This is a genomic window from Lentibacillus songyuanensis, from assembly GCF_039548255.1.
Taxonomy (GTDB): domain Bacteria; phylum Bacillota; class Bacilli; order Bacillales; family Amphibacillaceae; genus Lentibacillus_C; species Lentibacillus_C songyuanensis.
In genome coordinates this window covers 173,014-230,684 of sequence record NZ_JBCLVH010000003.1, presented here as the reverse complement: position 1 = coordinate 230,684, position 57,671 = coordinate 173,014, and the positions used below count along the sequence as shown (strand labels likewise).

Here is a 57,671-nt window from a genome sequence, read left to right as displayed (position 1 = left end):
GTTGATAGAATTCATCATTCGTATCAATCGAGGCGCGGATGTATACTAAATTAAATAGTGTTGATAACTTGTCACGAAAGGCATTGATTTCCCTAATTGCCTTTGTCGCTTCCTCAACCGAAGCTGCTTCCTTAAATTCATGAAGTAATTTGGAAAATAAGGCCTTCTCTTTTTTTAAATCGGGGCGTTCATATGTATAGTTTTCAAAAGTCTGCATCGTTTACCTCCTATTTATCCTATATATTATTATTTCGACGAATAATCGGAAGAATCCTGCTCATTTCGTAAACCCTATTAGTGCGTGATAAAAAGGACCGAGAAGTTCGAGGCGGCGTAGTTTCGAGCAGCGGAATGTATGCAAATAGATACATGAGCACAAGTAAATGCTTCTTTGAATCCGCATCGCACGCCGGAAAAGTGGTTTTCTTTTCCAAGGAGCGGAGAAACAAGCCAACGAAGAAATTCGATGTGTCATTTTTACCGGACTTTTTGAACAGCCTCTATTAGGCACAAAAGATGAGGATTGCTATAATAGGCTAAGAAGTATTAAATGAAAAAGGAGACACCGCAAATGAATGCGAAATTTGACTTGACGAAGCAACAAAAAGAGGAAATGACCGGCTTGATCAAAGACTATTTTATTAAGGAACGCGATGAAGAAATTGGTGATTTAGCGGCTATGTTATTACTGGAGTTTTTTACAGAGAAATTAGCGCCGCACTTCTATAATATTGCGGTAGAAGACTGTCATACCTATATGGCAGAAAAATTAGATGATTTGTTTGAAATACAAAAGTAGGAAGGAGACTAGCTATGTCAATTGATGGAAGATACCGGAAAAATATTCACTCGGGATCAGTGGTTGCCATTGTTTTAAAACAAGACCAGCGTACCGGTAAGACGACGAATGGTGTGGTAAAAAGTATACTAACTAATTCCGAGTATCATCCACACGGGATTAAAGTTCGGTTGGAGGATGGACAGGTTGGACGTGTGGCATTGATTGATTCATAATTAAAGGTTTTTCAACGGACAGATGGATATAATGGTTTAAAGTGATGCAACCTAACTTTATAAGTATATGTAAAGGTAGGTTATTAGGATGAATGTAGCCAACATCATGACAATTATTGGATTTGTAGCGGTTGTGCTCGTTCTATTAGTGTTGATCGTTATTGGTTGTTACTTGTTTTTCGTTGATCGGACACAAAAGCAGCACCCGGTGTTGCGAAATTATCCTGTCATTGGACGGGTACGATACTTTTTTGAAAAAATTGGCCCGGAATTGCGTCAGTATTTTTTTAATAATGATAATGAAGGCAAACCTTTTTCACGGCGAGACTATCAACATATCGTCAAGACGGCAAAGTATAAGCGAGATGTGATTGGATTTGGTTCTCAGCGCGATTTTGATGCAGCAGGTTTTTTTATGCGAAATTCACTGTTCCCAAAACTCACAGAAGAAGTGAATATGGATCGGGAAACAAAGGTGACAACCCAGCGCTATTTATTGGTGAAGGATCCGCTGTTTACAGAAAGAAAAGAAAAACTGGAGGAGAATGAGTCCCTAGCATACCTGCTTCCTAAAAAAGATGCCATCGTGATTGGCGAAAATTTACGTCATCCTTTTGTGGTCAGGGGGCAAATTGGCATGTCAGCAATGAGCTATGGTGCACTCGGCCATAAGGCAATTACCGCGTTGTCGGAAGGATTGGGAATCGCCAAAGGAACGTGGATGAATACAGGGGAAGGTGGCTTATCGGATTACCACTTAAAGGGTGGTGTTGATATTATTATGCAAATCGGGCCCGGTTTATTTGGTGTAAGGGAAGCGGATGGTAGCTTTGATTGGGATGAATTGCTAGAAAAGAGCAAAATTCCACAGATTAAAGCGTTTGAATTGAAGCTAGCCCAGGGCGCCAAAACTCGCGGTGGTCATATTGATGGGGAGAAGGTAACTGAAGAGATTGCCCGGATCCGCCGAGTAGAGCCGTTTAAATCCGTTGATAGTCCGAACCGTTTTACCGAATACAGTGATATTCCTTCGTTGTTTCACTTTATTGAGCGAATCCGGGAACATACGGGGAAACCGGTTGGCATGAAGATCGTCATTGGGAGCCCAGATGAAGCGGATGAATTAGCTAAACAAATCAAAGAATTAGGGAAAAGCCCCGATTTTATTACGATTGATGGCGGGGAAGGCGGGACAGGGGCATCATATCAAGAATTAACGGATAGTGTAGGTCTGCCAATTAAAGCCGCACTTCCACTTGTACAGGCAGCATTAGAGAAACATGAGGTTCGCGATCGGGTGAAACTCATCGCCTCAGGTAAATTATTTTCTCCCGATCGAGTAGCGATTGCATTGGCGATGGGCGCGGATTTAGTTAATGTGGCGCGTGGGTTTATGATAACAGTCGGCTGTATTCAAACATTAAAATGTCAATCCAATGTTTGTCCGGTTGGGGTAGCTACCACCGACCCTGAATTGCAAAAGGCATTGGTCATCGATGAAAAGAAATGGCGCACCGCAAATTACGTGATTACCTTAAGAAAAGGGCTATTTCGAATTGCCGCTGCGGCTGGACTTGATTCCCCTTTGAAATTTTCCAAGGAACATGTTGTGTATAAAGATGAGCAAGGGAAAATTCAGCCATGGTGAACTTATAAGAAAAAATCGAGTGTGTTTACGGAAAACGCACTCAATTTTTTTGCTATTAATAGCATTTGTCTGCAATGAGATCACCATTCAATATCTTTAAAATTATCAAAATTAATGTTAGGGTTAGCGTAAGTTATGTTCGAAATGAAATTTTAGAAAGGATGGGGATGGTATGCTTCATCAGTACAAAAAATATAAATTTTGGTTGTATTGGACGCCATTATTGTTTTATCGTTAATCTTATCCTTTGTCTTTTATTTGGACAAAAGTAACAGTGAACCCCTTACATTGCTTTGCTTTGGCATCATTACCGTAGCAACGTTATTTTATGTTATTTTTTCCTTGGTGAAAGATAATAAAAGTTCATTCATCATGTATTAAGCATTGTGTTGTACAGCATTGCTTGTTCTTGTCCTATTTTAAAAAGGTATTCCCATCCCGTTGTTCAACTTTTCCTTCTTTCATCAGCCTGCCCAGTGCGCGTTTGAATGCAGCCTTACTGATCTGGAAGGTACCCCTGATATCCTCCGGATCACTTTTATCACTAAATGGAATGAAACCGCCATTTTCCTGTAAATGCGTTAGAATTTGTACAGCATCTTCACTCATGCTGTCCCGTTTAAGTGGTCGTAGGGAAACATTTAGGGTGCCATCAGCTTTTACTTCGATCACCCGTCCGGTGACCCATTCACCAAGACGTGGCTCTTGTTTCCGCTCGGTATGATGGATGAACCCACGATAATCATCGTCAGTGATGATCACCGTTCCTTCTTTGCTTGTTAGGTATACGCGGCCGCTAATTGGCTTATTAAGCAACTCTTCGGGTGCCCATCCCCAAATTTTTGCAAACACGCCCTCTGTTGCTGGTATTGCCAGCAACCGGCCTTTTCGATCTTTTCCCAACGTGACATACAACTTGTCACCTGGTACAGGCCACACATCTTCCATTAATGGCAGATCATCCATGGAAACGAGGATTTCTTTCGCAATGCCGATATTGACAAAGGCCCCTAAACGGGGGATGACTTCAACAACCTCAGCCCAATCATAGGCATCCATTTGAACAGTAGGTAACTGGGTGGTCGCAACGATTTGTCCTTTTTTATCCTGATATAAAAAGACGTCAATTGTCTGATCCGCTTCCAGTTCCTGCTCTGTTTCGTTATGATGCAGGAGTGCCTCGTTTGCATCCTTGGTTAACACATATCCGGTATCAATTTTGCGCAGGACAGTCATTGTCTGAATCGTGCCAATTGGTAACATGTTCATAAGTAAAACCTACTTTCAATTAAATATGTATTGGAAAAGGGGTACCCTCATATTAAGGTACCCCTTTGATTACTAAAGTAACACATAAGATTTACATTTTTTATTTTGCCCGAATCTGTTAACTATTCGGGTGGGAATTCTTGTAGTCGGAGATATTCAATATTTTCGTTTGAACACCTTTATTCATTTATACTTTGTTTACGTCGTGAGAAATCTTCGTTTAGACCAAGAATTCACTCTATACCGCGGTCTTTGTTCCACTGGGTGTTTTCTAACTTAAGCAATGTCAGCCCTACCTGCTCTGACATCCTTGCGACCCCTTAGTCGCGCCAGTGAGAATAAGCATTTTCAAAAACATTACGTAGAATGCCAGAATTACTTATTGTTACTTCATAGATAAATAATAATCTCATGTTTTTAATTTAATGTCAAGGTTTTTTCATGAATTTCTTTTTGTTATTACCCAATCGGTGACTTTTATCGAGATATAATAAAGCGTGCAGGAGCTTATGATTAAAACGAAATAGGGTGATCGAGGTATATATTTTTCTGCTAACAAAACAAACCCTTGATCCAATTCATTGAAATAAATCGTATCTGTCATCCCTAACACCGTAGTAAGTGGTGTTAGAATGAGAATGGTGCCGATTACAAATAGTAGTACATTGATGCCAGCACCCAACAAAAAAGAAGGGATCATATAAAAAATTGGCAAACAAATGGCTATCATCAGTAGTCCAATACATAAGATGACAGTGAAATCGCGCCAATCGTATATATAATACGGATCAGCAATCGATGCTATGGGCTTTGAAACCAGCATGAATACCCATTGGAATGACAGGAGCACGATTGCCAAACAAGCTAAAAACATATACCGGCTTTGTGCTATTTGTGTTTTTGCTACTGGCAAGCTGATCAAAAATCGATTGACCTTGTTTTTATCATCCTCATAAAATAGGGTGATCAGCAATGTCATAAAAATGATAGCAAACATGAAGATAGGTGGTATCAAAATGAGATAGGAAATGATAAGTATTAGAGCAATCCCGCCATAGGAAAGCCAGCTGTTTATAAAAAAATCCCGTTTTACTAAAGTAAGCATGGATATACGTCCTTTCATTTAAATCTGATCGCTTCGTCTGAAGATCCAAAGTGATAGTTGGAATGACAAAACCGTGCAAACCAAGGTTATTAGTATAGAGATAAGCATCCAGGGGTAGCTAACCATATTGTTGAGAGCTGAAAAAAAGGTTGCCACATCATTAACGGCTGCCGAAAGCATTCCCAAACTAAAGGCCACGATCAGTAATACGCTAAATATGATTACTGTTGCCATCATAAAGGAGCGGCACATGTAATAAATGGGTAGGGCAATGGCAGTCGCAATACTAATAATGATAAATATCCATCCAATAGACATGATGGTTAATGGCTTCATCTGTAAAGAGGGAAGCCACTCATGGATGAGGATGTCGATCAAGCCTTGGTAGATAACACAACCGGCGATTACGCTCAAGAAAAATATATATCTGCTTGACACGATGACGAATTTACTAATGGGAAGACTGACGATAAATCGATTGGCCTTATCTTTGGCATTACTGTAAAATGTGTTGAAGCAAATTCCCATCATAAGTCCGCTGTACATATATATAGGTTCCAAATTCAGTAGATAAATAATCGGGATAAAAAAGATTACAAATTCAATAAAACCGCGATTCAACGCTAGATCACACTTCAGCATGTGTACCATGTTCGCGCTCCTTTCGCGTCATATAGTACATGATGTCTTCCAATGTTGCCTGTTCCATCATGATATCTTGTTCAAACGGGTCAAAAATGGACGGATCGCCCTGAAACAATGCTTGAAAGCCTGTCGTTGTCTCTTCAAGGCCGACGAAGATATTGCGAATATCATCATCAAGCAGGCTCGTTTTCCCTTTGAGAATGTAATAGTTTTCACGCACTTCCTCCATTGATGTCTGCAAACGAATTTTTCCTTCGTTGATAAATATAATATGGTCAGCAATCCGGTCCAAATCATTGGTGATATGGGTTGATAAAAGTATTGTCTGTTTTTCCTGGATCATTATTTCTTGAAGCAGATGCAACAGTTCGCGGCGAAAAATCGGATCCAGCCCCGCTGTAGGTTCATCCATCACGATAAACTCCGGTTCATGTGCAAGGGCAAATAACAGGGAGCACTTCATCTTCATTCCTTTTGAGAAATGCTTCAACTTTTTTTGAAAAGGTAAGGCGAATTTAGCTATGTATGTTTGAAATAACGTCTCGTTCCAGCCTTTATATAAAGGTGCGATAATGGATTTCATCTTTTTGATGGTAAATTCCTCATACATGTACAGTTCATCATAAACAAAACCGATTTTTTGTTTGACATGGTGATCATGATGGGATGTGCCAAATAGTTGAATGGAGCCCTCATCGATTTGTAAAATGTCCATCATCATTTGGATGGTTGTTGTTTTTCCGCTGCCATTTGGGCCGATAAATCCGGTTATATACCCCTGTGGTATGGTAAGATTCATATTTTCAATGGTAAAATCTTTACGTTTTTTGGTAACTCCTTTCATTTCAACGATATTCATGTTTACACATCCTCTTCGTAATAAATTTCGAGTAATTCAATTACATCGGCCTTTGAAAGACCTAACCGTTTTGCCTCTCGAACAACCTTTTCCAGTTCGTTTTCCAACTCACGAACCTGCCATTCTTTTAAAACATGAGGCTGCTGACCGGCAACAAATGTCCCTTTCCCTACCGCTGAGATTAGATAACCTTCTTGTTCCAGGTCCTCATATGCCCGTTTTGTTGTGATGACACTAACCTTGAGATCTTTGGCTAGCACACGCATGGAAGGGAGGGCGTCACCTTCTGCTAATTGTCCGGAGAAAATTTCCTGCTTAATTTGTTCTTTGATCTGTTGAAACAAAGGTTCTTTGCTTGTCGTAGAAATAAGAATGTTCATTAGCATCCCTCAATATTATATATAATGTATATATACATTATATATAATATACTCATTAACATAGTGATTGTCAAGGAGTTATAAAAAAGGATGCCAAACTGAATGCAGATATTCGCAGGTAAGAACTATGCACGGTCAACACGTCAAATGATAAAAGAGAAACTACTATACCCATCTAAACAAGCATGAAAAATCCGGCACGGGAAATTCCCACACCGGATTTCATTAAAATGTTCTTTCTTCAGCTACTTCATGATTTTTGTCCAGGATAATTACTTTACTAGGTTTATTTTCCTTGGCCATTTGTTCTGCTTTTTCAATCGCATCATCTTTAGCAACATATTCATTCGTTGGTGCTACATCTTCTAACTTAACATACCAAGCGGTAACGTCCTTATTTGGTGCGACACTATATTTATTCATTTGCAACACTCCTTGTTTTCGTCGTTAGTATTCTGTTCCCTGGGACTGGTATAATAAAACTATGAAGATAGGGGGGGGTATAATGCGTCACGTATATGGAGCAATTGACGCAGAAACACGATGTTGTCATTACCATGGGGAAAATGATCGGATTGCGATAAAATTTTACTGCTGTGGCGAATACTTTTCCTGCTATAGATGTCACGAGAAAAATGGCTGCGGTCATACGAACGTGTGGCCTGGTTCGGACTTTGATCAACCAGCTGTACTTTGCGGGGCTTGTGGCACAGAACTTTCCATTCAAACCTATAAAACTTGCGGTGCGAAATGCCCTGAATGTGGAGCTAATTTCAATCCAGGCTGTTCACTCCATCAACATCTATACTTTGAAATTTAATCGAGAAGTGGCAGGAACCTTCACTAAACCAAGCGAAACACTTGAAAAGACCACACGAAATAGTATTAAATGAAACATGAATCGTAATTTCAAACGGGGAGGGATAAAGCAAGTGGCATTTGTAATATTAGAACCATGTGGCAGCGAAAAAGCAGCAGAATGTGTTAGCGTTTGCCCTGTTGATTGTATAGAGGAAGGCCCAGATCAGTTTTACATTGATCCGGATGTTTGTATTGATTGTGCGGCATGTAAGGCAGTTTGCCCGGTTAGTGCAATTGAGGAAGAATATGATCTGACAGCAGAACAGGAAGTTTATTTGGAGAAGGCGGAGAATTTTTTCCACGACCGTTAAATGTCATCAAGTACATATGATGGCTACCATTAAAAACGCCTTTAAGAGATGTAATTCTTAAAGGTGTTTTTTTAGAGTTCCTGCTCTCATGAAAAATGACTGAAGCAATAGGAAGGTAAAAGCAAGAAAGAATAAAAAATGCCAAAGATAACGCATAATTACGCCTGTCTCACCAATATACATGAGTGGTGGTGCGCATCCATGGTTTGTTTTTTCCAAAGGGCGGGTATTAACACGTATACACCGAAGGAAGGGTGGAAGCATGTTACGAACCATTTTAATGATTATTGGTGCGATTGTGGTGATCGGCTGGATTATCTCGATATTATAAAGCCTGGGTTGCCGGACGGGAGGAATTTTATCCCTGTCCGGCATTTTAAAGTTCATAACATATTGTAAATACCTAGTGAAATCAGCAAAAAAGGCGGGACTAGTGTTAACTTTTTTACCCATCGATTATTGGACAGAAATATACCGACATTTGTTCCACAATATACTAGTAATCCACTCATGAAGGCAATTAGCCCTGCCGTTAAAAATGGAGAATAGCCAACCATTGCAGCGCTTAAACCTGCGCCAAATGCATCAAGGGCAAGGGCGAATCCAAGTAAAAAAGCCTCTTTATTGGAAATCATTCCCGATTGATCCAGATCCGCTTGCTGTGGTTCTTTTAGTACGGATCTAAATTGGGATAACTGTGATTCCTTGTCTTCTATTTGATCATTTGTTTCTTCCGGTTTTGATCTTGTGACATTCCATAAACAAAATAAGCCGATCACAACCAATATCATACCTCCGATGATTTTAGCTGCTTTTGCTGAGATAAAAGCGGTTAGTACGCTGCCGATGGTCATCGATATTAGTACAATTATCCCGGAACAAAGCATGATAATGAGTAAAGCAGGAAGTGGTATCCGTATTCGGCGCATGCCATATGCAATGCCAACGCCAAAACCATCCAGACTAACGGCGATAACCAAGAAGAATAACCCTGTATAGAAGAGCATAGTTTTATCAAATCCTTTATTTCGTTCTAAAATATTGTATGGAAAACCGCTGTAGTTGTGATGCTTGAGGGGTGTTCATTTTCAACTGTTGATTTTATTTTCAATCCATGTATTAAGCCAGGATAAAGCCTATGATGAATATACGAATATTCATAAGGCGAGAGTTTTCAGCGTGTTTGTTACCTTGTCACAAGGAAACAATGACATTAATTAAACAGAAGGAATGAAAGGAACGAGCAATCGGATGGTCAGTTATGGATGGCAGGATGAAGAAATTTGAGTGTTTGTAACATTTGTTGTTTGTATAAAACTAATTGATGTATAATATGTATATAGACTTCATTTCCTAATAAGTCGGAGGTAATTGGATGAATTGGCTGTATATCCTTTTTGTCATATTTTTAGCAATAGGAGTATTATTGTTTTTATATGGGTTTAAGAAAAAATCTGTTATGGCGATGTTTTTGGGTGGAATCGTTTTTATAACACCACTATTCTACCTTATAAACTGGAACGTTGTTGTCCCTTTCGTACCTCCAGTTTCAATGGCGATTGCTTATTTTACAAAGAAAAAATTAGATACGATATAACGGAAGACTCTTTTAAAGGGTCTTTTTCTGTGCTACTTAACATCCAAAAATGTCCAAAGCACACTTTTAAGTAATCCTACCCGACTTTCACTCCAATTCATGCTAAAATAGCCATAGAGATTTTCATAGAGAGGATTTTTCATATGAGTAAAACGGTTGTATTAGCGGAGAAACCGTCTGTCGGCAGAGATATTGCCCGCGTACTGAAGTGTACAAAAAAAGGTAATGGCTTTCTGGAAGGCGCAAATTATATTGTGACCTGGGCCCTTGGCCATTTGGTTACCTTGGCCGATCCAGAAGTTTATGATGATAAATATAAAACGTGGAAGCTTGATGATTTACCAATGCTTCCAAACCATTTAAAGCTGGTCGTCATGAAAAAAACTGGCAAACAATTTAGTACGGTGAAAACACAGCTAAATCGAAATGACGTCAAAGAAGTGGTCATCGCAACTGATGCGGGTCGGGAAGGGGAACTTGTCGCCCGCTGGATTATTGAAAAAGCGCGCGTGAAAAAGCCGGTTAAGCGTTTATGGATTTCTTCAGTTACCGACAAAGCGATCCGCGACGGGTTTAAAAACTTAAAACCTGGCAGTAAATTTGAGAACTTGTATGCATCGGCAGTTGCCCGGTCAGAGGCAGATTGGTATGTAGGACTGAATGCCACGCGTGCACTAACTACCAAATTTAACGCCCAATTATCAAGCGGTCGCGTTCAGACACCGACACTTGCGATGATTGATGCTAGAGAAAAAGAGATTAAGGCGTTTAAACCGGAGACGTTTTATGGAATAGAGGCAAAAACACAAAAAGGTTTTAAGCTAGTCTGGCGGGATGCCAAAAACAATAGCCGAACCTTTTCCAAAGAAAAAGCAGATCGGTTGTTGGAAGCAGTCAAAAATAAACCCGCAACTGTTGTTGATGTGGATAAATCATTTAAAAAGAAGCACGCCCCGCAGTTATACGATCTAACAGAACTGCAGCGCGATGCCAACCGTATCTTTAATTTTTCTGGAAAACAAACACTGTCGCTAATGCAAAAATTGTATGAACAACATAAAGTGTTAACCTACCCTAGGACTGATTCCCGGGTCATTACCACAGATATTGTGCCAACATTAAAGGACCGGGTGAAGGCATGTGGTGTTGACCAGTACGCGCGTTTTGCAAGTAAGGTATTAAAACATGACTTAAAATTACCGAAATCAGTAGTGGACAATAGCAAGGTTTCCGACCATCATGCGATTATTCCAACGGAGCAGCCAGTTATGCTGGCGGAACTTGGTGATCAGGAGCGGAAAATTTATGATTTAGTCGTCAAGCGTTTCTTGGCAGTGTTATCTGATGCCTACGAATATGAACAAACGACGATCATCGCAGAAATTAGCAAAGAACAATTCATCGCTAAGGGAAAAATCGTCAAGAAGCAGGGATGGAAGGAAATTTACAATCGGAATAATGCTGTTGATCAAGGCGACGATGCGGATGATCAACGGTTACCTGCAGTTGAAAAAGGTGATACATTTTCCAATTTGCGTGTAACCATGACGAGCGGGGAAACAAAACCGCCAGAACGGTTTACGGAAGGCGGGTTACTGCAGGCCATGGAAAATCCGGTGCGTTACATGGCACAGGATGAACGGCATTTGGCAGGTACTATCAATAAAACGGGCGGCCTTGGAACCGTGGCAACCCGTGCTGATATTATTGAAAAGTTATTTAACGGTCAATACATGGAAATGAAAGGCAAGCATATTTTTATCACTTCCAAAGGCCGGCAGCTGCTTGACCTGGTACCGGAAAAATTACGCTCACCAGCTTTAACTGCAGAATGGGAGCAAAAACTTGGTGCGATTGCGGATGGCAAGCTAAAAAAAGATCGTTTTATTACGGAAATGAAAGATTATGCAAAAGAGGTTGTCCACGAGATAAAAGCAAGTGATGCCACATTCAAGCATGATAATATGACTGGAACCAAATGCCCGAAATGCGGCAAGCTAATGATGGAGATTAAAAACAAACATGGCCGTATGCTTGTTTGTCAGGATCGGTCCTGTGGTGGTAAAAAGAATATCGCCAAATTTACCAATGCACGCTGTCCGAATTGCCACAAACGGCTGGAGTTACGTGGTGAAGGGGAAGGGCAGATGTTCATTTGTAAATGTGGGCATCGTGAAAAACTGTCAACCTTTAACGAACGCAAGCAGCGTGAGAAAAAGAATCAAGTATCCAAAAAAGATGTCAATAAGTATTTGAAAAAACAAGATGACGGATTTAAAAATAATGCACTTGCCGAACAGCTGGCAAAGCTGAAAAAGTAAAACGGATGTTTCATTGCGTAAAAAGTGGAGAAAGAATGATATACAAATTCTTTCTCCACTTTTTTCTAATGCTTATTTAGTAGTTGTCCCCGTTTTTTGCAACGTTTCCTGCAAAAAATCAATCACCTCTTTAAAAGCATCAGCAACGACCGGTTTTTGCATTTCTCGATCAAATTGATGCTCGCCACCCGGAATAGTGATCAATTGCTGTTTTATCCCTGCATTTGCTAAAGCATCACTCATCTTTAGGGATTCCTCATAAGGAACATCCTTGTCCGTATCACCATGTAAAAGCATTGTTGCCGGATAGTTGGCAGTGATATTCTCGATTGGACAATAGTCGCGTAATTTGTCAGCCGCAAGTATTGGATTTAATCCGGATACATAATCATTCCATTTCCCTTGTTGCCGGCAATATAAATAAATGGCGTAACGTCGTTCAATTGGTGCCTCAGAAATGGCCTTTTTTTGGATTAATTGGCGTGCTAGCATTTCCGGAACTTTGGTCATCTTGGTAAAATGTGCAGATGGTCTCGTATACCAACTTGCCAAAATATTCCCATACCCATAGAAAGAAACAATCGCTTTGGGCTTTACATCAAACGTGCCGGACAATAAGGCGAGATAACCGCCAGCAGAAGTCCCGACTACGGCGATCCGCTCCGAATCAAAGTCGTATTCTTCATTCCCTTTGTCCTTTAACCAAACAAGTGCGTCCTGAATATCCTCGGCAATTTGCGGTAATTTTGTCTCTGGTGCCAATCGGTAATCAATCGAGCAAACGTTAAATCCAGCATCGTGATAAAGCCGGACCTGTTCATCAAGGATTTCACTTCTATCTCCCCAAATTAGCCCGCCGCCATGAATATAAACAACCAAAGGCTTCTTCTTCCCTTCAACTGGGTAAAAATCACCTTTGATCGAACAATTGCCCATGTTCTTATATATAAACGTAGATTTCAATTTATTCACTCCTGTTTTTAGGATAAAAGGTCAAATCCTATTTGTTCATCTGTGTATTATATTACGATTTTAAGAAATTATAAAGGGTAAACCATTATTGGAGGGGCTGGTTAAAGCTTACTAAAATTCTGCAAAGGATTAATGATGTGTTTTTGTTCAACATACTCAAAAGATAATAATAAATTTGTTTAAAACAACCAATTACTTTCACCCCATAATTAGCTATAATGATGGGTGGAAATAGACTAGCGTCAATAGCTAAATATATGTTTATACACGATCGTGGTTAATAAAACATCGTATAGTCATCTAAGGCTATATGACTTGTCTCATGCGCTTTAATTAAAGTGAAAAGAAAGGAAGTATACCATGGATGCTAAATACATTTCAGGAGAAGCCATTCAGGAGAAACTCAAATGGTTAGGCGGGTTTGGCAAGGACCCTGATGGAGGGGTTTCAAGATTCCTATACAGCAAGGAATGGATTGAAGCTCAACAGGCGTTGGAACAGATTTTCAATGATGAAGGACTGACTGTCCAATTTGATGATGTGGGTAATTTGTTTGGCAGACTGGAAGGAACAACGAATAAAGATGAAACCATTTTAACCGGTTCCCATGTTGATACAGTGAAAAATGGTGGTCTTTATGATGGCCAATACGGTATTATCGCTGGATTTCTTGCCATCAAATACTTAAAGGAAACATACGGTGCGCCGCTTCGCAATATTGAAGTTGTAGCTATGGCTGAGGAAGAAGGCAGTCGCTTCCCATATTCTTTCTGGGGTTCTAAAAATATTGTTGGCGAGGCAAAGCCAGAAGATGTAAAAGATATAAAAGATTTTGATGGTGTTTCATTTGAAGACGCGATGCACCAAGCTGGGTTTGACTACAAGAAAGACGCCAAGGTGCGCGATGATCTAACATCCTTTGTGGAAATTCATGTCGAGCAAGGAAATGTTTTAGAAAAAGAGGAAAAAGCGGTAGGAGTTGTGCAGCATATCGTTGGCCAGCGACGCTATACAATTACAGTCAATGGTGAAGCCAATCATGCCGGAACAACACCGATGGGCTATCGAAAAGATGCCATGAATGCTGCTTCTCGCATGATTGCTCAAATCAATGATATGGCTGTTGCAGAAGGGGATCCGCTGGTGGCTACTGTCGGAAAAATGATCCTTGAACCAAATACAGTTAATGTCGTACCGGGCAAGGCTACATTTACCATGGATATCCGTCATACTCAAAAAGATGCCCTTGTTCATTTTACGAATAAAGTCGAGGAGAAATTGCGTGAGATTGCAGAGCGTGTTGGTGTTGAACTTGACATTGATATGTGGATGGATGCTGATCCTGTCCCAATGGATCCAAAAATCGTCAAGGTTATCCAGGAACAATGTGATCAAAACAACCTTGACTATAAAATGATGCATAGTGGTGCAGGCCATGATTCACAAGTAATTGCTCCAGTTATTCCAACAGCAATGATCTTTGTACCAAGCCGCAATGGAATCAGTCACTCACCAAATGAGTATACGAGTCCTGAACATTTGGCGGAAGGGGTACGTGCTCTTATTGGTGCATTATATGAATTAGGTTATCAAGCGTAAGTAACAACCCAAATAATTAATAAGCTTGGAGTGAAAAACGTGCTATATACTGTGATTAAAAAGAACTTATATCAGGACTCAGTTAGCCTGATGTTATTGACAAATCACTTATCCGCAATCGATGGTGTCAACCAGATTCAAGTGATGATGGGGACGCCAGCCAACAAAGATATTTTCAAAGGTTCTGGTCTTTATACGGATGAGTTGGAGGCAGCTAACCCGAGTGATCTTTGTATTGTCGTAAATTCAGATGATGAAGGCATTGTTGATAAGGTGGTTGAAGAAACAGAAACGTATCTGTCAAACCAATCTGCTGAATCGCAACAAAGCTCTATTCCAGTCGTTCGGACATGGGAAATGGCTGAAAATAAACTGCCAACTGCAGATGTTGCCTTGATTTCGATTGCCGGTGAACATGCACCAGCAGAAGCAAACAAAGCACTTGACCGTGGATTAAACGTGTTTATGTTTAGCGACAATGTCAGTGTTGAAGATGAATTGCAATTAAAGCAACGCGCACAAGATGAAGGTTTAATTGTCATGGGCCCTGACTGTGGTACCGGAATTCTAGATGGCGTCCCAATGGCATTTGCGAACGTTGTGGAAAAAGGAAACATCGGTATTGTTGGAGCATCCGGTACAGGTATCCAGGAAGTATCAACAATTATTGGCCGCAAAGGCGGGGGTGTGTCCCAAGCGATCGGTACTGGTGGTCGTGACCTTTCGTCAGATATCGGCGCGATTACGACGATTAGAGGATTACGCGTGCTTGACAACGATCCGGAGACAGATGTAATTACGTATATTTCGAAGCCACCAGCTCCAGAAGTAAGGGAGAAGGTTATCGAGGTATTTAAGACATTATCCAAACCGGTTGTAGCCATTTTTATGGGTGATAAACCGAAAGAAGCACATGATAATATTCATTACACATGGACACTAGAAGATACAGCATTGAAAGCCCTGGAATTAGCAAATAGCGGTCAAGCAGTAAAATATGATTTTGCGAACGACCAGGACATCCAAAAAGTAAAAGAAAATGGTGAGCAGCGTTACATCAAAGGATATTTCTGTGGTGGAACACTGGCGCACGAAGCAGCTATGATTATAGAAGATGCGCTAAACCTTGAAGGTGAAACCGAGCATACAGATGGCATGATGCTTCATTATCAAGGTCATGAAGTGATTGACCTTGGTGACGATGCATATACCCAGGGCCGTGCTCATCCAATGATTGATCCAACCTTACGTGTTGAAAAAGTTAAAGAAGCAGCTGCAGATTCTGAAACTGCTGTTATTCTGCTTGACAACGTCATTGGGTATGGCGCTCATGAAGATATGGCCGGCGTATTTGCTCCAGTTGTTCAAGAAGCCAAAGAAGAAGCGGCAAAACAAGGGAAAGCATTTGTAGCCATTGCTTCCGTAACTGGTACTGCAGACGATCCACAGGTATACCAGGAGCAAGTGGATAAATTAGAAGCAGCGGGTGTTATTGTAACTGACAGTAACGCTCAAGCAACGAAACTCGCTGTGGAAATTATTGACTATCTAAATGGCAAACAATCTGAAACTGCAACAACCGACAAACAAGTGCAAGAAAACGATAAAGTTGCTGAATTAATTGCCAGCAAACCTCGAGTGATTAACATTGGACTAAAAGGCTTTGCTGAAGCAATTTTGGAACATGGCGGTGAAGTTGTTCAATACCAATGGGCACCAATTGCCGGCGGAAACAAGCGATTAGCGAAAATCTTGGAAAAGCTTAAATAAGTAATGGTGAACAAGGAGGATATATCATGAAATATCAATCAATTCAAGAAGCCAATGAGGCAGTTATTCAACAGGTATTAGAATCACAACCATTTTTATTGGACGTTGTACCAGCAAAAACGGTAATTGACGAATTGAACGGGAAGGTCCTAATGCATGCTGGCCCACCAATCAAATGGGAAAATATGACACATCCAATGCAAGGTTCTTGTATCGGAGCAGCAATGTTTGAAGGCTGGGCTGACAACGAAGACGATGCGAAGAAAATGTTGGAAGCTGGTAAAGTTAAATTTATTCCATGTCATTCTGTAGATGCTGTAGGCCCTATGGGTGGTATCACATCAGCAAACATGCCTGTTGTTATTGTTGAAAATAAAGTAAACGGAAAACGCGCATACTGTAACCTGAACGAAGGCATTGGTGCTGTGCTTCGTTTTGGTGCATACAATGATGAAGTTATCAACCGTCTAAAATGGATGAAAGATGTACTTGGACCTGCACTATCGAAAGCATTGCAACAAATTGACGGCGGCATGAACGTAAACGTACTTGTTGCTAAAGCAATTACAATGGGTGACGAATTCCACCAACGTAATATTGCTGCATCTGCATTGTTCTTGAAAGATATTGTTCCATACTTATTAACTGCTGGTTTACCTGACAATGAACTGCAGGAAGTAACTAAGTTCTTGGCAGATACGGATCAGTTCTTCTTGAACATTATGATGGCTACAGCAAAAGTAACAATGGATTCTGCTGCTACGATTGAAGAAGGAAGCATCATCACTGCTTTGTCTCGTAACGGTTATGAATTCGGAATTAAAGTTAGCGGGCTCGGTGATCAATGGTTCACAGCACCAGTTAATACACCTGATGGCCTGTACTTCAGTGGTTACAGCGCAGAGGATGCAAACCCTGATATGGGTGATAGTGCTATTACTGAAGCATATGGTGTTGGTGGTATGGCTATGGTCGCTGCACCAGGCGTTGTTCGCTTCGTAGGTACTGGTGGATTTAACGATGCCGTGCAAACAAGTGATGAAATGCGTGAAATTTGCATTGCCAATAACCCAAACTTGTCTATTCCAACTTGGGACTTCCAAGGTACATGTCTTGGCATTGATATCCGTAAAGTAGTTGAAACAGGTATTACACCAGTGATCAACACAGGAATGGCGCATAAAGTTGCAGGTAATGGTCAAATTGGTGCAGGTACCGTTCGCGTTCCATTGGGCTGCTTTGAGAAAGCATTAGAAGCTCTTGCTGAGAAATACGGTGTAGAGGTCGAATAATAAACTTCAGTGATCATGCGGTGCTAATTCTCAACGGGCCGCATATCACTCACAACATGTTAAACATAGAAAGAGGTCAGGTTATGAGTAAAACAATTGTTGTTGCATTAGGTGGGAATGCCATTTTGCAACCGAATCAGGAAGGCACGTATGAAAACCAACTAAATAACGTGCGAACAAGCGCAAAGTTTTTAGCGAAGTTGATCCAAGATGGCTATAAGCTTGTCGTAACACATGGTAATGGCCCACAGGTTGGTAATATTCTTCGCCAAAATGAAGAAGCGGCAAATGTTGTACCACCAATGCCAATGGATGTATTAAATGGAGAATCCCAAGGCTTTATTGGCTACATGATGATTCAATGCTTACAAAGTGAATTAAAAGCACTTGGTATCGATACACCAGTTGTAAACTTAATCACTCGTGTCGAAGTTTCCAAAGACGATGAAGACTTCAATGATCCTTCAAAGCCAATTGGAACGTTCTATTCCGAAGAAGAAGCGAAAAAACTAATGGCAGAACGTGGCTGGAATATGAAAGAGGACTCCAATCGTGGCTGGCGCCGTGTTGTTCCATCACCACAACCAATCAATATATTGGAAGCTAATGCTGTTAAACAACTCGCTGAAGCAGGTAATGTTGTCGTTGCTGGCGGCGGCGGTGGCATTCCGGTTATTAAAACGGAAACTGGGGAATATGAAGGTATTGAAGCAGTGATCGACAAAGATCGAAGCGGACAAAAGCTGGCTGAAGAAGTAAATGCTGACGTATTTATGATTCTTACCGATGTAGAGCATGTGTTTGTTAACTTCGGCAAGCCAGAACAAAAAGCCTTGCAAGAAGTCACAGTCGATGACATGGAAGGTTACGTGGAAGAAGGCCAATTCAGTAAAGGCAGCATGGGACCAAAAGTTGAATCTGCACTGAAATTTGCCAGAAAAACTGGAACTTCCATCATCTGCTCATTAGAAAAAGTGGATGAAGCAATCCGGGGAAATAGTGGAACCATTATTTCAAGTAAAGCGAATGAACAAGTAAGTTAAAGAAGGAGCGATTCACGATGGGTTATCCAAACGATATTTTAACTTCAAGAGCTGTAGTGAAACCAGGGAAATACATGATTTTACCTCCACAAGGTTTGGTAAATAACGTTATCCCGGGATTTGAAAATGTATCCATGAGTATCCTGTCCTCACCAAAAACGGGTGCGAAGTTCGTCGATTATGTTGGAACTTTCCATCAAGGTGGTCAAAATAAACAAGGTTTTGGCGGACAAGACGATGTAGAAACATTTATTTATGTGCTGGAAGGCAAACTGAAGGCATGGGCTGATAAAGAAGAATTCACGCTTGAACAAGGCGGCTATCTATATTGCCCACCATCCGTCACCATGTACATGGAAAATGGCCAAGATGGCGATTCAAAATTCTTCTTGTACAAACAAAAGCATACCCCGTTAGAAGGTCATACACCGTGGGTTCATGCGGGTAATTCAAACGAAAACAAAGAAGAAATTTATGATGACATGGAAAATGTTCATATCCAGGACTTATTGCCAACAGATATTGCATTCGATATGAACTTCCATATCCTAACTTTTGATCCAGCAGCAAGTCATCCATTTGTGGAAACACACTATCAGCAGCATGGCGCTTACCTGTTGTCGGGTGAAGGAATGTACAATTTGGACAACGAATGGATTCCAGTGAAAAAAGACGACTATATTTTCATGGGAACTTATTGTTTGCAAGCTGCATATGCAGTAGGCCGCGAAAAACTTTCATACGTTTATTCCAAAGACTGCAATCGCGACGCTGATTTATAAGCGAGACACGGGGACAGGTCGAGATGATTGATGAACGTGGGGCCTGTCCTACGTTGCCCTTCTCTAAACGTTGGGGAAGGCTGTAAAAAGTCGCCGTAAAAATGTGTAAAAAGCCGATAAACAGGAGACAATTTTTTTATGCGGATTTTTCAGTAATCGCGGACAGGTCTCTTGTTCCAGCTTTAAGTCCACGATTTAGATATGTGGCAAATAGTGCTTCGGATATTTTGCGCACGTTATAAATGTTTAACGAAAATGGTAAAAGGCAACCTGCTTTTTACCATTCCTTGTATTAGGCAAAAACACCCCGTTGCATGTATAGCCGCTGGCGTTGGAATCTGGACATATCCCCCCTAACGTCGTAGTGTGTACGAAAAAAATAAGAGGTGTTCCAAATGAGAGTAACAAAAGAAAAATTAAAAGATTTAATTCAAACAAAATTAACCAAAGCCGGCCTAATGGAAGATCAAGCTGGAACTGTTGCGGATGTCCTTGTATTCGCTGATGCAAAAGGAATTCATTCCCACGGTGCAATGCGAGTTGAATATTATGCTGAACGTATTGCCAAAGGTGGAATTAATCATGATCCTGATTTCAAATTTGAAAAGACCGGTCCAAGTTCAGGGATTTTTCATGCTGATAATGGTGTAGGACATGTTGCTGCAAAGCGTGCGATGGATGAAGCGATTAACATAGCCAAAGAAAGTGGTGTAGCAGTTGTTGGCGTGAAAAAAATGAGTCATAGTGGTGCACTATCTTATTTCACCGAACATGCTGCTAAACATAGTATGATCGGTTTTTCCGTGTGTCAGTCAGATCCAATGGTTGTGCCATTTGGCGGTGCAGAACCCTATTATGGAACAAATCCGATTGCTTTTGCGGTACCTGGTGAAGATGGTAAAATGATCAGCTTTGATATGGCAACAACTGTGCAAGCGTGGGGTAAAATTCTGCACGCACGCTCGAAAAATGAACCCATTCCGGACACATGGGCAGTAGATGGAAAGGGAGAGCCGACAACTGATCCATTTAAAGTGCAGGCATTATTACCAATTTCCGGACCAAAAGGATATGGACTTGGCATGATGGTCGATGTTTTATCGGGTATCCTTTTAGGGCTTCCATTCGGCAACAAAGTATCTTCCATGTATCATGACTTAAGTGAAGGACGGAACCTTGGACAATTACACCTGGTAATCAATCCAGAAGTATTTACGTCTATCAAAGCATTTAAGCAAAACATTGCAACAACAATGAATGATTTAAATGGAATTAAACCTGCACCAGGATTCGATCAAGTGTTTTATCCTGGACAGAATTTAGAGGAACTTCAAAAAGAGTACGAAGAAAATGGTATTCCAATCGTTGATGATATTTATGCGTATTTGGAATCTGATGTTGTTCATAACAATGCGTATGACCATAATGATCCATTTGCTGAGTAGGGCATGAATCCATAGTTAGGTTAAAGAAAAGAGAGAAGGTGCATTCGTGAAAGTAGCTAAACAGAAACTAAAACAGTTAATGAAGAATAAACTTCATCAGGCTGGTTTGTCTGATGAACACGCAGATGGGGTGGCTGATGTACTTGTTCACGCCGATGCTCGTGGTGTGCACTCTCATGGTGCAATGCGCGTGGAATATTACGCAGAGCGAATTGCCAAAGGTGGCATTAATACAGAGCCAAATTTCCAATTTGAAAAGACTGGTCCGAGTACCGCGGTATTTGATGGTGATAATGGCGTTGGGCACGTTGCCGCGAAACAAGCAATGGATGAAGCGGTTAAGATGGCTAAGGAAAACGGCATTGCTGTTGTAGGTGTCAAACGAATTAGTCATAGTGGATCATTATCCTATTTTGTACAACAGGCGGCAAGAGAAAATCTCGTTGGTATTTCTGTTTGCCAATCTGATCCAATGGTTGTTCCATTTGGCGGTGCCGAAGCTTATTACGGAACCAATCCAATTGCCTTCGCTGCTCCAGGAGAAAATGATAAATTAATTACCTTTGATATGGCAACAACCGTACAAGCCTGGGGTAAAATATTGCATGCCCGCTCGAAAAATGAGGCAATCCCTGCTGATTGGGCTGTTGATGAAAATGGTGAGTCAACCACGAACCCGTTTGATGTTAAAGCATTATTACCAATTGCGGGACCAAAAGGATATGGCTTGATGATGATGGTCGATGTCTTATCCGGAATTTTGCTTGGCTTACCATTTGGTAATAAGGTATCCTCGATGTATCACGATTTAAGTGCCGGCCGCAACCTCGGTCAACTACATATCGTGATCAATCCGGAGTCCTTTACCAATTTGCAGCAGTTTAAGCAAAATATTTCGCAAACCATGACCGATCTTAATCAGATTAAGCCCGCTCCCGGATTTGATCATGTTTCCTATCCTGGTCAGCGCAGTGCCGAAAGAGAAGCAAAATACAATGAAGAGGGCATCGAGGTGGTTGACGATATTTATAACTACCTTGTCTCTGATACAATTCATAATAATAACTACGATCATAAAGATCCGTTCGCAAAATAACTAGTAAGAAGAGCCATGCATATCAAGCATGTGCTCTTTTTTTATCCCCTTAACGAACAGTAAGTCCTCCACTTTAAGTTTTTGAGCTGTAACGAAAAAAGATAAGTGGGGGTCGACTGCATGACAAAGGTCCGGTTCTGTTCTCAGCCTGCAGGGCGCAGGTCACAAAGGCGTTACAACTCAGATGTCTGAGAACTTAGCCTTTGTTCCCTATTCAGTGGGGGGAGAAAGGGCCGTCACGTCCTGTAACAACGCCTGCACTAGCACGTCTTCTGCGTCGAAAACCACCACTGAATAAAGTTTCGCTTTATTTGCTGTTACTTACAACTTGTGCAATTTGACTAATTTGTTGTTTTCTTTCAACATGGTTCTTTTTAATAAATTGACTTATTTTATATAATATCATTGTTCAAATATAACAATGGATTGTTCAAGTGGTTTAAAGGTTCGTAAATCCTTATGCTTTCCATACAATTACTTTTATTTATTTTGTCCAATGGGTATGAAGACCTGCATTTGAATGTATTATATAATCAATTTATACAAGGATATTGAGGCTCGGGCGGTCAGCAACATCCTTCAGTCAACAAATTGATAGCGGACAACCATGATTGGTATGGGCAATGGTATCAGATGATAACGCTATCGTAATAAAAATGTTTAAAGGGGTTAAAATATAATGGCGAAGAGTTTGGAATCCGTAAAAGAGGTGGATGTAAAAAAGATGGAGACTCAACCAATAAAGGAAGTAGAAGGATCACTTAGACCAAATACAGCGAAGGATCGAACCGTTGGTAAGATACCTTACATGTTCATGTGGGTCGGCGATGGCGTCAACATGGGTAATATGACGTTGGGGGCGAGTGTTGTTGTTGCGGGGGTAGCAACGTTAAATATTTTTCAGACGCTGGCTGCAGCTCTTATCGCAATTTTAATTATTTCTACGGTTTTTGCATTAAATGACCGGATGGGCTATAAAGAAGGAGTTCCATTTGTTGTCCAACTTCGCATGTCGTTTGGTATTAAGGGAACAATTATCTCATCCCTTATGCGGGGGATTCCTGCGATTATCTGGTATGGTGTACAAAGCTGGATTGGTGGAACAGCATTAAATGAAATTATGAAGATCGTGACCGGGGGTTCATTTAATAATAGTGCCATTTGCTTTGTAGCATTGATCTTGGTACAAATCGTTCTCTCATGGTACGGATTTAAAGCAATCAAATGGGTGGAAACACTTGCATCTATTGTTATTATGGTTGCAATGATTTATGTATTCATTATTCTTGTAACCTCATATGGCAGTGAGTTAGCGCAAAATTGGGTTAAGATTGATGGGTCATGGGGACTTCCATTCTTTGGATATATTATGGTGTTCCTTGGAAATTACGCGGCTATCTTTTTAAATGCATCGGACTATTCAAGAGAATTGGAAGCAGGAATTAGTGATGGAAAACGTGGCTTTCTGTATTTTTCACCGATTGTTATGGCGTACGGCTTTATCTTGATCGTTGGTGCCATGGTAGCAAGTGTTACAGGGGTAACCAATCCGCCAACCGCATTGGCGATTGTTATCGATAATTCATATGTAACATTTGGTGTGTCGGTATTTATTGTTATGGCTACTATTGCAACGAATATGGTGGCAAATGTGATTGCACCAACATATATTATAAGCTTGTTTACCAAAGCCAAATATAAAGTCGCTGTTACCATTACCGGACTCCTCGCAATGGGTGCTTTCCCGTGGTTACTCGTTCAAGAAAGCAACTCAAGTGGACTGGACATGTTTATCAAGATCTATTCAGCGTTTTTAGGTCCGATTGTGGCTATATTGCTAATTGAATATTACGTGTTACGAAAACAAAAAGTAGATATCGACAGCCTGTATCAGGAAAATGGACCATTTGCCGGATTTAATCCAACAGCTATGCTGGCAATGTTTATCGGAGCAGCAGTTGCCTTTATTAATGTCGATCTAGCCTGGGTGATTGGCTTTGTCACTGCAAGTATTGCCTATATGCTATTGTCGAAGTTTGCTTTTAAAAATTCGCGATTTAAGAAAAATACAATATTTGAGAAATAATGGACATGGTGTATCAATGAATGTTTATGGGCAGATATATATTCATGATAAACCTAGAAATAAAATCCCGACCCTTAACAAGGGCCGGGATTTTATTTCTGACAAAAATTGTTCAAAGTAAATAACTACTTATTCAATATATACAAAATAAGACAATCAGTAATGCATAAGCAACAACAATCATTACCTAATTTGTTTAGTAGACATAAGGAACTAACAGAGAAATTGTTGTATAATGACAATGGTGCTAAGAGGAATAGGTTATAAATAGAAAAGGATTATGTCATCCATTTTAACGTAAATCAAAAGCATGGTATAGGCTAAATGGTAGGTAAGTATTCCCAAAAAGAAAATACACAAATAAAGGGTTAATTTCTTCCGCTATACAAAAAATGTATATGAATGACTCCTAGATAATACTCCAATAGAACCGACAACAACGTATTTTACATTTTTCAAGGAGGCATTTTTTTGGAACAAATTGATCGCGAGCGATTTAAAAAAGCTGGTTATAGTGAAGATGTTCTGCCAGCAAAGGAATCGGAAAGAACATGGAACATCGGCAATTACTTCACCGTATGGATGGGATCGGTGCATAACATACCAAACTATGTTGCAATAGGCGGCCTGTTTGCCTTAGGAATGTCTGTTGGGCAAGTTTTTACATCAATTATGGTTGGGGCTGTAATTATTGCTGCGGTATTGATCTTTAATGGTTACGCCGGTTCAAAATATGGACTGCCATTTGCCATGTATTTACGCACCGCTTTTGGAACAAAGGGTGCGGTTATTCCCGGGGTAATTCGCGGGGTGATTTCTGCGATTATGTGGTTTGGATTTCAAACCTACGCAGGGAGTGAAGCACTGCTTATTTTAATCGGTAAACTCTGGCCTGCCTTCTTAACGTTGGGTGGCGATTGGAGTTTCTTTGGATTATCATTCCCAGGGCTTATTTCATTCGTGTTATTCTGGCTGTTTAACGTTGCGTTAATATATGGTGGAATGGGCTTCCTTGGTAGGTTTACTAATTATCTGTCCCCATTGATTTATATAGTATTTGGTGGAATGGCAATTTGGGCCATTAGTTTAGCAGGAGGGATTGGACCGATTTTGCATTATAGCGCGGAGGGGATTAGCGGTAATAAGGTTATCGTCTTTCTTGGTGCAGTTGTAGCGGTTATTGCTGCTTGGGCTCCACCGATGGTTAATGTCGCTGATTTCACCCGGCTCGCTAAGACACATAAAGATCAGGTAGTCGGGCAAACGTTGGGCATTATTATCACATATATTCTGTTTGCCGTAGCAAGTATTGCGATTATTGTCGGATCTGAAGTTGCGTTTGGCACGCCAATCTGGAACGTACTTGACGTTGTATCTCGTTTTGACAGTGGTTTTGCAATAGGGATATCTGTATTAACCTTATGCTTGACAACGCTATCGGTAAACGTCACAGGAAATATTGTGCCAGCTGGTTATCAATTGGCCTCCCTATTTTCTAAACTCAATTTTAAAACGGGTGCAACGATTGCTGCTATCCTTGGTACCGTCTATATGCCTTGGAAGTTAATGGAGAATTCAACAAGTATTTTTGCTTTCTTGAATATCGTATCTGGTTTGTTAGCACCTATTACCGGGATCTTGCTGGCACATTATTTTATCGTTTCAAAGCAAAAAATTGATTTGAATGAATTGTACTCCAAACAGGGTAAGTATCATTACTACAAAGGGTTTAACATAAATGCGATTATCACGCTTGTTATTTCTGGTGTATTAGCCCTGATTGGTAATTTCGTACCATTCTTTGAACCACTTTATAAATTGTCTTGGTTCGTTGGCATTGTATCAGCGATTATTATCTATACCTTGCTCGAATATTCAAAAGCATCGTCTAAAGTACGTGTAAGGAAGGTAGCAACTGAGTACAAATAACAGGAACAGTTTTTTACTTGTATCGAAAGGGGAATGTAATGTGAGCTATGATTTAATTATTAAAGGCGGAAATGTTGTTTTACACGATGGAGTATACCAAGTTGAAATTGGTGTGAAGGATGAAAAAATCGCATGTATTGCCGAGCAAATTGATGGGGATGCGAAGGAAGTAATTGATGCGCAGGGGCAATATGTCCTGCCAGGTATGATCGATACCCATGTACACATTTCAGAACCTGGTCGGACGGAATGGGAAGGATTTGAAACAGGTTCCAAATCACTCGCGGCAGGTGGAACCACAAGTTATGTGGAAATGCCGCTTAATGCATTACCTGCTACAACTTATAAGGAGGCACTTGATCTTAAATTAGAAGCAGCCAAAGATCAGAATTATGTGGACTATGCTTTTTATGGCGGTCTTGTTCCAGGGAATTTGGACAAACTAGCAGAGTTGGATGAAGCTGGAGTGCTTGCGTTTAAATGCTTTATCTCGAATTGTGGCAGTGATATTCCAGGAGATTTTACCAATGTTGATGACTATACGCTATACAAAGGAATGCAAAAACTGGCTGAATTGGATCAGCTGTTATGTATCCATGCTGAAAATCCAACCATTACGGATAAACTTGCAGAGGAAATGGTAGCAAAGGGCAAAACCACAGCAATGGATTATGTAGAATCCCGTCCAATTTTTACCGAAGTAGAAGCAGTTCAGCGTGCATTGCTATTTGCTAAAGAGACTGGCTGTAAGCTGCATTTAGTACACATAAGCACATCAGAAGCTGTACAGGCTATTTTAAAAGCTCGAGAAGAAGGAGTCGATGTGACGCTTGAATCATGTACACATTACTTCGCCTTGACCGCAGAGGATGTTGCTGAAATTGGACCGCGAGCCAAATGCCAGCCACCATTGAGAAAAGCGAAGGATCAGGCAAAATTGTGGGATGAGTTAATGAATGGAAATATTGACTGGCTAACCTCCGATCATTCGCCTTGTACGGAAGATCTAAAAGAAGGCAATATTTTTGAAGCATGGGGCGGTATCAGTGGTGCACAGAATAACGTGGATATCATGTTTGATCTAGCCGTGAAACAACATGGAATGCCAGTGCATACATTTGTTGATTTGATTGCAATGACACCATCCAAACGATTCAACATGCCGAATAAAGGTGAAATTGCTGTATCTAAAGATGCAGATATCATTTTTGTCGATCCAAATCAATCGTATACATTAAAACGTGAAGATCTATATTATAAGAACAAACACAGTGCCTATGAAGGTCGGAAAATTGACTGTCGCGTAACCAAAACCATTTTACGCGGAAATGTCGTCTATGATCTTGACGAAGGGATTGTCGGCGAGCCTAAAGGACAGCTTATGACCAAGCCTCAAGTGACAGCAAACAAGTAATAGCAGCAACAGAATGGTAGGAGGAATTGTTTGATGACTAGTTATGATTTACTTATTAAAAATGGAACGATTGTAACAGCGGATGCAATGATGCAAGGAGATATTGCTATTAAGAATGGCAAAATCCAGGAAGTGGCAACCAATCGCGCTATTGGGGATACAATGGCTGATCGTGTTATCGATGCTGAGGGCCTTCATATTTTCCCTGGTTTGATCGATGCGCATGTTCATTTCAATGAGCCGGGAAGAACCGAATGGGAAGGATTGGAAACTGGCAGTAAGAGTCTTGCAGCTGGTGGAGCGACAACGTTCTTTGATATGCCGTTAAACAGTACTCCACCAGTCATTGATCGGGAACAACTAGACATAAAACGCAGGCTCGGCGAGGAAAAGTCTGTAGTTAATCCAAAATACTGGGGCGGACTTGTTCCCGAAAGTGTTGATAAGTTAAAAGAAATGCATGATGGTGGGGTTATCGGATTTAAAGCATTCATGCCACCAAGTGGAATCGATGATTTTCATAATGCGGATGACGAGACCCTTTATCGGGGGATGCGGGAAATTGCTTCATTAGGCTCGATATTGGCGGTTCATGCTGAAAGTCCAGCTATTTGCGAAGTGCTTGCCGAGGAAAAACAGCGTGAGGGAAAAACATCTGCACGAGACTTTGTGGAATCACGTCCCATTATTTCCGAAGTCGAAGCAGTACGTAGAGTCATTTCCTATGCCGAAGCAACCGGATGCAAACTGCACATTGTTCATGCCAGTAACCGTAAAGTCGTCCAGGTGGTTCGAGAAGCACAGCAACGTGGGGTTGATGTGACCGTTGAGACGTGTCCACATTACTTGACGCTTACAGTCGACGATCTGGCAGAAATGGGAGGCGTTGCCAAGTGTACACCGCCATTACGTGATCAGGATGTAGTAGATGACTTATGGAATGCTGTTGCAAACGGTGAAATCAATGTGATCGGCTCTGACCATTCGCCAGCACCTGCTGATATGAAAATTATTACAGATAACTTTTTCGAAGGCTGGGGTGGCATTTCTGGTGCCCAATCAACGCTGAATAACCTTTTAACTGAGGGATATTTCAAGCGTGGCCTGTCACTTGAGAAAATTGTGGCAGTAACGTCGACAAATCCAGCTAAACGCTTTGGTTTGACGGGAAAAGGTAACATTGCTGCCGGCTTTGATGCGGACATTACATTGGTGGACTTAAGTGAAAGCTTTACATTGAAGAGTGAAGACTTATACTATCGTCATAAACATTCTCCATACGTTGGTAAAACCTATCAAGGGAATGTAAAAACAACGATTGTTAATGGTGAAGTAGTTTATGATAATGGCGAAATTGTTATGAGTAAATAAAGTGTAATACCTTGGCGGGTTTAGCGCTCTGCCATTTCAATAAGGATCCACCGCCCTTTTGTTAGAGGGCGACGGATCTTTTGTATTATCTAGAAAATAGTGCAGGCAAAGGAGAGGTTAAGATGGAAAGAAAAACATATGACGGTAAAAATGTAAAAGCATCTGGACCATACGCTAATGCGGTTGATGCTGGCGAATTTGTTTATTTATCTGGACAGACAGCGAAAAACATCGCAAACGCACCGGATCTGACTGGCGATATTGCTGCCCAAACGAAGCAATGTTTTCTGAATTTGCGTGAAGTATTAGTTGACGCAGGATTGACGTTGGACGATGTTGTAAAGGTAAATGTATACTTAACAACGATGAAGCATTTCGATGCGATGAACTCGGTATATGAAACCCAATTCAATAAACCATACCCGGCAAGAACATGTGTCGCTGTGTTGGAATTGCCACTCGGAGCAGAAGTCGAGATTGAGATGATTGTGAGGAAGCGATAAGAGTTGAGAAGTGACCTTGAGGATGCATGTTAATTAGATGTGGTGGATGCGTTATTTAGGAAGAGCACCAGGTGAACGAGAAAGAGTCGTGTGAAATCGGGTGAAAACCCGGTCAAGTGGGGGCATCTGATCCCCACTTGACCCATGATTCGTCCACAATAATGTAAAAAATGATGCGACATGCGGCCTATACAAGATAACTGGAAAAAGCATCTGACATCTTCATTTGGTTGAAAACGTGCTCGGGCCCCTGAAAAGTGCCAAAGCCACATCAAAACGAACCGGAGCCCACCCGAAACGGACCGGGAAGTTTTTAGACGAATCCATTTCATTTTTTCAGCAGTATCACCCCGTCCCTGTGTTGTCTCATTTTGATTCCTCATCCTCCTCCAGAATAGATCCAATAATTAACGCTACACGAATACGCAACGAATCCTGGGGATCGCGGAACGAACAATTAAGGAGTTCTTCCGTTTTTTTAATTCGGTATTTCACTGTATTACGATGAATGTAAAGTTTCCTCGATGTATCAGAGATTTCACACTGGCAATTTAGGTAGACTTCAATCGTCTTGACTAATTCTACATCTTCCTTGCTTTGTGGATAGGCAAGTGATTTTAACGTGTTTTCATACAGCGCCTTTAAATCTTTTCGAGGCAGTGTATTCAATAATTCCTTGATTTCCCTTGTTTTATAAAAATTTACAAATCCTGTCATGTTCAATTCATATCCATTAAGTATGGCTTCGACAGCCTCTTGATATGCGGTTGGAATATCGACAAGGGAATGAACTGGATTGCTAATCCCAAAGGAAACGGAATATTCATCTTGCATGTTGCTCTTCGCCTGTTCAATGAAATCAGAAACAACATCAACCTCTGCTTCCGTATAATGTGCGAATTGCAGCACCATAACGAAGTATTTTTCTTTTGTAAATAACGTTGCCTCCATTTTTGCGTTAATGATTTCATCCTCTAACTGATCGTAAATGCTATGATGCAGCTCGCCAACCTTTTTTTCGTATAGCTGCAGGTTTTCGTAATTATCCCCTTTTGCGTCAACGGTACACACAATACATATACAATCCTTGTCAGCCTTCAAGCCATAATAATCAGCGCGGCTAAGAATCTCTTCGTCTGAATGAAGCCGCATTTCGATTAGGTCAGCAAAAAAGTTGTTCTTCAATAATCTGGAGTTTTCTTCAATTGCCTGCTCCTTTATCAGTGTAAATGAAATCACGTTTCCAGCTTGTTCGATTGCCATTTGTGATGATGGATATGGCAATGTTAATGCATCAATAATGGCAAGCATACTAGGGTGCTGGCGTTTAGTTTGTACAGGGAAGGTGGTGACAGATTGATGATTTTTGGACGGAATGATAAAGGTGTTCCCTTGTCCAGCAGTCACAAGGTCATCTTTAACCGCCGAAATGATTTCATCCTCGACGACTTGCATGGAATCCATTCGAAAATCATGGCTCTGGGCGATTTTTTCCCCGCGATGATTTAGCAGAAGGGTCGGACGTACCAGGAAATGACCAAGCTGCTCGACAAGCCCGTTCAGACTGTACCCTTTGATCATCATATCGGAAAATTCTTTTTGCACATGCAAGGCATAATACAATTGTTCCGCCTCATGATCATTTAGATAATTCAAGATATGACGGGATAAATCACCCAATGTCCGGTCAGTTGGTAAATCGATAATTGGAAAAGCCAGGTCATCGGCAAGCAATTTTACTTCGTCAGGTATTTTCTTTAAAAACCGGTTCACTTTGATGATCATGCCAGATGCATTTAGCGCATGCATTTGTTTAATCAGTTCGCACATCTTTTGTATGTCATCCTGAAAACCGTAACCAGTGGTAAGTAATAAATGATTTTTATCTAAAAAGTTGATAACGTCAGGTGTATCGGATATATTGACGAATTGAACATTTCTGGTAAGGCCGCGATGCCCTGCCAACACAATGCATTCTTTCATTCCTTCTAAAATAAATAAATTATTTACTGTTTTCATTATCATCGCTCACTTTAACTGCATTTAAATGGAACGTAGGTGTTCCATTCATCATTCTTATTATACGTTAATAATAGACAAAAATCAAAGCATTGTTTAGCTGTTTTAAACAATGACTTTTTTTGGATGATCGTCTAAAATAGAGTGGTTAGTGAATACTGCACTTCAAAGTGGAGAAAGCATTGTCTTTTTGGTATTGTATTTACGTGTAAACGCACAATTTGGAGGGAAGATAATGGATAGCAGTGGACAAATAACAGCAAACGCACAGGCTGTAAGTACCAATGTTTTTCCAATTGTTCAGGAAACACCAATAGGAAGCATTCATAGCGTGTTCGCGAATAGTTTCAATCTAATATTTGGCGAACGTCTTGTCCATATTGGTTCCATGGAAAATGGACTGGCTCCGTTTGGTATTGGTATACAACCGAATGATGCATCAAGCTTCATCCGTTTTGTACGTCGGGATCAGCACGTTATGTGGAATCAATCATCCAATTCACTCCTCTTTGACGGGGGAATAAGCCTCGCCCTTGATCATGCCCAACACATGAATCTTTCTCTTCAAAAAGCCAGCTATGATCAAGCAATATTAATACAAAACATGAATGGTGTACTTAACCGATTATCGAGAGACCATTGGCAAACTGGTATTGTGGATGCAAATCAGCAACAAACGCTCCTTCATTACCTGCAATCGTCCTTCGACGTGAGCAGTAGCCACCGTGCATTAGCGGAAATGGCTAAACTAGCATCACTGGTACAGGATGATAAAACAATTACCCCACAGGCTGTTTTTGATTATTGGATTGGCAGGGGAATTGGCTTGACGCCAAGCGGTGATGATCTGATCACGGGAATGTGCGCCATGTTGTCCGTTCTTAACGGGCGGGTTGAACCGTTGCACGGACAGTTGCAATCCTATGTGTTAGAAAATGGTTTAAAACGAACAACCCCAATCGGCTGTGAATATTTAGTCTATGCAGCTCGGCAGCAGTTTCACACCCATCTAATCAACATGTGTCATTCATTACTTCAGCCTGAAAAAGTAAATGTACAAACAGCACTTGATGAAATGAAAAAAATAGGCCATACTTCTGGTGCAGATACGTTAATTGGGATACTATTAGCAATAAAAGTGATAACTGCATGATATGGGGAGGGTTCTGATAAAAAAGAACAAAGGCTAAGGTCGAAACGTCCTGTTACAACGCCTTTGTGACCTGTATCGTGCAGCCCTGAACAGAATCGGACCTTTGTCATGCAGTTAACCCCCACTTATCTTTTTAAATTTTATCTTAAAATCATGAAGTGGGAGTTTTACTGCGCGTTAAGAGCAAGATAAATATGCATGAAAAAGAGACATACTAATTGGTGGAAATAAAGGAAGGTGAATAATGGTGAATGGCTTATTAAAATCAAGTAATTGGCTATCAGGGCTTCAATGGCTCTTTTTTATTTTTACGAACATTGTTGTCATACCAATTACGGTTGGCGCAGCCTTTGAGCTTCCCCAGGATAAAATAGCTGGCATACTTCAACTGTCGTTTGCTATGACAGGCATCGCTTGTATTATTCAAGGTTTATTAGGGCACAAACGGGCGATTATGGAAGGAAACTCAGGGCTTTGGTGGGGCGTTATCCTGACATTGTGCTCCACTGCAGTTGCACAAGGGATGCCGTTAACTACATTAGGCGGCAGTCTTACCGTTGGTGTTATTATTTCTGGAATCTTAACCATTATTATTGGGGTGACAGGGCTTGGACCATTTCTTGCTAAGCTGTTTAACCCAGGTGTAATGGGCGTATTTATGTTTTTATTTGGTGCGAAATTAATTGGGATATTTTTGAAAGGAATGTTAGGGATCCCATTTGGTAATGAGGCAGATTCAGCAACCATTGATTTATCCATTTCATTGTTGTCGATTATTATCGCGATTATTGTAACTATTATTAGCATTAAAGCACCACCAGCTGTCCGACGTTATGCATTGTTAATCGGTATCGTCATTGGCTGGATTGCCTTTAATCTGACATTCGGAAAACAGAATACGATTGAACAATCAGGATCATCATCGGGCATTGAATTATTTCCGCTTGGTAAACCTGCATTTGATGTAGGGGTTATTATCACCACCATTATTGCTGGTCTGCTTAATACGGCCAATACGTTCGGGGCGCTAAAAGGAACCGATAGCATGTATGGTGAAGAGACAACGAAGGGTCAATACCGCCGATCCTTTACGATTACGGGCATCTTTACCGGGATTGCCGGCGTGCTTGGCCTTGTTCCATATGCACCATATGTATCATCGATTGGGTTCCTGAGTCAGACAGGGATCATTAAACGGCTGCCATTTATCCTTGGCGGGTTTATGTTCTTCGTCATGGGAATTATCCCGCCAATCGGGCATTTCTTCTCACTATTACCATTAAGCATTGGTAGCGCCGTATTATTTGTTTCTTATTTACAGCTATTAAATTCATCATGGAACTTTTTCAGTCAGGTTAAATTTAATACGTTCAATGTCTATCGATCAGCTATCCCGCTATTTGTCGGAATCATTATCATGACATTGCCGCTGTCGTATTTTGAATCTCTGCCAGATTTCATCCGCCCAGTCATCAGCAGCGGCCTCTTAGTAGGAATCATCCTGGCACTTGTGCTGGAAAATGTGTTTAAATGGGATCGAATAGGAGAGCCAAGCAGTTCACAAGCCCAAAGTAAATAGCCTGGGGATGAGTAGCGCACATGTACCGTGGCGCAGACTCGTTACGTATGGTGAGACACAGAACCTGTCCGTGTCTCACCATTTTTTCATTTATGTGGGCTAGGGCTGGGGGATAGTCGAGAAAAAGTAGGAATCAATCGAGATCAGGTGCTAAGCAATCGGAAATAGGCGCCGAACGATCGAGAAATAAGTCTAAACAATCGGGAGCAAGTTCGCTGCTCACTCAACTTTCTCTAATCCGATCGTCGACGCGCACTCTCAACAATCCTGAACAAGCCGCAAGCTCCGCAAAAAGGAAAGAAACACACTATATGTGCTTCTTTCCTTTTTTAAATTAATTAACTTCAACGCTTTCCTTGTTCACCCGCGCAACAAACGCTTTCATTAACCCTGGTAGATCGGGCCATGCGTGACCAGATATCAGGTTTCCGTCTATGTGCAAAGGCTCCTCGATATATGTGCCGCCCGCTGCTTCAACTTCTGGCTTACAAGCGATATAAGCAGTCATTTCCCTTCCCTTTAAATGCTCTTGAACCGTGGTAAGGACCAGACTGGCATGACAGACAGCTGCGATCGGTTTGTTCGCTTCAAAAAAGTGGCTAACAATTCCCGGGATGTGTTCATTGAGTCGAATATGCTCTGGAGCCCGTCCACCAGGGATGATCAGTGCATCATAGTCATTTGGGTCAATCGTTTCAAAAGTTGCCGTTGCCTCAATCAAATATCCTTCTTTTTCCGTATACGTTTCCCAGCCGATGAAGTCATGGACGACCGTATGCAACTGTCTCGCACTAGACGCGGCAATCGTTGTTTCATACCCTTCCTCAAGGCAGCGAAAGTAAGGATAGTAAATTTCTAGCGCTTCAACTGCATCGCCGGCGATAATTAATATCTTTTTCGCCATAAATAACCCCTCCTATAATAGTGTGTATTACTTCTATTCTAGGTTGAAGTCTAAAATTCCTGCTCGCAAAAAAATTATGGGGTACGATGGACCTGTCTGGGATTTTGCTGAAAAAATTATTTGGCGCAAGAATGAAAGGCAGCAGAACTGTAGCTGGGAGAGAATGCAACTCAAACGGGAGAGAACCTGGCCAAAACGGGACAACGGTTCCTTTTCCCGTCATTTACAGGGGTGGTTTTTTTTACCCTTTTCGTGTTAAATAGGGGGTGAAGAGATCAATGAAAAGAGATGAGATATTATGGAAAGGTTGCAGCACGAGGATATGGAGATTGTTAAAATTGCAGTGAACCCACTGTTTCCGGTTTTATCCGTTTATATATATTTCATTGATGGTATGCTTGTTGACACTGGTCCGCGAATCCAAAAGCGCCAATTGAGGCGTGCGTTTTCGTCGTGGAATATCGAGCGTGTGGCGCTAACACACTCGCATGAGGATCATACAGGAATGGTCTCTTGGATTGGGAAACATACTAATGCGGAATTGCTTTGCGATGAAAAAATGATCGCCAATGCCCGCAAAAAAGAACGACTTCCTTGGTACCGTGAACTGTTTGTTGGACCAAGGCGGGCTTTTTCACCTGCACCCTTTCCAAAAACCATTCGAACGTCAAACCATACCTTTTATCCAATCGAGACACCAGGGCATACCCAGGATCATGTCTGTCTACTGGAACCGAACAAAGGCTGGCTGTTTACAGGTGATCTGTATATCACGCCATATCCCAAAGTGTTTATGAAAGAAGAGTCGATTTCCGGCTATATTGACTCCATTAACAAACTGAATTCCTATGATTACCATACGGTGTTTTGCGGTCATGAAGGTATCATTCATGATGGCAAAGAAATGATGAATCGGAAATTAGCATACTTGCAAAGGACAAGGGATGAAGTTGTACGGATGAATCGGTTGGGATATACCGAACGGGAAATTAGTAAACGAATTTTTCCCAAAAGTGTGCAGCTGGAAAGGGTCACATTTGGCTCCTTTTCCCGCATGAATTTGATCCGTTCCTGTTTAGAAAAACCACAATAAGCATAGCATGACCTTTACCATGATTAATACAAAGATAGGGGGACGCTTCCGGCCCAAATATAAAACCCGACATATTAGGGAATATCCTTTTGCTGCTTAAAAAGATACGATAGGAATATACGATTTTGAAGGAGGAAAATAAACATGGCAGAAGTAAAAGATATTTTTCAGGAGATTGATACCGCATTAAAAGAAGATTCCAGTCGTACAAAGGGAGTAGAGGCGGTATATCAGTTTGACCTTGATGGAGGAGACTCGGTATATCAGCTTATTTTACGTGGTGATGATAGTTATGCTACAGAAGGGGAAAAAGAAACCCCGGATTGCACATTGAAAATGTCATCGGAAAATTTTGAGAAAATGGTCGATGGGAATCTGAATGGAACGCAAGCATTTATGACTGGAAAACTCAAAGTGAAAGGAAACATGGGGCTAGCCCTAAAACTTCAGGATATCTTGTCCTCGTATAAATCAGCAGCACAATAATAGCACCGTCTACGAAGCAAAGCCCTGTTCAAGTCACCTACAGGGCTTTTGCACAGTCACAAACAAATGAAAAGGGAGGAATAGATGTGATAGCATTTCAGCCGACAGAAGATGAAGCAGCTTTTATTGATGTCGCAGTTTCCTTAGCAGCAGATAAGCTTCGTCCCATAGCGCGAACGTGTGAACAACATAAAGAAGTAGCAGCAAACCTTACACAGGAAGCTGCAGAATTAGGTTTTTTGTCGCTTGAGATGACTGAAGATTGGGATGGTTTGGAACTATCGTTAATTTCTCAGGCACAAATTTGGAAGGCACTTAGCTATGGAGACCTTGGGATCGTCCAGGGATTTTCCGGTGCAGGGGATGCCGCGTCGTTTTTACGACTGATTCCTGATAATACGTTATTAGCATCATATAAACCAAGTATCACAAATGGGGCTACGGTGGCATGGATCGATATTCAAGAAGAAATCCAAAGTGATCTCACAATTGAAAATAATTGTCTAAACGGGATATCAAAGCCGGTCCGACTGGCAAAGGATGCGCAATATGTGATGATTACGACTACAGATGCTGCCGAGGAGCCAATTGTTCTGTGGCTTGATAAAGATTTGTGTAATTGGCAGGTAAAAGATGGCGATTATCGTCTCGGTTTACTGGCTTCCGGTTTAGCACGTCTTCACTTTGACAATGTACAGATTTCTAATAACAATATCGTTGCAAAAGGGGAGCAAGCAGTAGATTTAATCAAGCAGGCCTCCACACGGATACGAATTTTGCAAGCCGCGAAAGAAGTCGGTCTAATGGAGGCAGCCCTTGATTACGCGACGGAATATACCGCGGGACGAAAAGCATTTGGTCAGGAAATTGCCAAATTTCAAGGGGTATCATTCCGGATTGCGACAATGGCAATGGAAGCGAGGGCTGCCAATCACCTTGTTTGGCAGGCGGCACTTGCGGTTGATGATGGAGATGCCAATGCTGCTGGATATGCAATACGGGCGCTATATCGAGCCCATCGATCGGTGCGATATGTAACTGATTCCGCGGTGCAAATGCTTGGGGGACACGGGTTCGTACAAGACTTTCCAGTAGAAAAATGGATGCGCGATGCCCAAGCACAGGTTGCCCTTTATGGACGTGAACGTGACTTGCTGGGCCGTCGTGGGGAACAACTCATTGGACCAGGGAAGGAGGTATCGGTAAATTGATTTCATTCCAGTTATCCGAACAACAACAGCAGATAAAAGAAATGACGCATTGGTTTGCCGAAAATGAAATACGCCCCATTTCGCTGGAAGCGGACAAAATGGAAAAAGTTCCTGAAGCGTGGCTGGATAATGTGAATAGAATGGGAATCCATCTTAACACCTCCTCATTTGGTGGGGGCGGTGACAAATCGTCATCAGGGAAAAAACCGAAGAAAGAGCGTGAAGGAAATCGGTTGGGCGTTATTGCTACCGAGGAAATTGCTTGGGGAGATCCGGCCATTGCTTTATCATTACCTGGCGCAGGACTTGGCGGCCCCCCGGTAGAGAGTAGTGGGACACCCGAGCAAAAGGAGCGTTTCCTGACGATTTTTACTAAGGATAAGCCGCGCTGGGGTGCATATGCCTTAACTGAGCCAGAAGCAGGATCGGATGCATCTGGTATCCAAACAACGGCCCAAAAAGCTAATGGTGGGTATATTTTAAATGGGCAGAAAATTTTTATAACGAATGGTGGCCGTGCATCATGGGTGGTCGTGTTTGCAACGGTGGACAAATTACTCGGACGTACGGGGCAACGTGCATTTGTGGTGGAAAAAGGAACTCCTGGATTCAGTTGCTCCAGATTAGCAAAAAAAATGGGACTACGGGCAAATGAAACTGCTGAACTAGTAATGGAAGATTGCTTTGTACCGGATGAAAATCTATTAGGAGGGGAGGAACTCTATCAAACGAGCAGTTCCAAACCATCCGGCTTTCAGGTGGCTATGAAAACCTTTGACAGCACACGGCCGATCGTTGCTTCAATGGCAACAGGAATTGCCCGGGCTGCTTACGAGTATACCCTTGATATTGTGCGGCGGGAGTATCCAAGACAGGGTCGATTATATCATGACACTGCTGACATATTAGCGGAAGCGGAACAAGATATTGCTGCCGCACGGTTATTAACATGGGAAGCAGCGTGGAAGGCAGACGCAGGAATCGCCAATGCAAAAGAAGCTGCCATGTGCAAGGCTTATGCGGGGCAAATGTCACTGGATGTTTGTGCGAAGTGTTTGGAGATCCTTGGGCCAGTTGGTTTAGATGGACACATTGTTGAAAAATTGTATCGGGATGTTAAAGTGTTTGATATTTTCGAGGGGACGAACCAAGTACAGCATTTGGTCATTGCTCGTCGTCAATATGATCCATACGAGATACGAGTTTAGGGAGGAAAGAAAACGTGACCTATCAAACGATTCAACTAGAAAAACGCGCAAAAGGGGTGACATGGATTACAATCGATAACCCACCCGCGAATGCAATTGGAGAAGAACTAATGCAGGAATTAGAGGATGCAGCACAGGAATGCAGCACAGATCAGTCGGTTCGTGTTGTTGTGATTACCTCGACCCATCCAAAGATTTTTCTGGCGGGTGCGGATTTAAAAGAAATGATTCAAAATGGCGGGAACTATGCGGAAGAGGAAGATGCTGTCGCGAAACAGAGTGCACGGATGCAAGCGTGTTTTCATCAATTTGCCACGATACAGAAGCCGGTGATTGCTGCAATTAATGGCCATGCACTTGGTGGTGGCTGTGAACTGGCAATGGCTTGTGACTTTCGAATGATGGCCAAAAAGGGTCGGATTGGCTTAACCGAAGTGTCACTTGGCTTAATTCCTGGTGCTGGAGGTACCCAGCGGATGACCCATTTGCTTGGCCGTGCAAAGGCACTGGAATTAATATTTACTGCAGCCCAATTAGAAGCACAGGAGGCAGCGGAAATCGGTCTGGTCCATCAAGCTGTAGCACCGGACGAACTCGAGGAAAAGACCACAGCTTTTGCTGAGCGGCTAGCAGAAGGAGCAGTACAAGCGATGGGCTTGGCCAAGCGAGCGATCAATGCTGCGGAAAAACCCATTAAGGAAGGACTGGAAGTGGAAGCTTCTGCGTTCAGCGATACGTTTCAAACGGAGGAGCCTGGTGTCGGGCTTGCCGCATTTTTTCAAAAAGAAAAGCCGCAATTCATTCACTAATCTGCGTGTTCAAAGGGAGGAAGAAATTTCGCAGGGCCTTTGAACACCGGCGAATATCGGAGAAAAGGTGGGATCATGGTGTCATCATGGAATGAACTATTAAAAGGAAAAGTAGCTGTCGTAACTGGCGCATCACGCGGATTGGGGCGTGCGGATGCATTAGCCTTGGCTGAAGCTGGGGCAGATGTGGTGATTACCGATATTTTAATTGAATCGGATGCAGCAAACGAACAGGAGGCGGAAAAATATGGTCCAATGGCGCAAGTGATGCAAAGCACGAACGTCATGTATGCGGATAAGACCGCCCAAGAAATACAGGAGATGGGCCGGCAAGCATTCGCATGCAAAATGGATGTGACAGACCGGGAGCAAGTAAAGGATGTATTTGCCCAAGTAGTGGAAGAGTTTGGCCACATTGATATTTTGGTCAACAATGCTGGTACGCTTGACCATGTTTCGCAAATCGAAAATCAAAACGATGACTTCTGGGAGCGGGATTTGCATGTTAATTTAACCGGCGCGTATAACTGTACCAAGACGGTTTGGCCATATATGAAAGAACAAGGTAACGGAAAAGTCATCAACATGTCTTCGGTTGCCGGAACGCTCGGCGGCTTTGGTCAAGCAAGTTATGCTGCAACCAAAGGCGGGCTGCTTAGTTTTACGAAAAGCATGGCACTGGAAGGCGCACGGCATGGAATCAATGTAAATGCCATTGTGCCGGGAATTGTTGGAACAGAAGCATTTAACATGGCCAATCCGAAAATGAATGAACGGATGATCGAGCGGACCGCATTCAAACGGCCAGGTGAACCAGAAGACATTGCTAATGCCATCACCTTCTTAGTATCAGATAAAGCGAAGTATATTACAGGTGTTGGCTTAAATGTATCCGGGGGTATTGAATTGTTTACGTTTTAGTGGTTTTAGAAAAGAACTATTTCATCCGGTTGATCAAGGATGCCTGATTTCCCCCCTCAAGCATCCTTGATTGCAAAAGTATTCCGCTTACAAATGAAAGGAGATTTATTCGATGACAGATGCAGTTATCGTTGATGCGATACGAACAGCAACAGGAAAAAAGAAAGGAACACTTGCTAAAACCCATCCAGTCGACATATTGACGCCTGTATTAAAAGAATTAATAGCGCGTAATAGAATAGATGCTAAAGAGGTGGAAGATGTTGTTACCGGCTGTGTAACAATGACGGATGAACAAGGTGGAAATATTGGCCGAATGGCAGTACTTGCTGCCGGATTTCCTGTTGAGGTCCCGGCATTTTCGTTAAACCGTATGTGCGGCTCTAGTCAAGAAGCGCTTCACACAGCGGCACAAAAGATTTTAGCCGGTGATGCTGATGTGGCGATTGCTTGTGGCGTGGAGAACATGTCCCGAGTACCGATGGGGAGTGACATGGGCGGTTTTAGTAGTGATTTAGTGGATCGCTTTAACATTGTTCCACAGGGGTTTTCAGCTGAAATGATCGCCGCCAAATGGGGACTCACACGGGAAGAATTAGATGCGTTTTCACTGGAAAGTCACCGCCGGGCAGCAAAAGCCGCTGATCAGGGTGATTTTGACCGAGAGATTTTACCCATTGAAGTAAAAACCGCCAATGGTACCGAATTATTTACAGTCGATGAAGGAATTCGGCGGGATACCTCGATGGAGAAATTGGGAAACTTGATCCCATCTTTTCAGCCGGACGACGGGGTTGTGACGGCTGGAAATGCAAGCCAGGTGAGTGATGGGGCTGCTGGACTCCTCCTGATGTCCAGCGAAAAAGCAGCGGAGCTACAGTTGAAACCACGGGCTCGTATCGTTGCTCGCGTGGTGGTCGGAGAAGATCCGGTAATCATGCTGACCGGAGTGATCCCAGCTACGAAAAAGGTACTGGAAAAAGCCGGATTGACACTTGATCAAATCGATGTCATCGAAATAAATGAGGCGTTTGCGTCGGTGGTCAAAGCATGGGAAAAGGAATTAAAACCAGATATGACCAAGGTAAACCCCCGTGGCGGAGCAATTGCATTGGGGCATCCACTTGGGGCGAGTGGTGCGCGGATTGCCACCACATTATTACACACCTTGGAGGATAATAATGAGCGATATGGCCTGCAGGTAATGTGTATTGGATTTGGCATGGCAACAGCAACGATTATTGAGCGACTATAAGAATGCGTAACAGATCACCCACGCAGTTTAACTAATTTTAAGGAGGAGTCGGCATGGCGCAAACAGTAAATGAAGGGCCAACAATGGATGAAGTGTTTGCAATGATTGATGCGGCAATCAAATCGGATCCTTCCGCAACAAAAGGGAAGGAAGGTGTTTATCAATTCGATATAAAAGGCGATGATGAAGGCACCTATCAGATGATTATTGATGAGGATGGACCACGTGCCATCCAGGGAACACAGAAGGATCCACAATGTACCTTGACAATTAACGATGAGAATTTCCGGAAAATGGTTGCAGGCACGTTAAATCCAACCGCCGCATTTATGGGAGGAAAATTGAAAATCAAAGGCAACATGGGGCTTGCGTTAAAGTTACAAACGGTGCTGAATTCGTTCTCGTTTTAGAACTGAAGTGAATCCGATGAAATTAGAGAAACCGCCGTTAAAATGAATATTGATGAACTTGCAAGGCAATAGCTCCGCATTTAATCGGTTAAAGATGGGACTTTCTCAGTAATCTCAGAACCGCTCTGTCCATCATATACGCCGCTAACCGGGTAATTGTATCTTTGTTTCACCAAATAACCATCGGAGGGGATTAGCATCGTACACGAAAACTTTCAAACGGTTGAAGGGGAGCTGAAATGGAATGATCCCATGTTCCAGCTCTATGAAAAAGCGAAAAAGAATGGAAAATGGGATCCCGCTGACATTGATTTTAGTCAGGATAAGATCGATTTTGAGTGTATGACCGAAGATGAGAAGATCACTGCCACCCCGCTTGTTGCCGCTTTTTCAGCTGGTGAAGAAGCGGTTACAGTTGACATATTGCCAATGGTGCAGGCAATGGCAAGGCAAGGCCGGCTAGAGGATACGATGTTTTTAACAACCTTCATGTTTGATGAAGCCAAGCATACCGAGATGTTCTCACGCTGGCAGAACTATGTTGGCATCGCGGATATGAATTTATCCGTTTTCCATAATGATAACTATAAACGCATTTTTTACGAAAAATTGCCAGAAACAATGGAGCGATTAAATACCGATGATTCACCGGAGGCCGTTATTCGGGCAGCCACTGTTTATAACATGGTGGTTGAAGGAATCCTGGCCAAAACAGGCTACCAGTCATTTCGGGAGATTTTTAAAAAGGCAAATTTACTGCCGGGTATATTACAGGGGATTGATTATTTAAATCAGGATGAAGGCCGGCATTTACGTTTTGGCATCTATACGATTCAGCGGCTAATTGCTGGAAGTGATAAACACACGAAAGTATTTAATGATTTTATCGATGAATTATGGCCGGACGCATTAGGTTTTATTGAGTTTTTGGTAAACTTGCATGCACTTCAAAAAGACCAGGATTGGGTCGATTCAAAGCTGGAGCTTAATACAGATAAAATGAAGGCGTATGCGAAAAAACAATATGAAATCCGTAAACAGCAGGTAAATAAGGCGAAAGATATGGTGGATGCAGCACAATTGGATGACCAGCTTGTAAGTGAAAAGTAGACCTGAAGTAAGCGGTCTAACGATTGGTGGTGATAAGCGCTGATTTAGTTTGAGAAACAAGGGGGGTTTGCAGTGAAAGCAAATAATTTGGTGGATATGCTGAACCGGACCGTGAACCGCTTTCCAGAAAAAGATGCAATCAGGTGGAAAGTGGACGGTGCATATAAGGGCATGAGTTACCAGGAATTCTGGGAGCGGATTAAGCATGTTGCAGCCGGGCTTGCTCTACTCGGAATCAAGGAAAATGACAAGGTAGCGATTATATCAAATAGTAATCCAATGTGGGGGATTACTGATTTTGCCGTTGCTAGTATTGGAGCGGTCAGTGTTCCGGTTTATCCTACAATTCCGTCCGAACAGGTAGCATTTATTTTGAATAATGCTGACGTTAAACTGGCAATTGTCGAAAATGACGAACAGCTTGAAAAGATCAAAGCGGAGGATACACCGGTTGAGACAATGGTTATCATGTATCCGGACAACGATTTCCCACAGCAGGAGGGAGAAATTGCGTTTTGGGAGCTGGAGGAAGACGGAAGACAACAGGAATTACCAGATTGGGAACAAACATGGCAGGAGATTGACCGTGACCAGCTTGTCACGATCATCCACACGTCAGGGACAACTGGGAATCCAAAAGGCGTGATGATGACGCATGGTAATTTCCTGGCCAATTTGGAAGCGATCCAATTTTGGCTGATTGAAATCGTTCCTGAAGATGTGGCACTATCTTATTTACCACTATCCCATGTGTTTGAGCGGATGGCTGGACACTATATGCAATTTTACGCTGGTACAACGGTTGCCTATGCAGAGAGTATCGATACCATTGAGGATAATTTGAAAGAAGTACGGCCAACAATTTTTACGAGTGTTCCCCTGTTGTTTGAAAAAGTATACGCCAAAGTACGTGAAGAAATTGACGGTGGATTAGCGGTCAAGAAAAAAGTTTTTGATTGGGCGGTTAACGTTGGCCGCGAGCGGTATGATATGTATCTGAACGCTGGGGTGGATGAACTGTTATTACAGGATGCTATGCCAAAAAAGCTCCTGAAAAAGTTTCGGTTAGCCGATAAACTTGTTTATTCAAAAGTAAAAACAGAACTTGGTGGCAGGGTTCGTGGGATGGTCTCGGGCGGAGGAACGTTAAATCCAGAAATTGCTCGCTTCTTCTGGTCGATTGACTTACCAATTTTGGAAGGATATGGGTTATCAGAAACAGCCCCGGTGATTTCGACAAATCCAATGATACGTGCAAAGGCGGGAACTGTTGGTAAGGTGCTGCCGAATTTGGATGTAAAACTTGCCGCTGATGGCGAGGTGCTTGTCAGGGGGCCGAGTGTCATGCATGGGTACTATAATAACCCGGAAGCAACCGCAGAAGCATTTGATGGGGAGTGGTTCAAAACGGGAGATATCGGTGAATTTGATGCGGAAGGCTATTTAAAAATAATCGATCGCAAAAAACGGATCCTCGTGTTAACAACCGGTAAAAATGTTGCCCCGCAGCCAGTGGAAAATGCCATCAATGAAAGCAGTTATATTGGGTATTCGGTTGTCATTGGAGATAAACGTAAATTCGTGACTTGTATCATCAATCCTGATTATGAAAATCTGATTCCATGGGCAAAACAACATGGCATTTCGTCGAAGGATCCTGTGGAGATATGCAGCCAGCAAAAAGTGAAAGATTGGCTGGAAGAGGAAGTAAAACGATTAACGAAACGTTTTGCTAAATTTGAACAGCCAAAGAAAGTAATCATTATCAGTGAGCCATGGACCGTTGATGACGGCTTGATTACACCAAAACTATCAGTGAAATATAAGGTAGTAGAAAAGCAATACAAGCAGCTGATCGATGATGTGTATAAAAATGCTAAAAATCCGGAAAAAGAAGTGGCAGTCCAAGTGAAGAACGGGGGATGAATTCCAGGTCGGAATTTAGGAAGACTGGACGCGTGTGGGAAAACCGATCGAGAAGTGCTCGTAACCGATCGGAAACCAGTGCTAAGCGATCGAGAAGTGCTCGTAAGCGATCGAGAAGTGCTCGTAACCGATCGAGCACCAGTGCCAAGCGATCGAGAAGCGCTCGTAACCGATCGATAATCAGAGCCAAGCGATCGAGAAGTCCTCGAAACCAGATCGAGAGCCACACCACCCATCACCATACCAAGTCAGGGAGGGGCCCATGGATAGACTAACAGAAACAAAGACAATTTTAACAATGGATGTAACTACCCTGGCAAAACGGATCAAAAACAGGGAAATACGGTCGGTTGATGCAGTCCTTATCTATATCAATCACTTAGCAACGATTAACAAGAAGGTATATTGTGTCGTTGCTGAACGATTTGCTGATGCGTTGGAAGAAGCGAAACAATGTGATGAGATGCTTGATCAGGGGGAAGGAGTGGGTCGTCTATTCGGTGTGCCGATTTCAGTAAAAGAATCTTTTGATGTGCAGGGGATGAAAACTACAGGTGGGTTTAAGCATCGCGCCAACTATACAGCAACAGTGGATGCGGAGGTGGTGCAGCGGTTGAAAGCAGAAGGTGCTATTATTCTATGTAAAACAAATACATCAACCGCTGACTTAACATTCGAATCCATTAATAAGCAATATGGCCGAACAAATAACCCTTGGAATCTATCTCGAACAGCTGGCGGGTCAAGTGGCGGGGAAGCGGCGTTGATTGCGTGTGGGGGTGCGGCAGTTGGTATTGGCTCAGATCTAGCTGGCTCCCTCCGGCTGCCTGGCCATTTCAACGGGGTTCTTGCGTTTAAATCAGGAGCCGGTGATGTATCCATGAGCGGTCATTTTCCAAAACCAATTCATCCATTACAGGATACCATGTTCGGTATTGGCGCCTTAGGTAAATCGGTCCAAGATTTAAAGCTGATTTATTCCACCCTTAGCAATAGAAGGCCGGCGGAAACAGATATACACGATTTCCGCCTTATTATGCCTATGCTCCCATCCACCTATCCGTTATCCAACGATACAGAAAATGGATGGCAAATGGTGCAGGAGTTTTTTAACGGAAAAGTCCATATGGAAAACGGTGAGATGCCCGACTTTATCGCTAAACTGCCGCTCCTTCACTTGGAAGTTTTAACTATTGGTGGTGCAAAAGACTTGTATCCGGCATTCTTTGCAAAAAAATCCTTCCCATTAGCAAAGACCATGCTAAGGGAAGCGATATTACATGATACATCTTATTATTATTATTTTTTAAAAACGATGATGCTCGCTAAAGCTGGTTCAAATGTGTTTCGGACCAAAAGAGGCCATGCGGACAAATTAAAGACCAAGCAGGACCAATTCATTGCCGCTGGTAATCGCTTGCTCGACAAAGCGGTGATGGTTTTGCCGGTTTATCCAACGCCGGCAAAAAAGCATGGACAGCTTGATAGGGAACTGTTTTCCAATCGATTTTCCTATCTGAAATTAATGCCATATACGGTTTTGCCAAATGCATTGGGATATCCGGCATTGTCGGTCCCGATTGCCATGAGTGAGCAAGGACTGCCAATCAGTGTTCAGTTAGTCAGCAAACAAGGGAACGAAAATGCCTTATTTTATTTTGGCCGCCAGTTGGAACAGTCGTTTTTAGGCTATCATCAGGCACGTCCTTAGGTGATATCCCTCAAATCAAACCGTCACGGATTGCTCTGGCTACTGCTTCCGTGCGGTTTCTGGCCTCCATTTTTTGCATAATAGCGGATACATAATCGCGTACGGTATATTCGCTTAAATTCAGTTTGTTTGCCGCTTCGCTGGTCGATGCACCATCAGCCATCAGTTCAAGCACATCAATTTCTCTTGGTGACAGGTGAAGTGCACTAATGTTTTTAAGCGACTTATCCTCCATAAAACGAGATAATATCTCACCAGCACTTTTCCCAAACTTAATAAGTGCTGAAAACGTTTCTTCCCCAACTTTAAAATAATGTCCCGGTCCTTGATCTAAAATAGCAGCACCTAACAACTTATTGCTTGATGATGTGAAAATAGGTGCAATGACAACGGAACACAGCTGAAACTGCTGAACGTATTGTTCCGGAAAACCGGCTTTCGCGTCTTTTATATAAATTGGTTGTAAAAATTGCAAGTTATTTCCAAACATCTCCAGGGCACGGAGGCTGTTTTGGATGACGGGCAGGTTGTCAAGATCTTCAGTGATATTCTGTATAGCTTTATTATCAATTTGGTGACCGAATAATCCAAAGCTCATCTGATCGTTCATGGAATAAGAAAATAGTGCACATCGTTTAAATGGCAAATAGTGGACAAAACCAGCTGTTATATTCTCCGTTGCTTCATCAAGTGATTGCGAGCGCATAATGGATTCATGAAAAAGGATAACAGAATCTTTCCATTGTTGTTCCTGCATCGTCACTTTTAATGTTTCTTTTCCTTTTTGAAATATTTCCAATGCATAGGTAATAAACGGGATCGTTTGTGACGTGTTTTGTTGTTTAACACAGATTAATATCGTTCCATCCACATATGGAATTGGAATGACTGTCCGGTTTTGTCGTTGTTCCGGTGTCATCTGTGAAAGCAACAACTCGGATAATGCATAAATTGAATTTGCTTGCTTATCGGTTATTCCCAGTAACAGATCGTTTGTTTCGTAATGGAATCCTTTTTCTACGATGAAGGTTTGCTCCTTTTGTATGACCATCGCCGCCCATTCAATTGGAAACTGCTGTGATAAGACAAGCTGTTTTAGGAAAGCATCGATGGAAAATGGATCAAGATAGGGCTGGGCTAAAATTTGTTCACTGATGGTGGAAAAGAGATATTGTACGGCTTGATAATTTTGGTGATTTTGTTTTGTTTGCTTCTGGATTACGTGATGAACGGAATTCTCCAGCAGTGATAAAATAAATGGATTGGATTGAAAGGATACTTCGGTCTTAGAATTATCCTTTTGAGCGCCCGGTTTAAATAAGTATGTTGAAAAAAACGTGATGGTATCTTCTGCATTTTTCTCTGATCGTTTTCCCGCCTTACGAAGGTTAACCAGGATATTTTGCCATTCTTCCAAGATTGGCTGTTGATATTTTCTAACTAATCCAAGGCCATGATGAAACACAGTGTTCATTTGATGATTTAATGTGAGAGACATTTTTCGTACTCATCCTTCCGCTATTTATAATCGTAAAACAGGTTAACAGACAAGTGAAAGTATTGGACAAATAAAGCTGGTGTATCGGGAAAGGTGAATGATCATTCATTTTCAAAAATCTATTACATAATATAATTCTACAAAAAAACAAAATTTCCTTCCAAGAGATAAAAAAATGTTCGAATTTTTGTGGAAAAGCTATTGGTTATTTGTAATCTGGTCTATCTAATTTTTATTTTCTCGTCAATCGTTTTATGTGACATAAATTTGACTTGCCTTAGAATAATACATTTGCATCAGAAAATGGGCGAGCCTTTACCTAACAGATTAGTTGTTTTCCATTATTTGTATGATCATCCATACAAATGTCGGGGTAGAAGAATTTATTTTATAAAATTCCTACTATTTTAGGAATTGGTACAAGCCGTTCTTCCTACTATACTAATAGACAGTAAGATATAAATGGCACATAGATTCGCATGAATGTATGCGCTTTCCTTTTGTGTGATTCACGTAGAACTCCTTACATACGGTGAATATCATCCTGTTGCTATTTTTGTATAGAAACGGTGATGGTTCATTTATATGATTATTATGAACAAAGGGGGATAGGACAAACAGATTAAATACCTTTACGCAAATTATTTAGGAAAAAGGGGAGGCGTTTACGATTAAGAAGAAAAAGAAGATGTTTCAGAAAGCAGCTGCAATAGCTTTAGCAACGCCATTATTTTTTATGTATAGTGGGACTGGGGATGTGAGTGCTGCGGAGAGTTCAAAGACAGTTGAGTATAATTGTACTGGAAGTGCTTTGGGTACGATTGATGTCGATCTTAATATGGATGTAACTATTAATGCTAACGTTCCGGAGTCTGTTGAACCTAATGAAGAATTTTTGGTTCAAAATTCCTACACGAATATTAATTTGGAATTAGATGACACAGTAAGAAGCACAGCAAATCCTCTTGTTGGAGATGTGTCACAATTTAATTTAGAATTTGATAATGCCACAGAAACAGGTACAGGGAATGATGTAGTTAACGTAGCATCCGATCCATTAGAATTTGGTCCAATTGATTTTACAAATGATGATGAAACTGTTGAATTTAGAGTACCTGAAAATGGTGGTATTGACGTAGATTTAACAGCTGGTGAATCCGGGAATGTTGAAATTACAGCTGGAGAAATTGTTAATACCGTACAGGCTTTGGGTGGAATGGTTCCTGTAACAGTAACATGCAGTCCACTTGAAGGACAAGATCTTGTTCTAAATACGATTCCGATTGAAAAAGCAGCAGAAGAAGATACAACTCCCCCCGAAATCGAATTAAATGGGGACAAGGAAATGACATTGGAAGTTGGAGAAGATTATGTTGAACCAGGTGCTACAGCCAAAGACGATGTCGACGGAGACGTAAGCGATAATATTACAATAAGTGGTGAAGTAGATACAGACACCCCGGGAGAATATGAAATTGCGTATACTGTAACGGATGAGGCAGGAAACGAGGCTACGGAAACCCGCACGGTAATCGTAAAAGAACCAGAAAAAGAGGACACAAAAGCTCCTGTTATTTCCTTGATCGGTGATAACCCAATGGAACTGCAAGTAGGTGACACATACGAGGAACTGGGTGCAACAGCCGAAGATAATGTCGACGGGGACGTAAGCGGTAATATTGAAATAAATGGCGAAGTAGACACAGATAAACCTGGGGAATACGAGATTACGTATACTGTGACAGATGAGGCAGGAAACGAGGCTATGGAAACTCGAACTGTTAATGTAGTTGAAGCAGATGACCCAGGTGATGGTAACGACGATCAACAAGGTGGCATGTGGTTCTCTGGTGAAGGTGCTCCTGCTGCTGAAATTGGAAATGTAGGCGACTTTTATCTGAATGAGAAAACACATGAGTACTACAAGAAAACAGATGATGGCTGGGAAGTGAAAGGAACTCTTTCCGGTGAAGATGGAAAAGACGGTCAGGACGGTCAAGACGGTCAAGACGGTCAAAACGGTGAAGATGGAAAAGATGGTCAGGATGGTCAAGATGGTGCAACATGGCTTGTAGGTAAGGATGGGCCTGGCGAAGATGTTGGATCATTTGGTGATCTATACTTGGATAAAAAGTCAGGTGACGTATATATTAAATCAGAAGATGGTTGGAATCTAGTTACTAACCTAAAAGGCGACAAAGGTGATCAAGGCGAGCCCGGAGCCGATGGAAACTGTGATTGTGACGACAACAATAGCGATAATAATAATGGTACACCAAATGTAACGGATAACAATGATAATGGTAACAATAACAACGGAATGACAACAACAAACAGTAAGCATGAATCGAGCATGGCAGGTGCTCAACTGCCTAACACTGCATCAAATACACCATTCATCATTCTAATCGGTTCCTTAATGGTAATTGTTGGAGGAGCGCTGATCTTTATTCGGAGAAAAGTCTTCAATTAGGGTGATCGTAACATGAAAAAGATAGGGATCGTACTGATCATAGCGGGATTTGCAATGGTTGGCTGGTTCAGCTACCAATATTGGAGTGGTATGCAATCCGTAACCAAACTTAATGGAGATGTGGTCAAGGTGCAGGACAAATCTGCTAGGTCTGTTACGAAAAATTCAAGCAAAAAAAAGCTTGCGAAAACAGAGGGGACATCATCAGGTAAACAAACTGTAGCAAATAATACAACTGCTGCAAACGTAAACTTTCATAATGGTGAAGGAATCGCAACGCTGGTGATGCCAACTATTGACCTTGCTTTTGATGTTTTTTGGGGCACGAGTAGTGATGTTCTGGCCAAAGGCGTTGGCATGTATGATAGTAAATTGACTTCTACGCCCCGTGAATTTGGTCATACTGTATTATCCGGTCACAGGGATAGTGTATTCCGACCTGTTGGTGATCTGAAAAAAGGGGAATCCATTTATGTTAGGTATCTGGATGAAGATTATCAATATCAGATTAACGATATTTGGATTACCGATGAAGATGATCACAGTGTCATTGTCGAAAAAGATGAGCCAACATTAACATTGTCAACCTGCTATCCATTTCATTTTATTGGGAACGCACCAGAACGCTATATTGTCCAGGCAGATTTGGTGCAGACAGGTGATCTCCTGAATTTAGACTAAAATGTTAACATCGGAGGCACAATACCCATAAAAGAGTGGTATTGTTGCCTCCTTTTTTAGGAGTGAAATCATGAAGGAACGGATAAAAAGATCGTTTCAATTTTATCTATTATTTATGCTATTTATATTTACGTTCTTGCCATTTCAAACGATGGCAGCACCCGACAATAAGCCTGTATTACAGTATGTTGCGTTAGGAGATTCATTAGCTGCTGGGTATCTTAATGGTGTTCCGGCAGAGGAAAAGTTAAAGGGCTATCCGGATTTCATTCAGGAAGGAATTCAGGAACAGTTCGGCTATCATGTTGAACTAACAAATGCAGGTGTTGGCGGATATAGGACCGACAACGTTTATGATGATTTAAAAAACAATAAAGATAATATTATGGAATCCATCAAGGAAGCGGATATTATCACAGTAGGTGCTGGAGCAAACGATGTGTTGCAGGCGGTAAAGGACGATTTGGCAAATTTAGATCCAAATAAACCCGAAGAAATTCAAATATTAGTGAATAAAGCGATGACTGCAATTGGACAAGTTGAAGAATATACACAAAAAATACTTAACGAAATTGAAATGACCAATCCAGATGCACAAGTATATGTGCTTGGTTATTATAACGCATTACCATATCTGGATGATTTACAGGAACAAGTTATTCTATTGATAAATATGTTAAACAATACAATTGAAGGGGTTACAGCAAACAAAGGCGCTGTTTTTATCCCTACATTTGAAGCATTTGATGGAAAACGCGAAACATATCTGCCTGACCCTAATGATATTCACCCAACAGAAGAAGGTTATCAAGTGATTGCTGATCTTTTTTTAAAAAAGATATCCTTAAAAGATCATGTGCAACCAGAAATTACACTAATTGGTAACAACCCAATGGAAATGATGTTTGGCGATGAATATATAGAACCGGGTGCAGAAGCAATGGATAATGTGGATGGAGATTTAACGGATGCAATTGAAATAACAGGTGATGTTAACGTTAATGAAGCAGGTAAATATCTTGTTACCTATACCGTATCGGATCAAGCTGGTAATGAGGCGATGGCAACACGGACGGTCATTGTTCAAGCGGATACAGATTCCCCTGTTATTACACTATTGGGTGACAACCCTATGAATTTAACAGTTGGTGAGGAGTATGTCGAGCCGGGGGCAACAGTTGAAGATGATGTAGAAGGTAATTTAACAGATGATGTACGAATTTCCGGTGAAGTAGATATGTCCACAGCCGGTATGTACGTGGTTACATATAAAGTATCAGATGCCGCTGGAAATGAAGCGACGAAAAGACGAACTGTAAATGTAGTTGAACCAGAGGCTGATAACAATGACAATAACGAAGGCGATGGTGGTAAAGGTGAAAGTAGCGGGAACAATGATAATGACGATAATGAACTAGGACTTACTGAAAACTGTAATTGCAATGACGATGGGAACGGCACAGACAAAAATAGTAATGATAGTGACAACAAAACAACAACCAGTAAGGTAAAAGGAGCACAACTGCCAAGTACGGCCTCAAACCTGCTTTTATTTATTGCGGTTGGGTTGTTCCTGATAATTGGTGGCGGCGTACTTGTCCTTATCCGCAGAAAAGTTTTTATCTAGGATAATCTATAGGGGAACATGCGGCAGGTTCGATAGAACATACTTAACAAATGAACGCTTGTGAAAAAGAAGCGTAACGGTAAAATACTACTTTAGATGACACGTCTTATGCCCCCTTTATATTTATGAAATGATTCCAGTTATTCGCTGGACCATTAATTAAGCGAAACTGCGTCCTGCAGCCTCTCACCCTTATTATGCAGTAGGACTTTCATCTCGAAAATGAGAAATGGAAGGCCTGCTGCCCGGATAAATTAGATATGCTCTTTTTCATCCTGCAGTTCATTGTATTTTTCTGAATGCCAGGATATATATTTTTAGCAGGATAATAAAAAGTAACTGTAAATTCCCCTATTTTTGTCGGGTTACATTTCCTATGAGTCTGTTATACAATAGAAATATATTTAGGAATCTTCATTTTATTCAGCACCATGTACAACTGCGTATAAACTAGACTAATAACTTGCAAGGGGGGAAAAGGAATGGTAAATGAGGCAGTTGTTATTGGGTCAACGATCAAAAAGAAATTTTTCGTAGCACTGCTTGGCGGATTGCTCATTTTTGGCTCGTTTATTGCAACCTTAGGATTCACCGGCACCATTTTTGCTTTGCCACTTGGAGGGATGGGCGATTTTTACGTTAAGTTTGATAAATTGGAAGGGAAAGGGTTTACGCTCAATCCACAGATCGGTGAAACTGGAAATCAGGATGCAGCTCCATTAGTAAGAAATAAAATAGATTCAGCTACAATTGATAACTTGCATATCTATAAAGATTTAAAAATGCCAACAGGGAAATGGATCAGGATTAATATTAAGGCAAACCAGCCTACAACGATTGAGGGACTTACACAGGATGCGCGCTTTATTGATGCAGACCTTGCTTTTGATAATATGGGTATTAAAGAAGCGAATACAGCTGAAATGTCTATGGAAGAGGCGTTTCAAAAAAACTGGACACAAGATGCAGATAAAGTAACGATTACGGATGGCAAAATTGTAACCGATTACTTATTTCAAAATATGGTTGCGTTAAACGGCGCTGAGATTTATCTGGAAAGTATTAAAGAACCTGATCAAACCAATATTGAAAGCGATAACAACAAATTAGATAAAAATGTGATATCCGCTGGTTCGAATAACGATAATAGTGATGGTGGTGGGAGTATATTGCCCGATACAGCCAGCAATTTATTTTTACCAATTATGGTCGGTGGTGTGTTATTGCTATTAGGTACTGTTCTGTTAATCAGAAAGAGAAGGGTTATGGCCAGGGAAGAATCAAACTAAAAATGAGGTGAGCAGGTTGAAAAAAGAAGGCAACGAAACTGTCGGAAAAACATGGAAAAAGAAATTTTTAATTGCTTTACTAACAGGCTTCTTAGCACTTGGCGGACTTATATCTGTATTTGGTTTTACGGGGAGTGCATTTGCATTACCGTTAGGAGGAATGGGTGATTTTTATGTAGAGTTTGATGAATTACAGGGAACAAACTTTCAATTATTACCACAAATAGGGGAAACAGGGGATTCAGATGCACAACCAATGGTACGAAATAAAATGGATACAGCTGAAATTACGAATCTACACATCTATAAAGATTTAAAATTACCAACAGGAAATTGGGTAAGGTTCCACGTTAAGGCAACAGGAAAAACGACTATTGAAGGGTTAATTCAGGACGCACGTTTTATTGATGCTGATTTGAGCTTTGATGAGTTAGCTATTAAGGAAAAAAATACGGATGATTTCTCTAAAAATTGGAGTCAGGATGCGAAGAAAATAACCATCAAAGATGCCAAGATTGTAACCGACTATCTTTTTCAAAGTATGGTTAGCTTAGAAGGCGCAAAAATCTCTGTTGAAAGTATTAAGGGACCGGATAAAACGGATGATGGTAATGGAAAATAATCCTCACGAATGGAAGGAGGATAATTAATGGATAAAAAAGAAGCAAAAGCGCTTAAAAAAGAAGAAAAGTTACAAAAGAAGTATCAAAAAGTGGCAGGTGCAGGCAAATTCAAGCAATGGCGAAATAGACGGCCATTTTGGGGAGCTGTTTTTACTGTCTTGGCAGGACTCGTGATTTTATACATTCCCGTCCAATTATATGCACTTGCCTTTATACCAGGAAGTCTTGTGTTTGTTGGCTTCTTGTTTGGTGTGGTAACGATGTTTTTGTCCGTTCTTTCCATCATGGGGGCATTAGGTGGATTCATCATTGGGACCATTATTGGGCTCATTGGAGGTGCTCTTTGCATAGCATGGGAGATGGAAGAGGTTACGATCGATAGCAAGCGAAATAATAACAAACGAAATAAGAGGGAAACGAAGAAGCAAATGGATGAAAAAAATGCCAAAACAGCACAAGCATAGAAGAATAGGCAGCATTCTAGTCGAGGTGAATTCAAATGAAAAACAATCGAAAGCTTGATAATCCCGTTTTTCTAAGCCTGATGTTCCTATTCGCATGCGGATTTCTTTTTTCAACATTTGGACTGACGTCTGTTAACGCGGAAGAAGGGGAAGATCCTAAAGATGGAGACGGGGACAGTGGAGGTTTTATTATTGAAACAGAAAAAGTGGAAGGGGATATGGATCTACTGGGGGCCCTTCAAGGAAAAGTTGACATTAAAGAAGGTCAAATAACTGGGCTAACCATTACGAAAAAACTTGAAACGGGTGAAGATCAAGCCCCGTTAGTGATAAAAATTACTTCCCCAGGTCCGATTCCGGTTCAAAATCTAAAGGCTGAAACAATTGGGGGAGAACCTGTCATTCCTGGTGGCTTTTGTGCTTCTGAACACTTAGGTTGGTTGTGCATATCGGATGTTACGATGACCGTTTCCGAACAAACCGCCCAAAGCATTACTCTACCTGATGCGAAGGTAGAAACATGTTTTGAAAGCGAATGTGACTCCATGCCTGATGAGGATTCGATAAGTGAAGAGAAGCGGCAGAGTATGATGAAGCAAATGGAAGAACAGGAGTTATCTTTACAGGAAATGAAGGATGGGTTAAAAGACGATAAGAAGCAACTAAAATCGATTAAAGAACTTCTGGATCAGGCAGCAGAAACGTATGAAAAAATAAAAGAAGATGGTCAGCCAGAGAAGCTGGAGGAAACGATAAAAGAGTTAACGGAGTTATTTGAAGAAGAAGCAGATTTGGATGAATCAAAACCGGAAAATGTTGACCTTGACGAGGAAGAAATGATGGAACAGCTGGTATCCTTAACGAAACAATCTGGAGATGATTATACCACATCGCTGGAATCCACAGCCAAATTCGTGAAAACCTTAAGTAAAGCTTCTGAGAAAATGAAGGAACTGCAAGAAAGCATTAAATTAAAAGAAGATTCCCTTGCGAAAATAATTGAAGAAGAAAAGAAACAAGCGGCCGACAAAGATCATAAACAAGCAAAAGATTATAAAGCTTTGAAAGAAAAAGCTGAGGAAAGCGAAACGTCTAAGCAAGGCGATAAAGCAGACATTGACACTGAAGGTAAGAGTGAGAGTAAAGCAGATGATTCCAACAAGGAAAAAGCTGCAGATGAAGAAATAAATATTAATGACCTGCAAAAAGATCTGAAAGTAATTAGGGAAAAAATGCAAACACAGAAAGAGCGCTTAGACGATATGTTGGAGAAGGAAAAGACGTTAACCAAGCAGCTGGATCAAATAACCGAAGATTTAACTAACATCAAGATGACTATCATGGTAACAAAAGAAGCATATCCAAAGGAAACGTTTGACAAACTGATGGAGCATTTGGATGTAGTTGAATTGTCAAAAGAAGATAAAGAGAAAATGGAAGAAGTAAAAAAGAAGCAAGAGAAACAGAATAACCAAGTCGATGAAAATAGTAAAAAAGGAAAGAAAGATAGCAAGGATCAACAGGTCGACAAAAATGAAAAGGATAAAGCGGCCAGTGACAGTCAGGATGATAAGACGGATCCAGCAGTGGAGGAAAAGTCATCTGAAAAGAACGCCAATACGCAGAAAGACACAAAGAAAGATGATAATGGCGGGATACTAAATGACGTAACGGACGCGGTAGAGGAGTTACTTCCGAATAGTTCGTAACCAATTAAAATGGGAGAGGCCAACGAAGGTCCTCTCCCATTTTAATAATCACGAATCAACTGAAGTGCCTTCGTAATATCCGTCGTTGGCTGCTGACAGGCGAAATTCTCACATACATAAACTGTCGACTGATTTTCCACTTTTTTATATGCTGCTGCAAATGGCGCAATCTCAGCCAGATTTTCTGCCGATTCACTGAC

At 41.4% G+C, this 57,671-nt stretch carries 52 protein-coding genes and 1 pseudogene (2 of these 53 only partly in view); 40 read left to right on the top strand and 13 right to left on the bottom strand.

Features of this window, described 5'->3' with window-relative positions; genetic code table 11:
- Positions 1 to 217, bottom strand: the beginning of a protein-coding gene (locus tag WMZ97_RS05150; protein ID WP_343271001.1) for a M3 family oligoendopeptidase. The gene continues 1,481 nt to the left of window position 1, outside the view; 217 of the gene's 1,698 nt are visible here — the first part of the coding sequence; its start codon is at positions 215 to 217; its stop codon lies beyond the left edge, outside the window.
- Between the two features lie 354 nt (positions 218 to 571).
- Here WMZ97_RS05150 and WMZ97_RS05145 point away from each other — a divergent pair, with 354 nt between their 5' ends.
- From WMZ97_RS05145 to WMZ97_RS05135, 3 genes are all read left to right on the top strand, one after another.
- Positions 572 to 799, top strand: a complete 228-nt coding sequence (locus WMZ97_RS05145; RefSeq protein WP_343271000.1) for a DUF2164 domain-containing protein — start codon at positions 572 to 574, stop codon at positions 797 to 799.
- Positions 800 to 813: 14 nt separating this feature from the next.
- On the top strand, positions 814 to 1,014 hold the full coding sequence (locus tag WMZ97_RS05140) for a YwbE family protein (RefSeq protein ID WP_343270999.1): 201 nt from the start codon (positions 814 to 816) through the stop codon (positions 1,012 to 1,014).
- Between the two features lie 88 nt (positions 1,015 to 1,102).
- Positions 1,103 to 2,662, top strand: coding sequence for an FMN-binding glutamate synthase family protein (locus WMZ97_RS05135; protein ID WP_343270998.1), 1,560 nt, complete (start codon positions 1,103 to 1,105; stop codon positions 2,660 to 2,662).
- Between the two features lie 414 nt (positions 2,663 to 3,076).
- Here WMZ97_RS05135 and WMZ97_RS05130 read toward each other — a convergent pair whose 3' ends face one another.
- The 6 genes from WMZ97_RS05130 to WMZ97_RS05105 form a co-directional block, all read right to left on the bottom strand.
- On the bottom strand, positions 3,077 to 3,931 hold the full coding sequence (locus WMZ97_RS05130; protein ID WP_343270997.1) for a CvfB family protein: 855 nt from the start codon (positions 3,929 to 3,931) through the stop codon (positions 3,077 to 3,079).
- A gap of 439 nt (positions 3,932 to 4,370) precedes the next feature.
- Entirely contained in the window at positions 4,371 to 5,036 is a 666-nt protein-coding gene (locus WMZ97_RS05125) for an ABC-2 transporter permease (RefSeq protein ID WP_343270996.1), read from the bottom strand.
- An 18-nt stretch (positions 5,037 to 5,054) separates the two neighbouring features.
- Positions 5,055 to 5,687: an ABC-2 transporter permease gene (locus tag WMZ97_RS05120; protein WP_343270995.1), complete on the bottom strand. Its 633-nt coding sequence runs from the start codon at positions 5,685 to 5,687 to the stop codon at positions 5,055 to 5,057.
- Positions 5,665 to 6,540, bottom strand: coding sequence for an ABC transporter ATP-binding protein (locus tag WMZ97_RS05115; protein ID WP_343270994.1), 876 nt, complete (start codon positions 6,538 to 6,540; stop codon positions 5,665 to 5,667). Before WMZ97_RS05115 ends, WMZ97_RS05120 begins: the two co-directional genes overlap by 23 nt.
- Positions 6,541 to 6,542: 2 nt before the next feature.
- Positions 6,543 to 6,920, bottom strand: coding sequence for a GntR family transcriptional regulator (locus tag WMZ97_RS05110; RefSeq protein WP_343270993.1), 378 nt, complete (start codon positions 6,918 to 6,920; stop codon positions 6,543 to 6,545).
- A 225-nt stretch (positions 6,921 to 7,145) separates the two neighbouring features.
- A complete protein-coding gene (locus WMZ97_RS05105; RefSeq protein WP_343270992.1) occupies positions 7,146 to 7,343 on the bottom strand; it encodes a DUF2188 domain-containing protein in 198 nt (65 codons plus the stop codon).
- A gap of 82 nt (positions 7,344 to 7,425) precedes the next feature.
- Here WMZ97_RS05105 and WMZ97_RS05100 point away from each other — a divergent pair, with 82 nt between their 5' ends.
- Together WMZ97_RS05100 and WMZ97_RS05095 are read left to right on the top strand one after the other, a co-directional pair.
- The gene (locus tag WMZ97_RS05100; protein WP_343270991.1) at positions 7,426 to 7,740 is read left to right on the top strand and encodes a CHY zinc finger protein; all 315 of its coding nucleotides are present in this window, start codon (positions 7,426 to 7,428) and stop codon (positions 7,738 to 7,740) included.
- 112 nt (positions 7,741 to 7,852) lie between these two features.
- Positions 7,853 to 8,092, top strand: coding sequence for an indolepyruvate ferredoxin oxidoreductase subunit alpha (locus WMZ97_RS05095; RefSeq protein ID WP_343270990.1), 240 nt, complete (start codon positions 7,853 to 7,855; stop codon positions 8,090 to 8,092).
- A gap of 383 nt (positions 8,093 to 8,475) precedes the next feature.
- On the opposite strand, the gene ytaF is transcribed toward WMZ97_RS05095, so the two are convergent.
- Positions 8,476 to 9,099, bottom strand: a complete 624-nt coding sequence (gene ytaF, locus WMZ97_RS05090) for a sporulation membrane protein YtaF (RefSeq protein ID WP_343270989.1) — start codon at positions 9,097 to 9,099, stop codon at positions 8,476 to 8,478.
- Between the two features lie 368 nt (positions 9,100 to 9,467).
- Between ytaF and WMZ97_RS05085 the strand changes: the two genes are divergently transcribed.
- On the top strand, positions 9,468 to 9,689 hold the full coding sequence (locus tag WMZ97_RS05085) for a hypothetical protein (RefSeq protein ID WP_343270988.1): 222 nt from the start codon (positions 9,468 to 9,470) through the stop codon (positions 9,687 to 9,689).
- A 143-nt stretch (positions 9,690 to 9,832) separates the two neighbouring features.
- A complete protein-coding gene (locus WMZ97_RS05080; protein ID WP_343270987.1) occupies positions 9,833 to 12,010 on the top strand; it encodes a DNA topoisomerase III in 2,178 nt (725 codons plus the stop codon).
- Positions 12,011 to 12,082: 72 nt separating this feature from the next.
- Here the strand turns inward: WMZ97_RS05080 and WMZ97_RS05075 are convergent, their stop codons facing one another.
- Entirely contained in the window at positions 12,083 to 12,973 is an 891-nt protein-coding gene (locus WMZ97_RS05075; RefSeq protein ID WP_343270986.1) for an alpha/beta hydrolase, read from the bottom strand.
- Positions 12,974 to 13,342: 369 nt separating this feature from the next.
- On the opposite strand from WMZ97_RS05075, the gene allC reads away from it, so the two are divergent.
- The 12 genes from allC to WMZ97_RS05015 all read left to right on the top strand — a co-directional run bounded on the left by allC (position 13,343) and on the right by WMZ97_RS05015 (position 29,312).
- Positions 13,343 to 14,581, top strand: coding sequence for an allantoate deiminase (gene allC, locus WMZ97_RS05070; RefSeq protein ID WP_343270985.1), 1,239 nt, complete (start codon positions 13,343 to 13,345; stop codon positions 14,579 to 14,581).
- A 39-nt stretch (positions 14,582 to 14,620) separates the two neighbouring features.
- A complete protein-coding gene (fdrA, locus tag WMZ97_RS05065; protein ID WP_343270984.1) occupies positions 14,621 to 16,351 on the top strand; it encodes an acyl-CoA synthetase FdrA in 1,731 nt (576 codons plus the stop codon).
- A gap of 26 nt (positions 16,352 to 16,377) precedes the next feature.
- The gene (locus tag WMZ97_RS05060) at positions 16,378 to 17,643 is read left to right on the top strand and encodes a YlbE family protein (RefSeq protein ID WP_343270983.1); all 1,266 of its coding nucleotides are present in this window, start codon (positions 16,378 to 16,380) and stop codon (positions 17,641 to 17,643) included.
- An 83-nt stretch (positions 17,644 to 17,726) separates the two neighbouring features.
- The gene (gene arcC / locus WMZ97_RS05055) at positions 17,727 to 18,686 is read left to right on the top strand and encodes a carbamate kinase (RefSeq protein ID WP_343270982.1); all 960 of its coding nucleotides are present in this window, start codon (positions 17,727 to 17,729) and stop codon (positions 18,684 to 18,686) included.
- A 17-nt stretch (positions 18,687 to 18,703) separates the two neighbouring features.
- Positions 18,704 to 19,468: a (S)-ureidoglycine aminohydrolase gene (allE, locus tag WMZ97_RS05050; RefSeq protein WP_343270981.1), complete on the top strand. Its 765-nt coding sequence runs from the start codon at positions 18,704 to 18,706 to the stop codon at positions 19,466 to 19,468.
- A gap of 395 nt (positions 19,469 to 19,863) precedes the next feature.
- Positions 19,864 to 20,913: an ureidoglycolate dehydrogenase gene (gene allD, locus WMZ97_RS05045; RefSeq protein ID WP_343270980.1), complete on the top strand. Its 1,050-nt coding sequence runs from the start codon at positions 19,864 to 19,866 to the stop codon at positions 20,911 to 20,913.
- Between the two features lie 46 nt (positions 20,914 to 20,959).
- Entirely contained in the window at positions 20,960 to 22,009 is a 1,050-nt protein-coding gene (allD, locus tag WMZ97_RS05040) for an ureidoglycolate dehydrogenase (protein ID WP_343270979.1), read from the top strand.
- A gap of 679 nt (positions 22,010 to 22,688) precedes the next feature.
- Positions 22,689 to 24,095, top strand: coding sequence for an NCS1 family transporter (locus tag WMZ97_RS05035; RefSeq protein ID WP_405027656.1), 1,407 nt, complete (start codon positions 22,689 to 22,691; stop codon positions 24,093 to 24,095).
- A 471-nt stretch (positions 24,096 to 24,566) separates the two neighbouring features.
- A complete protein-coding gene (allW, locus tag WMZ97_RS05030) occupies positions 24,567 to 26,024 on the top strand; it encodes an allantoin permease (RefSeq protein ID WP_343270978.1) in 1,458 nt (485 codons plus the stop codon).
- Positions 26,025 to 26,064: 40 nt separating this feature from the next.
- A complete protein-coding gene (gene allB, locus WMZ97_RS05025; RefSeq protein ID WP_343270977.1) occupies positions 26,065 to 27,438 on the top strand; it encodes an allantoinase AllB in 1,374 nt (457 codons plus the stop codon).
- Between the two features lie 33 nt (positions 27,439 to 27,471).
- Positions 27,472 to 28,809, top strand: a complete 1,338-nt coding sequence (locus WMZ97_RS05020; protein WP_343270976.1) for an allantoinase — start codon at positions 27,472 to 27,474, stop codon at positions 28,807 to 28,809.
- Positions 28,810 to 28,931: 122 nt separating this feature from the next.
- Entirely contained in the window at positions 28,932 to 29,312 is a 381-nt protein-coding gene (locus WMZ97_RS05015; RefSeq protein ID WP_343270975.1) for a RidA family protein, read from the top strand.
- A gap of 366 nt (positions 29,313 to 29,678) precedes the next feature.
- On the opposite strand, the gene WMZ97_RS05010 is transcribed toward WMZ97_RS05015, so the two are convergent.
- A complete protein-coding gene (locus WMZ97_RS05010) occupies positions 29,679 to 31,331 on the bottom strand; it encodes a PucR family transcriptional regulator (protein ID WP_343270974.1) in 1,653 nt (550 codons plus the stop codon).
- Between the two features lie 235 nt (positions 31,332 to 31,566).
- On the opposite strand from WMZ97_RS05010, the gene WMZ97_RS05005 reads away from it, so the two are divergent.
- Together WMZ97_RS05005 and WMZ97_RS05000 are read left to right on the top strand one after the other, a co-directional pair.
- The gene (locus WMZ97_RS05005; protein WP_343270973.1) at positions 31,567 to 32,484 is read left to right on the top strand and encodes a DUF2877 domain-containing protein; all 918 of its coding nucleotides are present in this window, start codon (positions 31,567 to 31,569) and stop codon (positions 32,482 to 32,484) included.
- Positions 32,485 to 32,728: 244 nt separating this feature from the next.
- Positions 32,729 to 34,063 carry a uracil/xanthine transporter gene (locus WMZ97_RS05000; protein ID WP_343270972.1) on the top strand — a complete coding sequence of 445 codons (1,335 nt, stop codon included), beginning with the start codon at positions 32,729 to 32,731 and terminating at the stop codon, positions 34,061 to 34,063.
- A 334-nt stretch (positions 34,064 to 34,397) separates the two neighbouring features.
- Here WMZ97_RS05000 and WMZ97_RS04995 read toward each other — a convergent pair whose 3' ends face one another.
- On the bottom strand, positions 34,398 to 34,967 hold the full coding sequence (locus WMZ97_RS04995) for a DJ-1/PfpI family protein (protein WP_343270971.1): 570 nt from the start codon (positions 34,965 to 34,967) through the stop codon (positions 34,398 to 34,400).
- A gap of 298 nt (positions 34,968 to 35,265) precedes the next feature.
- Here WMZ97_RS04995 and WMZ97_RS04990 point away from each other — a divergent pair, with 298 nt between their 5' ends.
- From WMZ97_RS04990 to WMZ97_RS04935, 12 genes are all read left to right on the top strand, one after another.
- Positions 35,266 to 36,060, top strand: coding sequence for an MBL fold metallo-hydrolase (locus WMZ97_RS04990; RefSeq protein WP_343270970.1), 795 nt, complete (start codon positions 35,266 to 35,268; stop codon positions 36,058 to 36,060).
- Positions 36,061 to 36,204: 144 nt separating this feature from the next.
- Positions 36,205 to 36,546: an SCP2 sterol-binding domain-containing protein gene (locus tag WMZ97_RS04985; protein WP_343270969.1), complete on the top strand. Its 342-nt coding sequence runs from the start codon at positions 36,205 to 36,207 to the stop codon at positions 36,544 to 36,546.
- A gap of 86 nt (positions 36,547 to 36,632) precedes the next feature.
- On the top strand, positions 36,633 to 37,757 hold the full coding sequence (locus WMZ97_RS04980; protein ID WP_343270968.1) for an acyl-CoA dehydrogenase family protein: 1,125 nt from the start codon (positions 36,633 to 36,635) through the stop codon (positions 37,755 to 37,757).
- Entirely contained in the window at positions 37,754 to 38,965 is a 1,212-nt protein-coding gene (locus WMZ97_RS04975; protein ID WP_343270967.1) for an acyl-CoA dehydrogenase family protein, read from the top strand. The genes WMZ97_RS04980 and WMZ97_RS04975 overlap by 4 nt, the downstream gene beginning before the upstream one ends.
- Positions 38,966 to 38,979: 14 nt before the next feature.
- Positions 38,980 to 39,774 carry an enoyl-CoA hydratase/isomerase family protein gene (locus WMZ97_RS04970; RefSeq protein ID WP_343270966.1) on the top strand — a complete coding sequence of 265 codons (795 nt, stop codon included), beginning with the start codon at positions 38,980 to 38,982 and terminating at the stop codon, positions 39,772 to 39,774.
- Between the two features lie 78 nt (positions 39,775 to 39,852).
- Positions 39,853 to 40,695, top strand: a complete 843-nt coding sequence (locus WMZ97_RS04965) for an SDR family NAD(P)-dependent oxidoreductase (RefSeq protein WP_343271097.1) — start codon at positions 39,853 to 39,855, stop codon at positions 40,693 to 40,695.
- Between the two features lie 112 nt (positions 40,696 to 40,807).
- Positions 40,808 to 41,950 (top strand): thiolase family protein, encoded by a 1,143-nt coding sequence (locus WMZ97_RS04960; protein ID WP_343270965.1) that lies wholly within the window; start codon positions 40,808 to 40,810, stop codon positions 41,948 to 41,950.
- Positions 41,951 to 42,003: 53 nt separating this feature from the next.
- The gene (locus tag WMZ97_RS04955) at positions 42,004 to 42,360 is read left to right on the top strand and encodes an SCP2 sterol-binding domain-containing protein (protein ID WP_343270964.1); all 357 of its coding nucleotides are present in this window, start codon (positions 42,004 to 42,006) and stop codon (positions 42,358 to 42,360) included.
- A 192-nt stretch (positions 42,361 to 42,552) separates the two neighbouring features.
- Positions 42,553 to 43,470, top strand: coding sequence for a R2-like ligand-binding oxidase (locus WMZ97_RS04950; RefSeq protein WP_343271096.1), 918 nt, complete (start codon positions 42,553 to 42,555; stop codon positions 43,468 to 43,470).
- Positions 43,471 to 43,542: 72 nt separating this feature from the next.
- The gene (locus WMZ97_RS04945; protein WP_343270963.1) at positions 43,543 to 45,396 is read left to right on the top strand and encodes an AMP-dependent synthetase/ligase; all 1,854 of its coding nucleotides are present in this window, start codon (positions 43,543 to 43,545) and stop codon (positions 45,394 to 45,396) included.
- A gap of 54 nt (positions 45,397 to 45,450) precedes the next feature.
- Positions 45,451 to 45,576 (top strand): hypothetical protein, encoded by a 126-nt coding sequence (locus tag WMZ97_RS04940; RefSeq protein ID WP_343270962.1) that lies wholly within the window; start codon positions 45,451 to 45,453, stop codon positions 45,574 to 45,576.
- Between the two features lie 82 nt (positions 45,577 to 45,658).
- Positions 45,659 to 47,107, top strand: coding sequence for an amidase (locus tag WMZ97_RS04935; protein ID WP_343270961.1), 1,449 nt, complete (start codon positions 45,659 to 45,661; stop codon positions 47,105 to 47,107).
- 10 nt (positions 47,108 to 47,117) lie between these two features.
- Here WMZ97_RS04935 and WMZ97_RS04930 read toward each other — a convergent pair whose 3' ends face one another.
- Complete coding sequence (locus WMZ97_RS04930) at positions 47,118 to 48,605, bottom strand: response regulator transcription factor (protein ID WP_343270960.1); 1,488 nt, start codon at positions 48,603 to 48,605, stop codon at positions 47,118 to 47,120.
- 688 nt (positions 48,606 to 49,293) lie between these two features.
- Between WMZ97_RS04930 and WMZ97_RS04925 the strand changes: the two genes are divergently transcribed.
- The 7 genes from WMZ97_RS04925 to WMZ97_RS04895 all read left to right on the top strand — a co-directional run bounded on the left by WMZ97_RS04925 (position 49,294) and on the right by WMZ97_RS04895 (position 57,471).
- Positions 49,294 to 51,078: an immunoglobulin-like domain-containing protein gene (locus tag WMZ97_RS04925; protein ID WP_343270959.1), complete on the top strand. Its 1,785-nt coding sequence runs from the start codon at positions 49,294 to 49,296 to the stop codon at positions 51,076 to 51,078.
- 12 nt (positions 51,079 to 51,090) lie between these two features.
- Entirely contained in the window at positions 51,091 to 51,759 is a 669-nt protein-coding gene (locus WMZ97_RS04920) for a class D sortase (RefSeq protein ID WP_343270958.1), read from the top strand.
- A 70-nt stretch (positions 51,760 to 51,829) separates the two neighbouring features.
- Positions 51,830 to 53,386, top strand: coding sequence for an immunoglobulin-like domain-containing protein (locus WMZ97_RS04915; RefSeq protein ID WP_343270957.1), 1,557 nt, complete (start codon positions 51,830 to 51,832; stop codon positions 53,384 to 53,386).
- Between the two features lie 482 nt (positions 53,387 to 53,868).
- On the top strand, positions 53,869 to 54,675 hold the full coding sequence (locus tag WMZ97_RS04910; protein WP_343270956.1) for a DUF6230 family protein: 807 nt from the start codon (positions 53,869 to 53,871) through the stop codon (positions 54,673 to 54,675).
- A 16-nt stretch (positions 54,676 to 54,691) separates the two neighbouring features.
- Positions 54,692 to 55,297 carry a DUF6230 family protein gene (locus WMZ97_RS04905; RefSeq protein WP_343270955.1) on the top strand — a complete coding sequence of 202 codons (606 nt, stop codon included), beginning with the start codon at positions 54,692 to 54,694 and terminating at the stop codon, positions 55,295 to 55,297.
- Positions 55,298 to 55,324: 27 nt separating this feature from the next.
- Entirely contained in the window at positions 55,325 to 55,762 is a 438-nt protein-coding gene (locus tag WMZ97_RS04900; protein ID WP_343270954.1) for a DUF6114 domain-containing protein, read from the top strand.
- 35 nt (positions 55,763 to 55,797) lie between these two features.
- Positions 55,798 to 57,471: a coiled-coil domain-containing protein gene (locus WMZ97_RS04895; RefSeq protein ID WP_343270953.1), complete on the top strand. Its 1,674-nt coding sequence runs from the start codon at positions 55,798 to 55,800 to the stop codon at positions 57,469 to 57,471.
- A gap of 41 nt (positions 57,472 to 57,512) precedes the next feature.
- On the opposite strand, the pseudogene WMZ97_RS04890 reads toward WMZ97_RS04895, so the two are convergent.
- A pseudogene (locus tag WMZ97_RS04890) lies at positions 57,513 to 57,671 on the bottom strand (thioredoxin domain-containing protein); it runs 1,926 nt beyond the window's last position.

Bases quoted from the DNA above. Each gene is read 5' to 3' on its own strand.
- WMZ97_RS04895 (WP_343270953.1), top strand. From the start codon at position 55,798: ATGAAAAACAATCGAAAGCTTGATAATCCCGTTTTTCTAAGCCTGATG.
- WMZ97_RS04960 (WP_343270965.1), top strand. From the start codon at position 40,808: ATGACAGATGCAGTTATCGTTGATGCGATACGAACAGCAACAGGAAAA.
- allE (WP_343270981.1), top strand. From the start codon at position 18,704: ATGGGTTATCCAAACGATATTTTAACTTCAAGAGCTGTAGTGAAACCA.
- WMZ97_RS04935 (WP_343270961.1), top strand. From the start codon at position 45,659: ATGGATAGACTAACAGAAACAAAGACAATTTTAACAATGGATGTAACT.
- WMZ97_RS04930 (WP_343270960.1), bottom strand. From the start codon at position 48,605: ATGTCTCTCACATTAAATCATCAAATGAACACTGTGTTTCATCATGGC.
- WMZ97_RS05015 (WP_343270975.1), top strand. From the start codon at position 28,932: ATGGAAAGAAAAACATATGACGGTAAAAATGTAAAAGCATCTGGACCA.
- WMZ97_RS05120 (WP_343270995.1), bottom strand. From the start codon at position 5,687: ATGGTACACATGCTGAAGTGTGATCTAGCGTTGAATCGCGGTTTTATT.
- WMZ97_RS05100 (WP_343270991.1), top strand. From the start codon at position 7,426: ATGCGTCACGTATATGGAGCAATTGACGCAGAAACACGATGTTGTCAT.
- WMZ97_RS05115 (WP_343270994.1), bottom strand. From the start codon at position 6,540: ATGAATATCGTTGAAATGAAAGGAGTTACCAAAAAACGTAAAGATTTT.
- WMZ97_RS04925 (WP_343270959.1), top strand. From the start codon at position 49,294: ATGTTTCAGAAAGCAGCTGCAATAGCTTTAGCAACGCCATTATTTTTT.
- WMZ97_RS05020 (WP_343270976.1), top strand. From the start codon at position 27,472: ATGACTAGTTATGATTTACTTATTAAAAATGGAACGATTGTAACAGCG.
- allC (WP_343270985.1), top strand. From the start codon at position 13,343: ATGGATGCTAAATACATTTCAGGAGAAGCCATTCAGGAGAAACTCAAA.
- WMZ97_RS05145 (WP_343271000.1), top strand. From the start codon at position 572: ATGAATGCGAAATTTGACTTGACGAAGCAACAAAAAGAGGAAATGACC.
- WMZ97_RS05010 (WP_343270974.1), bottom strand. From the start codon at position 31,331: ATGAAAACAGTAAATAATTTATTTATTTTAGAAGGAATGAAAGAATGC.
- WMZ97_RS05140 (WP_343270999.1), top strand. From the start codon at position 814: ATGTCAATTGATGGAAGATACCGGAAAAATATTCACTCGGGATCAGTG.
- ytaF (WP_343270989.1), bottom strand. From the start codon at position 9,099: ATGCTCTTCTATACAGGGTTATTCTTCTTGGTTATCGCCGTTAGTCTG.
- WMZ97_RS05085 (WP_343270988.1), top strand. From the start codon at position 9,468: ATGAATTGGCTGTATATCCTTTTTGTCATATTTTTAGCAATAGGAGTA.
- WMZ97_RS05080 (WP_343270987.1), top strand. From the start codon at position 9,833: ATGAGTAAAACGGTTGTATTAGCGGAGAAACCGTCTGTCGGCAGAGAT.
- WMZ97_RS04955 (WP_343270964.1), top strand. From the start codon at position 42,004: ATGGCGCAAACAGTAAATGAAGGGCCAACAATGGATGAAGTGTTTGCA.
- WMZ97_RS04985 (WP_343270969.1), top strand. From the start codon at position 36,205: ATGGCAGAAGTAAAAGATATTTTTCAGGAGATTGATACCGCATTAAAA.
- WMZ97_RS05130 (WP_343270997.1), bottom strand. From the start codon at position 3,931: ATGAACATGTTACCAATTGGCACGATTCAGACAATGACTGTCCTGCGC.
- WMZ97_RS05005 (WP_343270973.1), top strand. From the start codon at position 31,567: ATGGATAGCAGTGGACAAATAACAGCAAACGCACAGGCTGTAAGTACC.
- WMZ97_RS04910 (WP_343270956.1), top strand. From the start codon at position 53,869: ATGGTAAATGAGGCAGTTGTTATTGGGTCAACGATCAAAAAGAAATTT.
- WMZ97_RS04990 (WP_343270970.1), top strand. From the start codon at position 35,266: ATGGAAAGGTTGCAGCACGAGGATATGGAGATTGTTAAAATTGCAGTG.
- WMZ97_RS05110 (WP_343270993.1), bottom strand. From the start codon at position 6,920: ATGAACATTCTTATTTCTACGACAAGCAAAGAACCTTTGTTTCAACAG.
- WMZ97_RS04920 (WP_343270958.1), top strand. From the start codon at position 51,091: ATGAAAAAGATAGGGATCGTACTGATCATAGCGGGATTTGCAATGGTT.
- WMZ97_RS05035 (WP_405027656.1), top strand. From the start codon at position 22,689: ATGGCGAAGAGTTTGGAATCCGTAAAAGAGGTGGATGTAAAAAAGATG.
- WMZ97_RS05000 (WP_343270972.1), top strand. From the start codon at position 32,729: ATGGTGAATGGCTTATTAAAATCAAGTAATTGGCTATCAGGGCTTCAA.
- arcC (WP_343270982.1), top strand. From the start codon at position 17,727: ATGAGTAAAACAATTGTTGTTGCATTAGGTGGGAATGCCATTTTGCAA.
- WMZ97_RS05135 (WP_343270998.1), top strand. From the start codon at position 1,103: ATGAATGTAGCCAACATCATGACAATTATTGGATTTGTAGCGGTTGTG.
- WMZ97_RS04915 (WP_343270957.1), top strand. From the start codon at position 51,830: ATGAAGGAACGGATAAAAAGATCGTTTCAATTTTATCTATTATTTATG.
- WMZ97_RS04995 (WP_343270971.1), bottom strand. From the start codon at position 34,967: ATGGCGAAAAAGATATTAATTATCGCCGGCGATGCAGTTGAAGCGCTA.
- WMZ97_RS05105 (WP_343270992.1), bottom strand. From the start codon at position 7,343: ATGAATAAATATAGTGTCGCACCAAATAAGGACGTTACCGCTTGGTAT.
- WMZ97_RS05125 (WP_343270996.1), bottom strand. From the start codon at position 5,036: ATGCTTACTTTAGTAAAACGGGATTTTTTTATAAACAGCTGGCTTTCC.
- WMZ97_RS05060 (WP_343270983.1), top strand. From the start codon at position 16,378: ATGAAATATCAATCAATTCAAGAAGCCAATGAGGCAGTTATTCAACAG.
- allD (WP_343270980.1), top strand. From the start codon at position 19,864: ATGAGAGTAACAAAAGAAAAATTAAAAGATTTAATTCAAACAAAATTA.
- WMZ97_RS04900 (WP_343270954.1), top strand. From the start codon at position 55,325: ATGGATAAAAAAGAAGCAAAAGCGCTTAAAAAAGAAGAAAAGTTACAA.